At 61.7% G+C, this 44883-nt stretch carries 43 protein-coding genes and 1 pseudogene (1 of these 44 only partly in view); 16 read left to right on the forward strand and 28 right to left on the reverse strand.

The genetic code is table 11. The features are described from left to right. Positions 1 to 1906, forward strand: the 3' portion of a protein-coding gene (locus tag HX875_RS02840) for a pilus assembly protein TadG-related protein (protein ID WP_256348019.1). Its footprint begins 119 nt before the window's first position; the window shows 1906 of its 2025 coding nt (coding positions 120–2025); the start codon falls outside the window, past its left edge; the stop codon is at positions 1904 to 1906. Here the strand turns inward: HX875_RS02840 and HX875_RS02845 are convergent. Continuing rightward, positions 1903 to 4650, reverse strand: a complete 2748-nt coding sequence (locus HX875_RS02845; protein ID WP_177041445.1) for a PAS domain-containing protein — start codon at positions 4648 to 4650, stop codon at positions 1903 to 1905. The two genes, HX875_RS02840 and HX875_RS02845, sit on opposite strands and share 4 nt — an antisense overlap. Beyond that, the gene (locus tag HX875_RS02850; RefSeq protein WP_177041447.1) at positions 4647 to 5087 is read right to left on the reverse strand and encodes a TadE/TadG family type IV pilus assembly protein; all 441 of its coding nucleotides are present in this window, start codon (positions 5085 to 5087) and stop codon (positions 4647 to 4649) included. Before HX875_RS02850 ends, HX875_RS02845 begins: the two co-directional genes overlap by 4 nt. A gap of 71 nt (positions 5088 to 5158) precedes the next feature. On the opposite strand from HX875_RS02850, the gene HX875_RS02855 reads away from it, so the two are divergent. Both HX875_RS02855 and HX875_RS02860 read left to right on the forward strand, forming a co-directional pair. Then, a complete protein-coding gene (locus tag HX875_RS02855; RefSeq protein ID WP_177041449.1) occupies positions 5159 to 5644 on the forward strand; it encodes a prepilin peptidase in 486 nt (161 codons plus the stop codon). 113 nt (positions 5645 to 5757) lie between these two features. Beyond that, a complete protein-coding gene (locus tag HX875_RS02860) occupies positions 5758 to 6546 on the forward strand; it encodes a response regulator transcription factor (RefSeq protein ID WP_177041451.1) in 789 nt (262 codons plus the stop codon). Here the strand turns inward: HX875_RS02860 and HX875_RS02865 are convergent. Genes HX875_RS02865 through cpaB form a run of 8 tightly spaced genes read right to left on the reverse strand, consistent with a single transcriptional unit; the run spans position 6543 to position 13994 of the window. After that, the gene (locus tag HX875_RS02865) at positions 6543 to 6818 is read right to left on the reverse strand and encodes a DUF3613 domain-containing protein (protein WP_177041453.1); all 276 of its coding nucleotides are present in this window, start codon (positions 6816 to 6818) and stop codon (positions 6543 to 6545) included. The two genes, HX875_RS02860 and HX875_RS02865, sit on opposite strands and share 4 nt — an antisense overlap. 22 nt (positions 6819 to 6840) lie before the next feature. Then, positions 6841 to 7563 (reverse strand): tetratricopeptide repeat protein, encoded by a 723-nt coding sequence (locus HX875_RS02870; protein WP_177041455.1) that lies wholly within the window; start codon positions 7561 to 7563, stop codon positions 6841 to 6843. An 11-nt stretch (positions 7564 to 7574) separates the two neighbouring features. Further along, on the reverse strand, positions 7575 to 8459 hold the full coding sequence (locus HX875_RS02875; RefSeq protein WP_177041457.1) for a type II secretion system F family protein: 885 nt from the start codon (positions 8457 to 8459) through the stop codon (positions 7575 to 7577). Position 8460: 1 nt separating this feature from the next. After that, a complete protein-coding gene (locus tag HX875_RS02880; RefSeq protein ID WP_177041459.1) occupies positions 8461 to 9345 on the reverse strand; it encodes a type II secretion system F family protein in 885 nt (294 codons plus the stop codon). An 11-nt stretch (positions 9346 to 9356) separates the two neighbouring features. Continuing rightward, positions 9357 to 10628: a CpaF family protein gene (locus HX875_RS02885; protein ID WP_177041461.1), complete on the reverse strand. Its 1272-nt coding sequence runs from the start codon at positions 10626 to 10628 to the stop codon at positions 9357 to 9359. Beyond that, complete coding sequence (locus HX875_RS02890; protein WP_177041463.1) at positions 10625 to 11815, reverse strand: pilus assembly protein; 1191 nt, start codon at positions 11813 to 11815, stop codon at positions 10625 to 10627. The genes HX875_RS02885 and HX875_RS02890 overlap by 4 nt, the downstream gene beginning before the upstream one ends. Continuing rightward, on the reverse strand, positions 11812 to 13035 hold the full coding sequence (locus HX875_RS02895; RefSeq protein ID WP_177041465.1) for a type II and III secretion system protein family protein: 1224 nt from the start codon (positions 13033 to 13035) through the stop codon (positions 11812 to 11814). The genes HX875_RS02890 and HX875_RS02895 overlap by 4 nt, the downstream gene beginning before the upstream one ends. Before the next feature lie 20 nt (positions 13036 to 13055). After that, entirely contained in the window at positions 13056 to 13994 is a 939-nt protein-coding gene (cpaB, locus tag HX875_RS02900) for a Flp pilus assembly protein CpaB (RefSeq protein ID WP_177041467.1), read from the reverse strand. Between the two features lie 314 nt (positions 13995 to 14308). Here cpaB and HX875_RS02905 point away from each other — a divergent pair, with 314 nt between their 5' ends. Beyond that, a complete protein-coding gene (locus tag HX875_RS02905) occupies positions 14309 to 14500 on the forward strand; it encodes a Flp family type IVb pilin (protein ID WP_177041468.1) in 192 nt (63 codons plus the stop codon). 66 nt (positions 14501 to 14566) lie between these two features. After that, on the forward strand, positions 14567 to 14974 hold the full coding sequence (locus tag HX875_RS02910; protein ID WP_177041470.1) for a response regulator: 408 nt from the start codon (positions 14567 to 14569) through the stop codon (positions 14972 to 14974). Between the two features lie 27 nt (positions 14975 to 15001). Here the strand turns inward: HX875_RS02910 and HX875_RS02915 are convergent, their stop codons facing one another. The 4 genes from HX875_RS02915 to HX875_RS02930 all read right to left on the reverse strand — a co-directional run bounded on the left by HX875_RS02915 (position 15002) and on the right by HX875_RS02930 (position 20990). Next, positions 15002 to 16687, reverse strand: coding sequence for a ShlB/FhaC/HecB family hemolysin secretion/activation protein (locus HX875_RS02915; RefSeq protein WP_177041472.1), 1686 nt, complete (start codon positions 16685 to 16687; stop codon positions 15002 to 15004). A 175-nt stretch (positions 16688 to 16862) separates the two neighbouring features. Beyond that, entirely contained in the window at positions 16863 to 18494 is a 1632-nt protein-coding gene (locus HX875_RS02920) for a collagen-like triple helix repeat-containing protein (RefSeq protein ID WP_177041474.1), read from the reverse strand. Positions 18495 to 18786: 292 nt separating this feature from the next. After that, positions 18787 to 19635, reverse strand: coding sequence for a MaoC family dehydratase (locus tag HX875_RS02925; RefSeq protein ID WP_177041476.1), 849 nt, complete (start codon positions 19633 to 19635; stop codon positions 18787 to 18789). 2 nt (positions 19636 to 19637) lie between these two features. Continuing rightward, entirely contained in the window at positions 19638 to 20990 is a 1353-nt protein-coding gene (locus HX875_RS02930; protein WP_177041478.1) for a 3-oxoacyl-ACP reductase, read from the reverse strand. A gap of 114 nt (positions 20991 to 21104) precedes the next feature. Between HX875_RS02930 and HX875_RS02935 the strand changes: the two genes are divergently transcribed. The 3 genes and pseudogenes from HX875_RS02935 (at position 21105) to HX875_RS02940 (ending at position 23548) form a co-directional block, all read left to right on the forward strand. Next, positions 21105 to 22382, forward strand: coding sequence for an acetyl-CoA C-acetyltransferase (locus HX875_RS02935; RefSeq protein WP_177041480.1), 1278 nt, complete (start codon positions 21105 to 21107; stop codon positions 22380 to 22382). 40 nt (positions 22383 to 22422) lie between these two features. Beyond that, positions 22423 to 22527, forward strand: a pseudogene (locus HX875_RS33055) (outer membrane lipoprotein carrier protein LolA); the annotation flags it as partial. A 121-nt stretch (positions 22528 to 22648) separates the two neighbouring features. Continuing rightward, positions 22649 to 23548 carry a PA4780 family RIO1-like protein kinase gene (locus tag HX875_RS02940; protein ID WP_010174098.1) on the forward strand — a complete coding sequence of 300 codons (900 nt, stop codon included), beginning with the start codon at positions 22649 to 22651 and terminating at the stop codon, positions 23546 to 23548. Between the two features lie 173 nt (positions 23549 to 23721). Here the strand turns inward: HX875_RS02940 and cueR are convergent, their stop codons facing one another. The 3 genes from cueR to HX875_RS02955 form a co-directional block, all read right to left on the reverse strand. Continuing rightward, positions 23722 to 24123 carry a Cu(I)-responsive transcriptional regulator gene (gene cueR, locus HX875_RS02945; RefSeq protein WP_177041481.1) on the reverse strand — a complete coding sequence of 134 codons (402 nt, stop codon included), beginning with the start codon at positions 24121 to 24123 and terminating at the stop codon, positions 23722 to 23724. Then, entirely contained in the window at positions 24120 to 26321 is a 2202-nt protein-coding gene (locus HX875_RS02950; protein WP_177041483.1) for a heavy metal translocating P-type ATPase, read from the reverse strand. The genes cueR and HX875_RS02950 overlap by 4 nt, the downstream gene beginning before the upstream one ends. 76 nt (positions 26322 to 26397) lie before the next feature. Then, the gene (locus tag HX875_RS02955; protein ID WP_003211148.1) at positions 26398 to 26778 is read right to left on the reverse strand and encodes a hypothetical protein; all 381 of its coding nucleotides are present in this window, start codon (positions 26776 to 26778) and stop codon (positions 26398 to 26400) included. A gap of 147 nt (positions 26779 to 26925) precedes the next feature. Between HX875_RS02955 and HX875_RS02960 the strand changes: the two genes are divergently transcribed. Both HX875_RS02960 and HX875_RS02965 read left to right on the forward strand, forming a co-directional pair. Continuing rightward, positions 26926 to 27126 (forward strand): heavy-metal-associated domain-containing protein, encoded by a 201-nt coding sequence (locus HX875_RS02960; protein WP_177041485.1) that lies wholly within the window; start codon positions 26926 to 26928, stop codon positions 27124 to 27126. Between the two features lie 86 nt (positions 27127 to 27212). Then, complete coding sequence (locus HX875_RS02965) at positions 27213 to 28406, forward strand: multidrug effflux MFS transporter (protein ID WP_177041487.1); 1194 nt, start codon at positions 27213 to 27215, stop codon at positions 28404 to 28406. Positions 28407 to 28412: 6 nt separating this feature from the next. On the opposite strand, the gene HX875_RS02970 is transcribed toward HX875_RS02965, so the two are convergent. The 3 genes from HX875_RS02970 to HX875_RS02980 all read right to left on the reverse strand — a co-directional run bounded on the left by HX875_RS02970 (position 28413) and on the right by HX875_RS02980 (position 30075). Next, positions 28413 to 28592, reverse strand: coding sequence for a hypothetical protein (locus HX875_RS02970; RefSeq protein WP_177041489.1), 180 nt, complete (start codon positions 28590 to 28592; stop codon positions 28413 to 28415). Between the two features lie 148 nt (positions 28593 to 28740). After that, positions 28741 to 29754, reverse strand: a complete 1014-nt coding sequence (locus HX875_RS02975; RefSeq protein WP_177041490.1) for a zinc-binding alcohol dehydrogenase family protein — start codon at positions 29752 to 29754, stop codon at positions 28741 to 28743. 27 nt (positions 29755 to 29781) lie between these two features. Continuing rightward, the gene (locus HX875_RS02980) at positions 29782 to 30075 is read right to left on the reverse strand and encodes a putative quinol monooxygenase (protein WP_177041492.1); all 294 of its coding nucleotides are present in this window, start codon (positions 30073 to 30075) and stop codon (positions 29782 to 29784) included. A gap of 117 nt (positions 30076 to 30192) precedes the next feature. Between HX875_RS02980 and HX875_RS02985 the strand changes: the two genes are divergently transcribed. Both HX875_RS02985 and HX875_RS02990 read left to right on the forward strand, forming a co-directional pair. After that, positions 30193 to 31122, forward strand: coding sequence for a LysR family transcriptional regulator (locus HX875_RS02985; RefSeq protein ID WP_177041494.1), 930 nt, complete (start codon positions 30193 to 30195; stop codon positions 31120 to 31122). A gap of 137 nt (positions 31123 to 31259) precedes the next feature. Further along, positions 31260 to 31952: an ArsR/SmtB family transcription factor gene (locus HX875_RS02990; protein ID WP_177041497.1), complete on the forward strand. Its 693-nt coding sequence runs from the start codon at positions 31260 to 31262 to the stop codon at positions 31950 to 31952. Here HX875_RS02990 and HX875_RS02995 read toward each other — a convergent pair. After that, positions 31949 to 32902 carry an adenosine deaminase gene (locus tag HX875_RS02995; protein ID WP_071486209.1) on the reverse strand — a complete coding sequence of 318 codons (954 nt, stop codon included), beginning with the start codon at positions 32900 to 32902 and terminating at the stop codon, positions 31949 to 31951. The two genes, HX875_RS02990 and HX875_RS02995, sit on opposite strands and share 4 nt — an antisense overlap. Before the next feature lie 194 nt (positions 32903 to 33096). Between HX875_RS02995 and HX875_RS03000 the strand changes: the two genes are divergently transcribed. Further along, on the forward strand, positions 33097 to 34185 hold the full coding sequence (locus HX875_RS03000; RefSeq protein WP_177041499.1) for a calcium:proton antiporter: 1089 nt from the start codon (positions 33097 to 33099) through the stop codon (positions 34183 to 34185). Between the two features lie 132 nt (positions 34186 to 34317). Here the strand turns inward: HX875_RS03000 and HX875_RS03005 are convergent, their stop codons facing one another. From HX875_RS03005 to HX875_RS03015, 3 genes are all read right to left on the reverse strand, one after another. Then, positions 34318 to 35676, reverse strand: a complete 1359-nt coding sequence (locus HX875_RS03005; RefSeq protein ID WP_177041501.1) for an 8-oxoguanine deaminase — start codon at positions 35674 to 35676, stop codon at positions 34318 to 34320. A 146-nt stretch (positions 35677 to 35822) separates the two neighbouring features. Next, positions 35823 to 36509 (reverse strand): SDR family oxidoreductase, encoded by a 687-nt coding sequence (locus tag HX875_RS03010; protein WP_177041503.1) that lies wholly within the window; start codon positions 36507 to 36509, stop codon positions 35823 to 35825. Between the two features lie 26 nt (positions 36510 to 36535). Beyond that, complete coding sequence (locus HX875_RS03015) at positions 36536 to 36886, reverse strand: MerR family transcriptional regulator (protein ID WP_177041505.1); 351 nt, start codon at positions 36884 to 36886, stop codon at positions 36536 to 36538. 83 nt (positions 36887 to 36969) lie between these two features. Between HX875_RS03015 and HX875_RS03020 the strand changes: the two genes are divergently transcribed. Further along, a complete protein-coding gene (locus HX875_RS03020; protein ID WP_177041506.1) occupies positions 36970 to 37362 on the forward strand; it encodes a hypothetical protein in 393 nt (130 codons plus the stop codon). Positions 37363 to 37664: 302 nt separating this feature from the next. Here HX875_RS03020 and HX875_RS03025 read toward each other — a convergent pair whose 3' ends face one another. The 4 genes from HX875_RS03025 to HX875_RS03040 all read right to left on the reverse strand — a co-directional run bounded on the left by HX875_RS03025 (position 37665) and on the right by HX875_RS03040 (position 41408). Beyond that, on the reverse strand, positions 37665 to 38246 hold the full coding sequence (locus HX875_RS03025; RefSeq protein ID WP_177041507.1) for an IMPACT family protein: 582 nt from the start codon (positions 38244 to 38246) through the stop codon (positions 37665 to 37667). A 12-nt stretch (positions 38247 to 38258) separates the two neighbouring features. Beyond that, positions 38259 to 38918: a TetR/AcrR family transcriptional regulator gene (locus HX875_RS03030; RefSeq protein WP_003211175.1), complete on the reverse strand. Its 660-nt coding sequence runs from the start codon at positions 38916 to 38918 to the stop codon at positions 38259 to 38261. 87 nt (positions 38919 to 39005) lie between these two features. Beyond that, the gene (locus HX875_RS03035) at positions 39006 to 40400 is read right to left on the reverse strand and encodes a uracil-xanthine permease family protein (RefSeq protein WP_177041541.1); all 1395 of its coding nucleotides are present in this window, start codon (positions 40398 to 40400) and stop codon (positions 39006 to 39008) included. Between the two features lie 87 nt (positions 40401 to 40487). Continuing rightward, a complete protein-coding gene (locus HX875_RS03040; RefSeq protein WP_010174131.1) occupies positions 40488 to 41408 on the reverse strand; it encodes a LysR family transcriptional regulator in 921 nt (306 codons plus the stop codon). Positions 41409 to 41534: 126 nt separating this feature from the next. Here HX875_RS03040 and HX875_RS03045 point away from each other — a divergent pair, with 126 nt between their 5' ends. Further along, on the forward strand, positions 41535 to 42884 hold the full coding sequence (locus HX875_RS03045) for an aspartate aminotransferase family protein (protein ID WP_010174133.1): 1350 nt from the start codon (positions 41535 to 41537) through the stop codon (positions 42882 to 42884). A 39-nt stretch (positions 42885 to 42923) separates the two neighbouring features. Beyond that, positions 42924 to 44417, forward strand: coding sequence for a CoA-acylating methylmalonate-semialdehyde dehydrogenase (locus tag HX875_RS03050; RefSeq protein WP_177041508.1), 1494 nt, complete (start codon positions 42924 to 42926; stop codon positions 44415 to 44417). Positions 44418 to 44883 lie beyond the last annotated feature (466 nt).

Raw genomic sequence — 44883 nt, forward strand, 5'->3', positions numbered from 1 at the left:
CAGCGGTCGTCTGTACATGGAAAAGCGCAAGTTGCAGGCGATCGCCGACATAGCGGTGCTGGAGGCGGTGCAGCGCAAAGGTGATTGCCTGGCCGCCACCAACACCGCGCCCACGTATGCCGGTGCCAGTGCCGTGCGCAACGGTTATGTGATCCCGCCGGGAAGTGCCCTGATAGTGAAGTGCGGGGTGCTGACAACCGGGGCCACCAACCAGCGGGTGTTCTCCGCCGACTCGACCAAGACCGACGCCATCCAGGTGACCGCTTCGCGCCCGGTGATGACCAGTGTTGCCGGGGGCCTCTGGGCAATGGCCAATGGTGGCGGCTACAACGTGAACACCCAACTGGCTGCCGTCGCCGTGGCGGCGCCGAAGATCCTGCCGCCCCAGGCACAGCTGACGATCAAATCAACGCTGGTCACCGTGGACTCGACCAAGTCGGCCGCGCTGAACCTGCTGTTCGGCCAACTGTTGGGCGGTTCGTTGAACCTCAGCGTGGCCGGTTGGCAAGGCTTGGTCGACACCAACATCAACTTGCTGAGTTTCCTCAACCAGTTGGCGTTGAATGTAGGCGTCACGGCGGGGGCCTACGATCAACTGTTGACCAAGAACCTCAAGATCAGCCAACTGCTCGATGCGGCGATTACAGTGCTCAATGCCGGCGGCAGTACGGCCAGCGTGGCGGTCAGTGGCCTCACCAGTATCAAGGCGATAATCGGCAACTTGGATGTGACCCTGGGCAGCCTGTTGCAGTTGCAAACAGGGGCGGTGTCGGCGGGGCTGAACACCAGCCTGAACGTGTTCCAATTGGCGGAAGCCTTTGTGCAATTGGCCAATACCAAGAACGGGGTGGTGGCAACTATCCCGGTGAATATCCCGGGGCTGGTGAATGCAGGTGTTCAGGTAAAGGTGATTCAGCCACCGCAGTTGTCAGCGATCGGTGACCCTACCTATGCCAAAGATAAAACCCCGGCGACGCGAATTTATGTAAGAACGGCTCAAATGAGCGTCGGCCTGACTCTGGGCTTGCCGGTGCTGGACTTGCCGGTGGTGGACACCGCCTTGAACGGCTTGGTCGGGCCACTTTCAGACGTGTTGAACAACCTGTTGAGCTTGAACCTGGGCGGAACGGTGAGTTCGCTGTTGTGTGTGCTGGGCGGCTATTGTCAGCGTACGGACCTGCAAGTGTTGTCCTCTTCCTCGAACCCGCCGGCGGCGAGGATCGACGTGGTTCTGGAACTAGGTACGGCTGAAAGCTATGTCACCGGCTTCACCTGCGCCAGTGATGCCACCAAGACCCTGACCACCCAAACCAACGCCTCACTGGTGAACGTGAAAATTGGTCAGAGCCCGCAGTTGATCAACGCATTCAACAACAACACGGCTCTCGATCCGGTCGCGCCGCTGCCGGTGGTCGATATCGGCGCGATTACCTGTTTCAAACCGTTGTTGGGGCTCGGCCCGACGACGTGCGACCCGGCGACCCGCAAGCCGTTCTACGGTGGCGGCATAGGCCTCAGCGTCAGTGCTCAGGTGGGTGCCGCCGTGCAAACGCTGCCTCCTCACACCTACAATCAGCCGCCCGAAATCAACGTCATACCGGCGCAGTACTACGCCTCGTCGACGACCAACCTGTTGAGCGCCATCAGCAACGCGTTAAGCGGCATTCAGTTCCAGGTCTACAAGCCGACGGGGTTCAATCTGTTGGGCGGATTACTACAGACGACAGGCACGCTGCTCAACGGGCTCAACAGCTCCCTGGGCACGATTATCGGCGGAGTGCTCAGCCCGATCCTCGATCCATTGGTGAACACCTTGCTGTCGAACCTTGGGGTGAACCTGAATGCGGTGGAAGTGGGCGCCAACCTCAGTTGCCGGCCTCACGGGCAAGCAGCCCTGGTGAACTAGGCCTCGACCACCGGCAACTCCACACAAAACCTCGCCCCATGCTCACTGTTGGCGACGCTCAGCCGCCCGCCCATGTTCTCCACAATCCCATAGCTCACCGACAACCCCAGGCCGGTGCCCACGCCAATCGGTTTAGTGGTGAAGAACGGCTCGAAAATCCGCTCCAGCAGCCGCGGGTCAATCCCGCCGCCGTTGTCCTCCACCCAGATGCGTACATGGCGGCTGTCGTGCTCGATCTGCACCGAGATCCACGGTTGCAAATCGTGGTTGTGCTCGCGCTTGCTCAGCAGGGCATCCCGGGCATTGACCATCAGGTTGATCAGCACTTGTTCCAGTTGGTCGACATAACCTTTGACCTGCACCGTAACGTCCGGCTGTACCACGCGCAGTTCCACGCCTTTGCCGCGCAGGCCTTCACTGAGCAACGACAAGGTGCCTTCCACCGCCTGCGCCGGGTTGAAGGGCTGCTGTTCGACTTCCGAACGGCGGCCGAACACGCGCATGTGGTCCACCACGCGGGCGGCGCGCTGCACCTGGGCGTCGATGCGCTGGAGTTTTTCGGTCAGGTAGTCGATTTGGGCATCGCCATTGCTCAGGCGCTTGAGCACATTGACGATGGCCATGCGCATCACGTTCAGCGGCTGGTTGATCTCGTGGGCGAGGCCCGTGGCCATTTCGCCGAGGGTGGCCATTTTGGCGCTCTGGGTCAGTTGCTGCTGGGAGCGGCGCACTTCGGTGTTGTCCCGGCCCACGGCCTGCACTTCCTGGAGCTGGCCCTGCTCGTCGAATACGCCACGGTCCGACCACACCCACCAGGCGTGTGTACGCCCCGGCAGTTGCAGGCTGATTTCGGCGGTGCTCACGGGGAACTCCGGGGTCAGTTGCCGGATGCGCTGCACAAACGCCTCGTGTTGTTCTGCCGACAGCCATTGGCTGAGGTTCATGCCCGGCAACTGGTCCGGCCGGCATTCCATGTAGTTGGCCAGGGGCGTATTGCCGAAGGTCAGGGTCAGGTCCGGGCGGTAGCGGCAGATCATGGCCGGGGAGTCTTCCACCAGGATCCGATAGCGCTCCTCGCTGTCCTTGACCCGTTGCGCGGCCAGGGTCGATTCGGTGACGTCCAGCCACAGGCCCACAGCTTCCACGGGCAACCCCAGGTCGTCGCGCAGCAGCCGGGCTTCATCCAGCAGCCAGTGGTAATCGCCCTGTTTGTCGAGCACCCGGTAGCGGCAGCTCACGTGGCCTTCACGCAGCAGTTGGCGGGTGCGGTCGAAGTAGAGGTCGCGGTCTTCGGGGTGGACCCATTGGTTCAGCGCCGCCGGGGTGAAGTCGGCCAGGGTGTGGCCCAGCAATGGCAGCAGGCTGTCGCTGAAGAACACCGGTTGCAACGTGCCTTCGACATAGCGCTGCACGTAGATCACGGCCGGGGAACTGGCGATCAGGTTGTCCAGCCGTGCGTGGGCGGCGGCGGCCTGTTGTTGCTGGTTTTTTATGTCGCTGATGTCGAGCATGAAGCCCACCAGCCGACGGTGCTCACCCGAGCCCAGCGCTTGCCCTTGCACGCGGTACCAAATGGGGTTAAACCCCGCGTCGGCACGTTGCAGGCGAACGCTGGTGGAGAGCGGCTTGCCCAGGTTTTTCAGGTCTTGCAGGCGGCTGGCGAGTTCTTCCCGGTCGGCGGGGTGGATCAGGTTGAGCCACATCGGCAACGATAGCCGGGTGGCCGCCTCGCCCTGGCTGAGGGTGTGCAACAGCTGCGGGGCGAGTTCAATGTCTTCGCTGTGGAGGGGCAACTCCCACCAGCCGGTGCCGAGCAGCCCTTGCAGCGCTTCGAGGCGATCCAGCTGCTGCTGGTGGCGCTGTTCCCGCAGGCGGTTGAGCAGGGGCGTGGCGACGGCGGCGGCCAGTTGCAGCCAGTCACGGTCGTTGGTGTGGGCCTGTGCCCGGTAAAAGCCGCACAGCAGCCACGCGGCGACGCCATGGGCGTCGCGGTAGGGCACCAGAAAACCATCGGTATTGCCAAACAGGCCTTGCAGGCGCGGGTGGTCGCTGTGGCCACGGTGTACTTCCAGGCTCACCGGTGCCGTGGCCCCCAGGCTGTCGAGACTGGTGCCCAGGGCTTGCCCGTTGCTCCAGAGTGCCGGCGCATCGTGTGAGGTGTAATGGCCCTGGATACGCCACTCCTGGCCTGCCTCGTCCAGCACGGCAAGGGCGACGCTGGGGATATGCCAGTGTTGGGAAACGGTCTGGAGCGTGTCCTGCAGCACCTCGGGCAGGCGTGCCAGGCTGCATACCCGCAGATGTTCGCTGATCTGATCGCTGACGCGCTGATTGTGTTCGCGTACCTGGGTGAGTTGGCGATGAGCAACCAGGTCGCCAATGTCCAGCAGTTGCAGGAGCCAACCCTTGCCCTCCGGTTGCACCCAGCCACGGGTATGCAGGGTTTGCCCGGCAAGCCCCTTGAACGCCAGGTCCAGGCTTTGCCCTTGCCAGTCGCCGGGCGTGCCTTCGATCACCAGGCTGCTCTGTGGCGTGAGGTATTCGAGCAGCGAAGACGGCTGTTGCGAGTGCGTGCCGGGCGGTTCCAGTCGATGACGAAGCGGGCCCTGGATGTCCACCACCTGGCCCAGGGTGTCGAGGTAGAACAGCAGCGCGGCGGTGGTTGGCGTCGCTGTCGGCGCATCGGCAGCCAACGGATTGCCGCGACCGAGCAGGCGGCCGAACAGTTTATCCCCTGAGGTCAAAACTGCATGCTCGACTGGGTGGACAGTGTGGGGGGCAGGGCGGGGACGGTTCCAAAGCCTGGCAGTACCAGGAACGGCAACACACTCTGGAGGCTGGACGTCGGGTAGTTGATGTACACCGTCAACAGGCCCGCCTGGGTGTAGGTTGCCGTGACGTACGTGGGAAGGAATTTGAACTGGGGAGGGATCCACGTCAGTTGCGCCTGGGCGGCAGCGATGGCCTGCTGGGGCAGTGCCGTTGGGTAGCTGGCCGTGGCGGGGTCCAGTGCGACGCTGCGCCGTACGCCCTCGGCGGCGGCCTGGGTAAAGGACTGCATCAGCAGTAACGGCAGGCTGTAGCTGACCAAACCATAAAACACGGCAAAAAAAATCATGAAGACCATCGCGAACTCCAGCGCGGCGGCACCTTTCTGCTTTCTAGGGAGGTCTTTTTTCATGACTCGTCTACCCTGACTGCTACTACCTGATATCAGCATAGAATCATTCAGCAAAAAGGGATTTTTTTTACGTGATTCAAAGCCTCGTCCTATTTGTTTGGCTGGCGCTGTGCGCTGTGCAAGACATCCGTGTACGTCAGATCTCCAACTGCTTGACCCTCGGCGCCGGCCTGCTGGCGCTGGTCTACCTGCTTTGGAGCGGTACCACCTGGCTCGGCGCGCCGGCTGTCGAGGGTGGCGTGGCCTTTGTCCTGGCGCTGCTGTTCACCCTGCCCGGCTACGCGCTGGGCCGTCTGGGGGCCGGTGACGTGAAACTGATCGCGGCCTTGGGACTGGCGACCAACTCCCTCTACATTCTGGGCACGTTTATCGGCGCAGGCCTCGCCAGCGCGGCTTGGCTACTACTGGCCCCCAGGCTGTGGCCGCTGATGAATCAAGGGGTTAGGAATACCTTGCAGCACCTGGATCCGGCCTGTTCGGCCAAGCAGCCGTTCGTGCCGTTTTTATTGGCCGGTTTTGGCCTCGCCTGGTTTTGGATCCCATTAGTCGCCACGTAGGGTATCGCTATGTACATAGTAGGAAAGTACGTCTACGTTTATGGGTAGGTTGTATAGGAAAGTGGTCGGAATGGATCGGTCGGTCTTTGGCTTGCCCAGGCATGGAGTAGCGCGTGAACAAGCTTACCTCTGAAGTGAAAGTGCTCGTTGTCGATGATCAGCCCCTGATCGTGGAAGAGCTTTGCGAATTTCTTGAAAGCAACGGTTACCGTTGTGTCCCTTGCCACTCCAGCCAGCAGGCCATCGAGCGCTTTCGCGACGATGCCCAGATCGGCCTGGTGCTGTGCGATCTGCATATGCCCGAGATGGACGGGATCGAGCTGGTCCAGGCCCTGCAACGCCTGGCCGGCAAGCAGCGCGCTTTTGAGGCCATCATGTTGACCGGTCGCGCAGACAAGCAAGACGTGATCAAGGCCCTGCGCGCCGGGATTGCCGATTACTACCAGAAGCCAATCAACCTGGACGAACTGCTGGAAGGCTTACAGCGCCAGGCCGTGGCGCTGCAAGACCGGCAAAAAAACCTTGAGCTGGGGAATCTGAACCAGAAGCTGCAGTTTCTTTCGGCGTCCATTGACGATCTTTACCATGACCTCGACAAGGTGCGCAGCAGCCCGCAATCCGCCGTGCCGAATGAAGCGGATGGCGACGTCAGCGACATCGAGCGTGTTGAAATCCCGGCGATCTTCAATCAACTGTCCCCGCGCCAGCTGGATGTCGCAAGGCTGGTAGGCAAGGGCCAGACCAACTATCAAATTGCCTGTGAGCTGGGCATCACTGAAAACACCGTGAAACTCTACGTGTCTCAGGTGCTGCGCCTGACCCACATGCACAACCGCACGCAGTTGGCGCTGGCGTTGTCGCCGAGCAATTCAGCGGCACGCCAGCGCGTTACTGCCCACTAGTTACTGGTACCGCCAGGGGTATTCCCGCCCTGTTTCTGGTCGTAGTACTCGGGAATAGGGTACTTGTAACTCTCCAGCAAACGTTGCAAGGCCAGGTCGCGTTCAGCGGGCGTGGCCTTTTGCACCTTGGCGGACGCCCGTTCGCCGCTGACTTGCATCTGCAGCCAGCCCTCGGTCTGTTTTTGCTGTGGCGAAGACGGCCCGGGTTCAATCGCCAGCGCTGTCAGCGGCACGCTGGCTGAGAGCAGGGCGGCAAGCAGTGTGAGTTTCATCGTGTGTACTCCCTTCAGAAACCTATTTGACCGACGCCGGCGGCACGTCGCTGACGGCAGCGACCTGATCCTTCGGCGCTGCCGCCGTTGATGTGGGCGCCTTGAGTTGCTGCGCCCGCGCTTGGGCCTGCGTCACCTGTTCGGGGCTCAGGCCCATGCGGCTGGCCACTTGTGCGGCTTGCTCCCAGTTGTCCTGGTAGATCATCAGCGTCACCAGATTGATCGCTGCCAGTTGATCACTCTGCTTGAGCTCCATGGCCGTGAGGAATTCAAAGCGCGCATCTTCCAGGCGCCGTTGGTTGAGGTACACGACGCCCAGGTCGTTGCGGATTTTCTCGTCGGTGGGCGACATCTTCGCCGCGCGTTGCAAGTGCGCCATGGCCTGGCCGTTGTCACCCCGGGCGGCGGCCAGTTGGCCCAGGCCGTGCTCGCCTTCGGCAGCCATGCAGGTGCCGAGCAGGCTGCGGTACAACGGTTCGGCTTCGCTGCGCCCCAGCAGGCGGTACACCTTGGCCTGGCGCTGGCGCACCTGGGGCAGGGTGTCCGGCAGGTTTTGCAGGTTGGCCAGGCTGGCGTGCAGCTTGCCCTCGTTGGCCATGTCGTCGGCCAGGTTCAGCGACAACTCCTGATTGGAATTGGGCTTGGCACAACTGCCCTGCGCGCTGAACCCTGCCCACGGCAGCTGTCCGTTACTGGCGCAACCGCCCAACAACAACAGGCTGCAGGCGATCATCACGGTCTTCATGGCATGTCCTCTTAAAACGTGAAGGCTTTGGCGATGGCGATAAAGCCAGGGCCGGCCAATACGATCAGTAGTGCGGGAAACAGGAACAGCATCATCACCACGGACATCTTGGCGGACATCTTGGAAATGTATTCCTGCAAGCGGGTCAGGCGCCGGTCATCCAGCAGCAGCTTGAGCGACTGCAGTGACTTCATCGCACCGCCGCCCTGATGCAGCAGCTGCTGGAGGATCAGGCAGGTGTCGGTGAGTTCATCCACGGCCAGCACCTGACTGGCCTTGTTCAGTTCTTCGCCCAGCTCCAGTCCCGAATCGACGCGCGCCAGCACCAGGCGCAGTTCGGCGGTCAGCACCGGCAACAGTTTCTGTGCGTCGTAGGCCATGACCCGAAGCGCCTGCTCTACGGCCATGCCGGACTCAAACAGGATGCGCACCAGGGGAATGAAGGTCGTCACTTCCCGGCCGATTTGTGCCTGGCGCTTTTTGGCGAGAGAAACCAGGACTCGCTTGGGCAGCAGGTAACCGATGATCAGGCCCAGCAGGGCGATCACAGCACCATGCTCGGTGTCGGGAAAAAACACATTCAGTGCCAGCGCGGTCAGGCCCAACAGGAGTATCGGCGAGCCGATCTGGCAGGCGGCGAACATCGAACGCTGGCTGGCCTTTCTCCAGCCCATGCGGTTGAGCAGGGTTTGGGTTTCGTTGTCGAGGCTGACGGTGCGCTGGCCGATCCGGGTACTGCCCAACTGGTGCAACCACTCACTCATCTTGTCGTTGCGGCCCGGCTCGCCTTGCAACCGTTGGGTGACCAGGCGTTGTTGACGACGACTGCTCAAGATATTGGCCAGCAGCAGCGATAACGCGGCTAGAAACAATACGGCACTGATCACTATTGCCATCTCATATGCTCCGCAACATGCGCCATAGCACCACGCAGCCGGTGATTTGCAAGGCGAATGCTGCGAGCATCAGGCGCTGGCCACTGTGGTCATCCCACATGGCCATCAGGTACGTCGGATTAACGATCAGGAAGTAGCCCGCGACACTCACCGGCAGCACTGCGAGTACCAGCGCGGTCACTCGGGTTTCCCCCGTCATGGCGCGTAATTGCCGGGCGCCCTGGTCGCGCTCGCGAATCATCTTGATCAGGTTTTCCAGCAGCTCACTGGCGTTGCCTCCGTAGCGGTGGTTGACCTTGAGGCCCAGGGCAAACAGGCGCAGTTCATCCTGCTCATAAAACTCGGCATAGTCTTGAGCCGCATCGGGCAGGCTGACACCCAGTTGCACATTGCGCTTGATGCGGCCCATGGATTTTTTCAACGGGTCGTCGCTGGCATCGATGCCGCTCAAGATCGCATCCGCGAGGGTGCGCCCGGATTTGAGGCTGCGTACGGCGTGGTCTAGCAATTGCGGCAGTTGCTCGATCATTCGGCGCAGCCGGCGGCGGTAGCGTACGGCGATGTACAGGCGTAATGCCAAAGGCGGTGCCACCACCATCACGAACAGGCCTATCCACTGGCCCAGGAGCCCTCCCAGCAGGGCGCCAACGGCCCACAGGGTCAGCCACAGGCCCAGGCGTTCGGTCGGCCTGCCAAGGCCTGCACGGATAAACGTGCGCTCCAGGCTGGTGGCTACCGCGTTGTCTTTGATGGACTGGGGTTGCCCTTGGGCCAGGCGCACCAGCACCCGATCGGTCTGGGCCTGGCGCAAACCGTTGCGCAGCAGGCCTATCCCCAGTACCAGAAAGGCCACGGCGAGCAGGGCGAGCAAAATCGGAACGATCATCGGGTTGCCTCCTACACCGGCAGGTGGCCTTCGTGGCGCAACTTGTCACCCGCGGGATTGATGGCTTCGCGCAGGAAGCCGAAGCCGGTGCGCTTGTCGTGGCGAAACAGGGTGTTGGTGACGTACACGTCCTCGCGGATGCCCACCACTTCCACTATTTCGCTGACGCAACGGCGGCCGTCGGGCAGGCGCGTCAGCTGGATTACCACGTCCAGCGCCGCACAGATCATTTGCCGCAGGGTTTTTTCCGCCACCACCCGGCCGGTCAGGCCCACCAGGGTTTCCAGGCGCAGCAGGGCGTCCTGGGCGTTGTTGGCGTGCACGGTGCTCATCGAGCCGTCGTGGCCGGTGTTCATGGCGGTCAATACATCGATGACTTCCACACCCCGAATCTCGCCGAGGATGATCCGGTCGGGGCGCATCCGCAGGGCGTTGCGGATCAAGTCACTGGCTTTCACCTCACCATGCCCCTCGGCGTTGGGCGGGCGGGTTTCCAGGCGCACGACGTGGGGATGACCCAGTTGCAACTCGGCCACGTCTTCAATGGTGACCAGGCGTTCGCGGGGGTTGATCAACTGGCTGAGAATGTTCAGCAGCGTGGTCTTGCCGGTGCCGGTACCGCCGCTGATCAGGATGTTGCAGCGTTTGCCGACGGCGTCCTGGAAGAAATCGAAAATCGCCTGGTCGATGGTTTGCATGGCCACCAGGTCGCTGCTTTTGAGCATGTCCTTGCGAAACTTTCGAATCGACAGGCAGGGCCCGTCCAGGGCAATCGGCGGGATGATCGCATTGACCCGGCTGCCATCGGGCAGGCGCGCATCGACCATCGGCGACGACTCATCCAGCCGCCGTCCCAGCGGCGCGAGGATGCGCTGCATGACCCGCTCCACATGGTGGTCGTCGATGAAGCGCAAATCACTCTGCTGCAGCAGGCCATCGCGCTCGACGAATACCCGGTGCGGGCCGTTCACCAGAATCTCGGTGACGGTCGGGTCGCGCAGCAGCACTTCCAGCGGGCCGAAGCCGGTCAGCTCATCGACGATCTCTTCGGCGAGCCGTTCCATCTCATAGCGGGAAATCGCCAGGTGCATACGCGTGATGTATTCGGCGACCTTGTCGATCACAAATTGCGCCAGGGACTGGCGGGTGCCTTCCAGCAGGTTTTTCCCCGACTCTTCGATGGCATCGATGATGTAGCGATGCAGCACCAGTTTCAGACCGTCGTGATCGGTGTTGCCAACGCTGCCGCGCGGCGGAACACCAAACAGCTTCTCGCCGCTCATTTGGTCCTCAGCAGGCGGTTAAGCCAGTTGGTGGAGGGTTTTTCCAGGCCTTCGGAGCGTTTTGCCAGGCGCTCGCCCAAGGTCCGCAAGGCTTGCGTCAGGCTTTCCCGAGGCGCCAGGGAGAACAGGGTCTGGGCCTGGTTTTTCGCGCTCAGGCGCACCTCCGGGCTCCAGGGCAATACCGCAATCACTTCCAGCCCGAAGCTTTTTTCCAGCGCTTCCGAGTCCGGGGCGGCGCCTTTGAGGTAGCGGTCCACCAGCAGGCGGGCGTGGTCCAGTTTCATGCCTTTTTCGCGCCACAGGTTGAGCACCGCCAGGTTGCGGCGACAGTCCGGCACGCTTTGGTCGGTGCACCACAGCAGCTTGTCGCAATGGCTGACAAAGGTGCGCAAGGCTTCACTGTCGGGCTGCCCGGTCAGGTTCACCACAATGTGCTGGAAGTGCTGGCGCAGGGCGCTGAGCAACATGTACAGCTCGGCCGCACTGGTACGCTCCAGCGGCTCGTCGTTAGTGTGATAGGCGAGGATGCGCAGGCCTGCTTCGGCTGACGTGAACGCGCTGTTGATCAGGGTCGAGTCCAGGCGGCGCAGGTGGCGCAGGGCATCGCCGAAATGAAAAGAACTTTCCAGCCCCAGCAATGCCAGGCTGTCTGCGAGTGGCAGGCCCAGGTCGAGCAATAACGTTTGCTGCCCGCTCTTTTGCACCACCAACGCCAAGTGGCTGGCGATCAGCGCGCCGTCGGCATTGCCTTGGGTGCCGTAGAGCACGGTCAGCCCGCCCAAGTGGGCATTGGGGGTAACCGCCGGCAAGCGTTTGCTGAGTCGGCGAACCAGGCCGGCGACTTCACTGGAGCGTGAGCCGTAGGCCACAAAGTCCCGTGCGCCGGCACGCATCGCGTTCAGCACGAGCTGGTTGTCCATGCCGTCGCCCAAGGCCACGATGGCGAGCATGGGCTTGGCTTCCAGGGCGCCTTCGATCAGGGCGCACTGGGTGGTCACGTGTTCACGGTCCAGGCCAATGAACACCAGGTTGGCGAAGGTCACGTCCACCAGCGCCAACAATTCGTCGAGGCTGCCAGCGCCAGCGCTGACCACCTGGCCCAAGGGCGCGAGTGCACCCTGGAGCCATTCCAGATCCGTGGTGTTGCGGGTGATTGCCAAAAAGGTCTGGCTCAGGCTCTCGCTCATTCGGACAGTCCACTGCGGCGGTCGAAATTGCCGTTTTCGAGGAAATACAGGCGGTACCAGTTAGGGTCGTAGTTGCGCAGTTTTTCTCCTGGCAACGAAGGCAGTTGTGCGTTGGCAGCCAGGGGCTGAACAAGGTGTGGGGTGACGATCATCAGCAACTCTTTTTCCTGGCGGCTGACGCTGGAGTCGCGAAAGAACGCACCCAGGATCGGGATGTCGCCCAGGCCGGGAAACTTGCTGACGCTGGAGGTGTTGTTGGTGCTGATCAGGCCGCTGATCACGAAGCTTTCGCCGTCGGCCAGGGAGATGCTGGTGTCGGTACGGCGGATCGTCAGCGCCGGTACCGAGATGCCCTGGATGGTGACGGCGTTGCTGTAGTCCAGCTCACTGACCTCCGGCGCGACCTTCAGGGAAATTCGCCCATGGTCGATGACGGTCGGGGTCAGGGTCAGACGGATACCGAACTCCTTGTACTCGATGGAGATGGTGTTGCTGCCGCTGCTGGGCACCGGGATCGGCACTTCACCACCGGCGAGGAAGGTCGCACTTTGCCCACTGAGCGCCACCAGGCTTGGGCGGGCCAGGGTGTAAGCAAACCCGCTGCTTTCCAGGGCGTTGATCATGGCCGAGACACGCCCGCCGCCAAAGCCGATGTTGAAGGTGTCGTTGTTCACCGGCAGTCCGCGAAACCCCGTGGCTGCCGCGTTGGCGACATTGTTTGGGGCGCCGAACAGAAAGTTGCCACCCCGGCCAAATATCGAGGTACTGGCCTCCTTGAGTTTGGTGCGGCTGACTTCCACAAAGCGGATGTCGGTTTGCACCTGGCTGGGCAGCGTCGGGTCATCGGACGGCGACAGGGCCAGGCTGGTCAGGGCCGAGGTGGCCTTGCCCTGGACGAACACCATGCTCTGGCGCGGGCTGCTGGAACAGGCCGTCCAGACCATCAGGCTGGTGGTGCCAGGCGCCATGCCGGTGAGCAGGAATGCCTGGTTGCCGTTGACCTGCACATCGGCCACTTTCGGATCGCCAATGGCCAGCCGCGTAATCGGCACCGGCGATTGAATGGCCTGTTGAGTGCCTTCGCCCACCTGCAGCACCGCCGGAAGCTGGCCCAGGCCAGCGCAGTTACCTGACGCTGCCAGTGCCGCCCCGACGGGCAGGCTCAGGGTGAAAAGAGCCCCGAATACTCGCGAAAAAAACCACACGGTACGACTGCTCATTCAAGGCATCCTTAGCACTTTCAGGGCGTTTGTTGAGTCACCTGGTTGCCGCGTATCACCTCGACCCCCGAGCGTTTTGGAGCACCATTGGCGGTGGCTTGGCCGAAGCTGTTAAGGGGCGCCGGGCTGAAAGACAATTGGTTGAACTGATAGAGATCGCGCTTGGTGTTTTCCAGGTTAATCGCGGACTCCGTTTCACCGGCCCAGTATTGGCTCAGCAGTTGTTCGTCGGCACTGCGTACAGCCAGGCGCAACACACCGGATTGGGCCGCGAGCATCAGCCGGCTCATGAGCTCCTCGGGTACCGCGAGGAGTACCGTGCGTGCGCTGGCGCGATTCTGCTGTGCCTTGAGTTTTTCGTCCGGGGTGCTCGGTGGTACGGAGCCGGGCTGGCCATCGTTGGTCAACCCCAATTGATCGCCCACGCCCAGCAGGCGCAAGGCGGGTACCACCACTTGTGCGGACTGCTGCGGGTTGCTGGCTTCCTGGCGCAGGAAGAGCAGGACGTCCACGTAGTCGCCCGGGTTGAGTTGCCCGCCGGCACCGATCACTTCATCCACCGCGACCGCCAGGGCTCGCTCGTTGGGGCGGATCATTCGCGCCAGGGTGCCGCCGGAGTTGAAGCTCTCTTCGGTCAGCCAGGTTCCGGCCGGCAGCGGCCGCCAAGGGATCTTGCCCACGGCCTGGTCGAGGCTGGTCAGGCTGCCGGCGGGTACCGTGCGCAGTCTTTCCAGGGTCAGGTCGGCGGCGGTAAGCACGACAAAGGGGGCAACATCATGGGCCAGGACCACCACGGGTTGGCGTGTCTGGTCTTCGGCTACGGGTTGTACAACGTCGGGTGATGGGGGTACGGGCGGGGCGACAGGGGCAGGGCGGCTGAGTACCAGGCCCCAGTAGCCTGCAATCAATGCACCTACCAATAGCAGCCCGGCAAGAATCAAGCTAATCCGACTGTTCATGAAGGCTCTCCCTTTCCTGCTGCATCCACTGCACTTTCCTACTAATGCCTGCGTATTCGGGTTACTGCGAGCGTCTAACTATTTCGCTATTTGAAGGTAGTTCAGCTAGGACAAAATGCCATTACTGGGCAGAAAATATCTCCAAGTCTTCTGAAAAAGGTGGATTTTTGGCGTCAGTCTGTCGACTACTACTTTGTGATTAATCAGTTCTTACAGTTGTTGGTATGGGGTTTGTTGACAATGCTCTAGTGGCACACCGGAATCATTTTGTAATGCCGCGGTACCAGCGCCATGGGCGCAAAGGAGAAGTCATTATGTTCCTTGATCTTGTTCGCATGGGTTTCATCAAAGTCCAGATTTTTTTCTACTCAAGAGAAGGTGCGTCGGGTATCGAGTACGCGTTGGTGGCCGCGATGGTTGCTATCGGCTTGGCTGCCTTTGTTACCCCCATCCGGAACGCGGTGACAAGCGTCTTTACGCAGATACAGGGCTCCATCCATACCTGACTCTGGTCCTCGCGCAAACACGTGCAGGTCTCGCTGAATGATCTATTGCGCATCAGGCATTTCTCCATGAATTCCTCTTTGTCTCCCCGGCAACAAATCCTTTTGGTGGACGATGAAGAGGACGCCCTCATTGAACTGGCCGAGTCGCTGGAGAATGAGGGCTTTGTCTGTTTTACCGCCACCTCGGTCACCTTCGCTTTGCAGGAGTTGACCCTGCATCCCGATATCGCCCTGGTGATCACCGACCTGCGTATGCCCGAGGAAAGCGGTATCTCCTTGATCAAGCGCCTGCGCGAACACACCTCACGCCAGCACCTGCCGGTGATCGTCATGTCTGGCCATGCCGAGATGGATGATGTCAGTGACATGCTGCGCTTGCAGGTGCTGGACCTGTTTCGCAAGCCGATCTACCTGGTACGGTTGATCGACACCCTCAACAGCCTTTTCCCCATTCCGAAAATCAGGCTCATGTAGGAGCGAGCGGGCTCGCTCCTACAGGGTTCAGAGTTGGTAGCTGAAACTCAACGTATACCGCGGCCGTCGATTGAAGCTGTCCAGGGCGATGTCCGACATTGGCTTGGCCGCTTCCAGCGCGATGTTGTAGTACTTGTTATCGCCGAAGCGCAGACCCACCGCCGCCGACGACATGTTGTTGCCCTTCACCGGCAGTTCGTTGAACCAGGTCTTGGCCTTGTCCAGCACCACGTAGGGCTGCAGGATTTTTACCCACTCGCCGCTGCGGTTGAAGCTGTAGTTGACCTCATACGCCACGCCCCAACCCTTGTCGCCCGAGCCCTGGTCATCCGGGTAACCGCGCCCGAAATTCTGCCCGCCGAACGTCGCCCGTTCGCTGTCGGGCAAGGTGTCGTCGCTCCAGTAAAAGGCCGCCGATGCGACGCCTTGCCAGTTGTCGAAGAACTTGTCGCTCTGCACACCCGAGACGCGCAGGCGGAAGAAGTCGATGTCGGGCTTTATGCCCTCGAAGTCACTGCGGGTCTTTGCCCCCAGACCGTCGATGCCCTGGTACAGGCCGGCGCTGAGGATGCGCAGTTGGCGCGTGTCGGATTTGCGCCAGTCACCTTCAAACGCCAGGGCGCGCAGGTTGGTTTCCAGGTCGAAACGTTGGGGGAAACCCACCAGTTGATAACGGGTGGTCTGGTCCACAGCATACAGCCGCGTGCCCAGGGTCAGCGACTCGGTGGGGGAGGCGATCAGCGGATGGCTGAGGCCGACGGAGTAACGGTCAATTTCCTGGTGGGGCTTGAGTTCAAAACCACCGTCCAGCTGCACATTGCTGCGTGGGTCGGCGCGGTAGCGCTCGGCGTTGACCACCAGTTGGGTGCCCTCGGCATTCACGAACTGGCTGTAACCCAGGCGGTAGTAGTGCTCCTTGTCCTCGCCGGGCGGGAACAGGCCACTGACGCTCAACTGCTCGCCCATGGAGGTCTGGGAATTGCTGGTGCCGGTGATCAGGGCTTGCAGGCCACCACGGCTGTCGTCGGTCATGCTCATGCTGCTGGTGAAGGGTTTGCGCGAGGCCTGGATCTGCATGCGCGTGCCGCCATCGGTGGTGCCCGGCGGCGGTACTTGTGCCTGCAGCGTCACACCCGGGATACGCCCCATCAACGTGGTGTAGCGTTCGAAGGTCTTGCGGGTCAGCGGGCGCTCGGCCAGCAGCTTGGCTGCCAGTTTGTCGACGTAGGCCGAGACTGAACCGATGTCGCCCTGAATGTTGTAATCCTTGATGTAGCCCTCCACCAGCACCACGTGCACCAGGCCGTTTTCGAAGCGCTGGTCGGGCAAGTAGGCGTAGGACAACAGGTAGCCATCCTGCTGGTAGCGGCGGGTGATGCCGCGGGTGGCTTCAATCAATTGGGCGACCGTGGTTTCGTGACCAATCAGCGGCTCGAAAACCTGGGCCACGTCCTTGAGCGGGTAGATCGTGCCTCCGTCGATTTGCAGCTTGCGAATGGTCACTTTGGTGTCCATCAACAGCGGCTGGCCCTGGGTGGCCGCCGGCTCCGGCAATTGGGTCTGCGGGGTGACCGGGCGGTAGGCATCGGCGGGGAGATTGGGCACCGGCAGGTTGCGAATGGTGTCGTTACTGTTGAGGAAACTGGGCAGGGTCTCGGCGTGGACACTGGAAGCAATGAAGGTGAGCAGAAACAAAGGCGTCAGGGCGCGCATAGGACACTCCATGGTCAAACTGCAGCAGCGTTTCGCGGATTCCCGCCGGGTTCTGGGGCGCGGTTCGGGAGGGCCTTTCACTGGCCAATAAAAAAGACGAGAGACTCATTGGAATCTCTCGTCTCAACCAAGCGTAGGCGCTGGAGGGGAGGCCGTCTAATGGCCAGGTGCAATTCTATTTTTTGCCAGTCAGCCCACCGAGCAAGCCGCCCAGACCACCGCCTGTGTTTGCGTTTGCAGTGCCGCCGGCAGAAGCGCTGGCACCCACATTCAAACCACCGAGCAGGCCGCCACCGCTACCGCTGGTGCCACCGGTGACCAAGCCGCCCACCGAGCCGACAGTGCCGCCGACGGCATTCAGGGTACCGCCCAAGGCGTTAGTGATCGGGTTGGCATTGGCTGCCGTCAGGTTGGCGCCCAGGCCGCTGACTGCACCACCGACCTGAGTGACCAGACCGTTGACCGGGGCGCCGATACCGGTGCTGGTGCCGATGTTTTGGGTCAGGCCGGCCACGCCGGACGTCACTGGGTTCAGGGCTGCGCCGACATTCGTTGCCAGGCCGGCGACCGGAGCCGTGGCGCCTGTGTTGGCCACGCCGTTGCCGCCAATCAGCGTACCGAGGGACGCGACAGTGTTACCCACAGCGCCGCCGGTGATGCCTGCGGCACTGACAGTGCCGTTGGTATTACCGATATTCAAGCCGTTGCCAACGTTGGCGACCAGACCGCCGACGAGTTCAGGCAGGCCCGACTGCGGGGTAGTGGTGGCGGGATTGACATAGCCACTCGACTTATCAAGGGTGCCGCCAACGCCCGTCAGCACGCCACCCACGAGAGTCCCCAGAGGGTTGTTGGTGCCCGCCACCTGGCCGCCAAGGCCGGTAACCGTGGAGCCGACTTTATCCAGGACGCCACCCACCGGGTTGCCCAGGCCGGTTTTATTCCCGAGGTTGCCGGTGGTGTTTTCCAGCAGGGAGACGACGGGCACCAGCACGCTTTTGCCGACCGTATTGGTCACACTGCCCAGTGGCCCGGTGGTGCTGGCCGTGCTCAAGGTGTCGCCGAGCATGGTCACGGTTTGGCCGACCTTATCGACCAGGCCACCTGCCGCACCGCCTACGCCGCCGGTCAAACCGCCGACCACGGGAATGCCGCCCAGTGTGGTGCCCAGGGTTTTGCCGGTGTTGGACACGCCAGTGCCCAGGTCGGCAACGCCATCAGCCACACCGGCAACGGTGGTGCCCAAGGCATTGCTATTGGTGCCTAATGTTCCCAGCCCATTGGTCAGGCCGCTGCCGATGCTGTTGACGGCCGTGCCTGTCGCGGTGACCAGCCCGCCAGCGGTAGTGCCTACAATCGGGATGGTGGTCAGGGTTGTGCCCAGGTCACCCACTGCGGTGCCGACATTACCGACAACACCACCGACGGCGCCAACTACCTGGCCTGTGACCAGAGGTGTGGTCGAACCGGTGCCGCCACCTGTTCCGCCGCCAGTGCCGCCACCGGTACCACCACCCGTGCCGCCGCCGGTGCCTCCACCGGTACCGCCACCTGTGCCACCGCCTGTGCCTCCACCAGTACCACCACCATCTGTCCCGCCGCCGGTACCGCCGCCAGTACCACCACCATCTGTCCCGCCGCCGGTACCGCCACCAGTACCACCACCCGTTCCGCCGCCGGCATCCGGAGACGAAGCTGCAACGCTACTGTGATGACCGCCACCACCGCTGCTGCAGCCTCCGAGGCTTACTGCCAGAATCAGGGCCAGCGCGGTACTTGCTTTCCACAACACGACTTGAGTTTTCATGATTGAGATCCTTGCACCTGGTACAGCCTTTGTTGTTATCGAAGTTCGCTGTTTCTATGGGCAGCGATACATTCGTCCGTTATGGCTATAACAGTCTCGGAAGCTTTTTCTCGCAACGCTCAACTTGGTATTAACGATTTATATACAGGCAGGGCAGCGCCGCTTAGTGACTAATACCAAGGGTATATCGCAGGAGAGTTTAAAAGGGTGAGGGTCTTGAAAATCATGAAGTTAATAAACTTAGCGGGCTATCGATAGCCCGCTATAACTTAGGGTGTATATATACAATTAATCAGGCGATCGGCCGCCAGCGGCCAATCATATGCTCAATATCTGCGGCGCCCTTTAGTTGAAGTTCTCCGCTGGAGCCCGCGGCACTTGCCAATAAGATTACCTCGCTGGGCAAGCGCACCGGCTTTTTAAACTCGACGTCTATCTCGATATTCGCCGCAGGCAAATGCTCACTCAGGGCGGCCAGTGTGCGTGCCTTGTTCCACAGCCCATGGGCGATCGCCTGGGGGAAGCCGAACAGCTTGGCGGTGAGGGCGCTCAGGTGGATCGGGTTGTAGTCGCCGGACACCCGGGCGTAGCGGCGCCCGATATCGGCGGGGGCTTTCCAGCGGGTCAACTCGCTGACGCTGGCGGGCGCTTGCAGGGCGTTATCCGCCGCCACGCCGTCAAGCTTCACGCCGCGACAAAGCATCCGGCTTTCGGCTTCCCACAGCAGCCCCAGCGAATCCTCGACCGTGGTCACGATATCGAACGTCGCGCCCTTGGCATGGGGCTGCAGGTTCTGTGCGTAGACGCCGACCATCACGTCACTTATACCGCCCAACGGGCGCAGGATGCGGACCCGGTTGCTCAGGTGAATCAACCCCAGCAGCGGGAACGGGAATGCCTTGTCGGTGAGCAATTGCATCTGCAGGCCGAACGCCAGGATATGTGGATAAGTGGCCGGCAGCACCGGGCTCTCGGCAAACCCGCAGACCTTGCGGTACGCGGCCACCTCCTTGGGGTTGACGCTGACCCGGCAGCGCAACCCTTGCTCGGGCAACGTGGTACCCGTGATCTTGCGTTTGAACGCCGCGCGCCAATACAGCGGCGGCAGGAACGGGGTGCTGCCTGATGTGTGCCACTCCATGCTTACGCTCCCAATAGACTTTGCCCACACACCCGCAGCGCCTGCCCGCTGACCGCGCCGGAACCTGGCTGGCCGAGCCACGCCACGGCTTCAGCGACGTCCTGAGGCAAGCCGCCCTGGCCCAATGAACTCATGCGGCGCCCGGCCTCACGCAGGGCGAAGGGAATATGCGCGGTCATCTGGGTTTCGATGAAGCCCGGGGCCACGGCGTTGATGCTGATCCCGCGCTCACTGAGCAATGGCGCCCAGGCCTGGGCCAGGCCGATCAGCCCGGCCTTGCTCGCGGCGTAGTTGGTTTGCCCGCGATTGCCGGCGATACCGCTGATGGAGGCCAGCAGCACCACGCGGCCGTTGTCGTGCAGGGTGCCGCTGTCCAGCAGCGCTTTGGTCAGCACCTGCGGCGCGTTGAGGTTGACCGCCAATACCGCGTCCCAATATTCCGGGGTCATGTTGGCCAGGGTTTTGTCGCGGGTGATGCCAGCGTTGTGCACCACGATATCGATGCCGTCCGGCAGGTGTTCGATCAACTGCGTGGCGGCGTCTTCGGCGCAGATATCCAGGGCGATGCTGCGGGCGCCCAGGCGCGCGGCTAGGGCGTCGAGGTCGGCCTTGGCCGGCGGCACGTCGAGCAGAATTACCTCGGCACCGTCACGGGCCAGGGTTTCGGCAATCGAGGCGCCAATGCCACGGGCGGCGCCGGTCACCAGCGCCTTGCGCCCGGCGAGCGGCCGGGTCCAATCCTCGACCTGGGTCGCGCAGGCGTTCAGGCGAATCACCTGGCCGGAGATATAAGCGCTTTTCGGCGACAGGAAGAAACGCAACGCGCCTTCCAACTGGTCTTCGGCGCCTTCGCCCACATACAGCAATTGCAGGACGCCACCGCTGCGCAGCTCCTTGGCCAACGACCGGCTGAAGCCTTCAAGGGCGCGCTGGGCGCTGGCGGCAAACGGGTCGCTGAGGCTTTCCGGGGCGCGGCCCAGGATCACCAGGTGCGCGCTGTGATCGAGATTTTTCAGCAGCGGCTGAAAGAATTCCCGCAGCTGCTTGAGTTGATCGGTGTGCTGCAGTTGGCTGGCGTCGAACACCACGGCCTTGAGCTTGGGCCCGTGGCCGGGAATCCAGGGGGTGGCCGCCGATGGTTCGCTGCCGTAGCTATAGATGGCGTCGGTCAGCTTGTTGGCGAACGGCAGGATGTGGGTCGCCAGAGGGCCTCCGCCGATCAGCAAGGCACCTTCCACCGGCCGCAGGCGTCCGGCCTGCCAGCGTTCCAGGCGTACCGGCGACGGCAGGCCAATGGCGGCGACCAAACGATGGCCGAGGCTGGAGTTGGCGAAGTCGATATAACGGTCAGACATGGAACGCTCTCCGAATGCTGGGGTTCAAACGGTGGACCATCAAGAGGTGAAAGTCGTTCGATTGAGCCTAGGCTAGTCTCAAAGACTCACCCCACAACCTTCAGGGAGTTTTCCATGACTCAATTGCGCCGTGTAGCGATCATTGGCGGTAACCGCATCCCCTTCGCCCGCTCCAACGGCCCTTACGCCACGGCGAGTAACCAGGCGATGTTGACCGCCGCCCTGGAAGGCCTGATCGAACGCTACAACCTGCACGGCCTGCGCATTGGCGAGGTGGCCGCCGGGGCGGTGCTCAAGCATTCCCGGGACTTCAACCTCACCCGCGAGTGCGTGCTGGGTTCGCGCCTGTCGCCGCAAACCCCGGCCTACGATATTCAGCAGGCCTGTGGCACGGGGCTGGAAGCGGCGTTGCTGGTGGCGAACAAGATCGCCCTGGGGCAGATCGAATGCGGGATTGCCGGCGGTGTCGACACCACGTCCGACGCACCCATCGGAGTTAATGAAGGCCTGCGCAAAATCCTCCTGCAAGCCAATCGCAGCAAATCCATGGCGGACAAACTAAAAGTCCTGTTACAACTTCGTCCCCATCACCTCAAGCCGGAACTGCCACGCAACGGTGAACCGCGCACCGGGTTATCCATGGGCCAGCACTGCGAGTTGATGGCGCAAACCTGGCAGATTCCCCGCGCCGAGCAGGATCAGCTGGCACTGGAAAGCCATCAGAAAATGGCCGCGTCCTACGCCGAAGGCTGGCAAAACGATTTGCTCACGCCCTTTCTCGGCCTGACCCGCGACAACAACCTGCGCCCCGACCTGACCCTGGAAAAACTTGCCAGCCTCAAGCCCGCCTTCGAACGCAGCGAAAAGGGCACCCTCACCGCCGGCAACTCGACGCCGCTGACCGATGGCGCCTCGTTGGTGCTGCTGGGCAGTGAAGCCTGGGCGAAGGAGCGCGGTTTGCCGATCCTCGCCTATCTGCGTGATGGCGAGGCGGCAGCGGTGGATTTCGTCAACGGCGCCGAAGGCCTGCTGATGGCGCCGGTGTACGCTGTGCCACGTTTGTTGGCGAGGAATGGCCTTACGTTGCAGGACTTCGATTACTACGAGATCCACGAAGCCTTCGCTGCCCAGGTGTTGTGCACGCTGAAGGCCTGGGAAGACCCGCAATACTGCAAGACCCGCCTGGGACTGGACGCGCCGCTGGGGTCCATCGACCGCAGTCGGTTGAACGTCAAGGGCAGTTCACTGGCCGCCGGCCACCCGTTTGCGGCCACCGGCGGGCGTATCGTCGCCAACCTGGCCAAACTGTTGGACGCGGCGGGCAAGGGCCGGGGCCTGATCTCGATCTGCGCCGCCGGGGGCCAGGGCGTCACGGCGATTATTGAGCGCTGAATTGTACTATTGATGAACAACAACCCCTGTAGGAGCGAGCTTGCTCGCGAAGGTCGTTAACGATGACGCTGGCATCCTGAATCAACGCGGCGCCCTCGGGTTTTTCGCGAGCAAGCTCGCTCCTACAGGGGATTGCAGCTTAATCTGGCATATTGGATGCATTCTTAAGCGGTCAAAGGTCGGTACCCTCTCCCCGCGGCGAGAGGATTGCCGTATAACGAGTGCCATACGCGTGTTTGGTAATAAAGGACCCACAATAAAAGCTGATGAAGACTCCTAAACGCATTGAACCCCTGATCGAGGACGGTCTGGTCGACGAGGTGCTGCGCCCACTCATGAGTGGTAAAGAAGCAGCTGTTTACGTGGTGCGCTGCGGCAACGAGTTACGTTGCGCCAAGGTCTACAAGGAGGCGAATAAACGAAGTTTTCGTCAGGCGTCCGAATACCAGGAAGGCCGCAAGGTCCGCAACAGCCGCCAGGCCCGGGCCATGGCCAAGGGCTCCAAGTTCGGCAAGAAAGAAACCGAAGACGCCTGGCAGAACGCCGAGGTAGCGGCGCTGTTTCGTCTGGCCGGCGCGGGCGTTCGCGTGCCCAAGCCGTACGACTTCCTTGAAGGCGTGCTGCTGATGGAACTGGTAGCCGATGAATACGGCGACGCCGCGCCCCGTCTTAACGACGTGACGCTGGACCCGGACCAGGCCCGCGAATACCACGCCTTCCTGATTACCCAGATCGTGCTGATGTTGTGTACCGGCCTGGTGCACGGTGACCTTTCCGAGTTCAACGTGCTGCTGACGCCGACTGGCCCGGTGATCATCGACCTGCCCCAGGCGGTGGATGCGGCGGGCAACAACCACGCGTTCAGCATGCTGGAGCGGGATGTGGGCAACATGGCTTCCTACTTCGGGCGGTTTGCCCCGGAGTTGAAGAAGACCAAGTACGCCAAGGAGATGTGGGCGCTGTATGAAGCCGGCACTCTGCACCCGGCCAGTGTCTTGACCGGCGAGTTCGACGAGCCGGAAGAGTTGGCTGATGTTGGCGGGGTTATCCGCGAGATCGAAGCGGCGCGGCTCGATGAAGAGCGTCGCCAGGCGATTCGCGCGGCCGACGATGCGCCTCCGAGCAAGGCATCGGAAGAGCCGCCGCCGCCGCCCTGGATGCAGTGATCCCACGGCGAGTGGATATCCAATTGTGGGAGCGGGCTTGTGTGGGAGCCGGGCTTGCCCGCGATAGCATCACCGCGGTGTGACTGACACACCGAGGTGCCTGCATCGCGGGCAAGCCCGGCTCCCACAAAGGTCTGCTCCCACATTTCGTTTGTGTGCCGTCAGCTAAATTGTCAGGCGCAACAACTGCCCGACGCCAACTCCTTGAGAATCGGACAGTCCGGCCGGTGATCGCCCTGGCAGTGCTCCACCAGGTCCTGCAACGTATCCCGCAACTGCCCCAACTCGCGAATCTTCTGGTTCAACTCGTCGATATGCTGGCGGGCCAATGCCTTGACGTCGGCACTCGCGCGCCCGCGGTCCTGCCACAGCGTCAGCAGCTTGCCGACTTCCTCCAGGGAAAACCCCAGGTCCCGAGACCGCTTGATAAACGCCAGGGTGTGCAAGTCATCGGCGCCATAAACGCGGTAGCCGCTGTCGGTGCGATGGGCCGCTTTCAACAGGCCGATGGACTCGTAGTAACGAATCATCTTGGCGCTCAGGCCGCTTTGGCGTGCTGCTTGGCCAATGTTCATGGACGCTTGTCCTCCAGATCCTTGGGTTTCCAGGTTTTCAACAGCAGCGCGTTACTCACCACGCTGACGCTGGACAGGGCCATGGCTGCGCCGGCCATGACCGGGTTGAGCAGGCCGAATGCGGCCAGCGGAATGCCGATCAAGTTATACACAAAGGCCCAGAACAGGTTCTGTCGAATTTTAGCGTAGGTCTTGCGGCTGATTTCCAGGGCGGCGGGCACCAGCCGTGGGTCGCCGCGCATCAGCGTGATGCCGGCCGCGTGCATGGCCACGTCGGTGCCACCGCCCATGGCGATGCCGATGTCGGCCGCCGCGAGGGCGGGCGCGTCGTTGATGCCGTCGCCGACCATCGCCACCACACCGGTCTTTTTCAGTTCGGCGACGGTGGCGGCCTTGTCGGCGGGCAGCACTTCGGCGTGCACGTCGTCGATGCCCAGGGCTTGGGCGACCACGCGGGCGCTGCCACGGTTATCGCCGGTCAGCAGGTGGCTGCTGATATGCCGGGCCTTGAGTGCCTGTATCGCTTGCAGGGCGCCCGGTTTGAGGGTGTCGCCGAAGGCAAACAAGCCCAGCACCCGAGGCTGCGGGCCTTGCTCGATCAGCCAGGACAAGGTGCGGCCCTCGGCCTCCCAGGCGCTGGCCGAGTCGGCGAGGTCGCCGGTGCTCAAGCCGGTTTCTTCCAGCAGGCGACGATTGCCCAGGGCCAGTGGCCGACCGTCTAGGGTGCCGGCAATGCCGCGCCCGGTCAGCGACTGGCTGGCGCTGACATCCGCCACGTTCAAGCCTCGCTCGGCGCAAGCATCCAGCACCGCCTTGGCCAGCGGATGTTCACTGCCCCGTTGCAGCGCGCCGGCCTGTTGCAGCAGCGCCGCTTCGTTGCCATCGACGGCCGCCAGGTGGGCGATTTTCGGCGCGCCGGAGGTCAGGGTGCCGGTCTTGTCGAACACCACGGCGCTGACTTCATGGGCGCGCTCCAGGGCTTCGGCGTCCTTGATCAGGATCCCGTGGCGAGCCGCGACGCCGGTGCCGGCCATGATGGCGGTGGGCGTGGCCAGCCCAAGGGCGCAAGGGCAGGCGATCACCAATACGGTAACGGCGTTGATCAGCGCGACTTCCAGCGGTGCGCCATACAACCACCAGCCCACCAGCGTGGCCAAGGCCAGCACCAGCACCACCGGCACGAACACCTGGCTGACTTTATCCACCAGTTTCTGGATCGGTGCCTTGGCGGCCTGGGCGTCTTCCACCAGGCGGATGATCCGTGCCAGTACGCTTTCTGCACCAAGGGCCAAGGTGCGCACCAGCAGCCGGCCTTCGCCGTTGATGGCGCCGCCTGTAACGGCGTCTCCGGGTTGTTTTGGCACCGGCAGGCTTTCACCGCTGATCAGCGCTTCGTCGGCGTGGCTTTGGCCTTCGACCACTTCACCGTCCACCGGGAAGCGTTCGCCGGGTTTGACCAGCACCAGGTCGTTCAGCTTGAGGGCGGTGATGGCGACGTCGTGCTCGCGGCCATCGATCACCTGGATCGCCCGCTCCGGACGCAAGGCTTCCAGGGCGCGGATGGCGCTGGCGGTCTGGCGTTTGGCGCGGCTTTCCAAATATTTGCCGAGCAGCACCAGGGCGATCACCACCGCCGAGGCTTCGAAATACAGATGCGGCATATTGCCTGCGGTTGCGGTGAGCCATTCATAAATACTCAGGCCGTAACCGGCGCTGGTACCGATGGCCACCAGCAGGTCCATATTGCCGGCTCCGGCGCGCACGGCTTTCCAGGCGGCGATATAGAAACGCGCACCGAAGATGAACTGCACCGGAGTAGCCAGGGCGAACTGGACCCAGGCCGGGAGCATCCAGTGCAGGCCGAACGGCTGCACCAGCATCGGCAGCACCAATGGCGCGGCGAGCAGGATCGCCAGCAGCAGCGCCCAGCGTTCATGGCTCAGGCGTTGTTCCTGGCTGGCCTGGGTGGCGGTTTCGCTTTGGGGCAGGGTGGCGGTGTAGCCGGCCTTGTCGACGGCGGCGATCAGGACGCTGGGGTCCATTTGGCCGAGCACTTCAATGTGGGCGCGTTCGTTGGCCAGGTTGACGCTGACACTTTGCACCCCGGGCACTTTGCCCAGTGCCCGTTCAACCCGCCCGGCGCAGCTGGCGCAGGTCATGCCGCTGATGGGCAGGTCGAAGGTGGTGGATCCGTTCATGGGCAGTACTCCAGGAGAGATTGCCCCTAGGATCAACCTTGACCTGTGGGGAAGGTCAAGGCTTCAGATCAATGTTTCAATATTCCAATGCCGCGGGCTTCAGGTACATGCCGTCCGGCCCTTGTGCGATACGCAATTTACGCACGTCACCGGCCTTCAACGTGATGTTCTGCGCCGGTGGCGCGAGCATGCCCGGCAGGCAACCCTGGGACTGCCCCGGCAGCAGCTTCAGGCGCAACGACACATTCCCGGCCGGCAAGTTGAAGGAGGTGGCCTGCTCCTGGAACAGCCGTCCGGCCAATTGGTCCTGGATATACAGGCCAATCTCGCAGTTGGTCGGCACCTCCAGGCGCTCCCGGGAAATGATCAGCACCGCATAATCTTCATCCGCGCTGGCCGGTGGCACAGCGGCAAACAAGCCCATCAGGCTGACAAGGCCAAAAAACGACCAGCGCATGGCGAATTCTCCGAGGTTCACATCGTGGATTGGTGCAGCTTGGCCGAGGGCGCGAATGAATGCCAGCCCGGCAGATATTCACAGAACTTGACCTTGCCATCGTGGCAAGGTCAAAACTGTGGGCAACCTCATCAAAGGAGTCATGCCATGCAAGTATTCAGTGTTGAAGGAATGACCTGCGGCCACTGCGTTCGCTCGGTCACCCAGGCGGTGCAGGACAAGGATCCGGCCGCCAGTGTGCGCGTCGACCTCGCGTCCAAGGAAGTCGGTGTGGAGAGTAAGCTGCTGTCGCCGGCGCAAGTGATCAACCTGATCAGCGAAGAAGGCTACAGCGTCAAACTCGCCTGACTTTCTGATAGTTAGCGAGCTAACTTAATGTTCAAGGCACCCATGCCCGGCTAGACTGTCGGGCTGCCGACTCTACTGGGTGCCTGATGAACCTTCGTATAATCCTGATTTTGGGCGCCTTGAGCGCGTTTGCGCCGCTGGCCATCGACTTCTACCTGCCGGGTTTTCCGGCCATGGCCGTGGCATTCGGCACCGATGAAAAACATATTCAACTGACCCTGGCCGTGTACTTCACGGGCCTGGCGATCGGCCAGTTGATCTACGGGCCGCTGGCGGACCGTTTTGGCCGGCGCGGGCCGCTGCTCAGCGGTGTCACCCTGTTTACCCTGGCGTCCTTTGCGTGTGCGTATGCGCCGTCCCTGGAATGGCTGATCGGTGCGCGTTTCGTCCAGGCCCTGGGCGGCTGCGCCGGCATGGTGATCTCCCGGGCGGTGGTCAGCGATAAATGCGACGCGGTGGGTTCGGCCAAGGTGTTCTCCCAGCTGATGCTGGTGACCGGGCTGGCGCCGATCCTCGCGCCGCTGGCGGGTGGCGTGATGGTCGGGGTGTGGGGCTGGCAGTCGATCTTCCTGGCGCTGACGGCATTCAGCGTGATGGCGGCCATTGCGGTAGCGGTCGGGTTGCCGGAAAGTTTCCCCGCCAATCAACCACGTCAGCCGCTGTCGGGTGCGCTGCGCCAGTACGGCCGGTTGCTGTCGGACCGGGTGTACCTTGGCTATGCCTTGACCGGTGGCATCTCGATTGCCGGCATGTTTGCCTACATTGCGGGTTCGCCGTTCGTCTTTATCAAACTCTATGGCGTGCCCGCCGAGCACTATGGCTGGGTATTTGGCTCCAACGCCGCCGGCTTCATCCTGGTCGCCCAGGTCAATGCACGTTTGCTGGCTTCCCGCGGCCCGGCGTTCTTGCTGTCGCGCACGGTGTGGGTCTACCTCGCGGCGGGCCTGTCGTTGCTGGCAATTACCGCTCTTCGCACGGACGCCTTGTGGCCACTGCTGGTGCCGCTGTTTATCTGCATCGCGAGCCTGGGCTGCATTTTGCCCAACACCTCGGCTTGCGCCATGAGCGGGCAGGGCGCACGGGCAGGCAGCGCGTCGGCGTTGCTCGGTTGCATTCAGTTTGGTGTAGCGGCGGGCGCGGCGTCGTTGGTCGGTGTGTTGCACGACGGTACGGCGATGCCGATGGCGATGGTCATCAGCTTGTGCGGCGTATTGGCGGTAACGTTCGCGATGCTGACCCGGCGCCTGCAGCGCCAACGGGCACTGCAAGCGGCGGATTGAGCAGGGTCAGCCAGCAGAGCGCTGCTGGCTTTCGGGAAATCGGTGAGGCGCCTGGATACGGGTTTGCAGGGTGTCGGCAAACGCGCGGGCTTCGGCCTCGGTGCGGAAGGTGAAGGCGTTCTGGTCGAGACGGACTTGCCATTTGTTGCCGTGGGATTTTGCTAACGCTTTTATCAGGATCTTCATTGCTGACTTCCTCACGTAAAAGAATCGTGGCAAAGGCGGCCAATATAAACCTGAATGCGTCCACAGATGTGACAAGGATCAAGTCTCTGACTAGTGGTGTCGTCCATCACTCACATCAATAACAGACGACACTTACAGATCTATCTCCTTAGAACCCTTCCAGCACAATCTTGCCCTTGGCCTTGCCGCTTTCCAGCAGTTCGTGGGCGCGGCGCAGGTTGGCCGCGTTGATCACGCCAAAGTGCTCGCCCACCGTGGTTTTCAGGGTGCCGGCGTCGATCAGTTCGGCCACGCGGTTGAGCAGGTTGTGCTGCTCGATCATGTCGCTGGTCTCGAACATCGAGCGGGTGTACATGAACTCCCAATGCAGCGACAGGCTCTTGCGCTTGAGCTTGCTCACGTCCAGCACCTTGGGATCATCGATCAGCGCCAGTTTGCCCTGGGGAATCAGCGCTTCTACCAATTGGTCCAGGTGCTGGTCGGTCTGGGTCAGGCTGGCGACGTAGTTCACCTGCGGATGGCCGGCCTTTTTCAGCTCTTCGCTCAGCGGTTTGCTGTGGTCGATCACCAGGTCGGCACCCAGGTCTTTGGCCCATGCCTGGGTTTCAGGCCGGGAGGCGGTGCCGATGACTTTCAGGCCGGTGAGCTGTTTCGCCAGTTGGGTCAGGATCGATCCCACACCACCGGACGCACCGACGATCAAGAGGCTCTGGCCTTCATCGGCCTGGCCTTCACGTACTTGCAGGCGTTCGAACAGCAACTCCCAGGCGGTGATGGCGGTCAGCGGCAGGGCGGCGGCGTCGGCGAACCCCAGGGTTTTTGGCATATGGCCAACGATGCGCTCATCCACGGTGTGCAGTTCGCTGTTGCCGCCCGGGCGTACCAGGGAGCCGGCGTAGAACACCTTGTCACCGACCTTGAACAGGCTGACTTCGCTGCCTACGGCCTTGACCACACCGGCCACGTCCCAGCCCAGCACTTTGGCCGCACCGTTTTCCGGGGCGACGTTCTGGCGCACTTTGGTGTCCACCGGGTTCACCGAGATGGCTTTGACTTCCACCAGCAGGTCGCGGGGGCCGGCCACGGGTTCTGGCAGTTCGATGTCTTGCAGGGATTTTGGATCGTTGATGGGCAATGCGGCGTAGTAGGCGATAGCTTTCATGATGGTTTCCAAAAAAGGGTCGGTTGATCAGGCAAGAAATTTCAGGCGCTTGAGTTCGAAATGTTCGAGCACGTCGGCAGCCTTGGCGCGGAAGTTCTGGATATGGGCGCTCTGGTCGTGGTAGGCCAGCGCCGCGTCGTCGCTCCAGCGCTCGAGCATGTAGAAGGTCTCGGGGTGTTGCAGGTCCTGGTGCAGGTCGTACTGCTGGCAGCCGGCTTCGACGCGGGTCGGTTCCAGCAGCTCGCGCAGCAGGGTTTCCAGAGTGGCTTGTTGGCCGGGTTTGGCGATCAGCGTGGCGATGACGTTAAAGGCAGCGGACATATTCGACTCCAAACACGTGATGAACGGGATGGACAGATGATTGGCTATTTCTCTCGAAGATAAAACCCGCTAAAAGAGCAGTCTCTTTCAATGTTTTTTTGATAATGGACGGTCAGCGTGCTGCGTTTTGATGACTTGCAGTTGTTTGTGCGCGCGGCAGACCTGGGCAGCCTTTCGGCGGCGGCGCGGGTCATGGACATGTCGGCGGCGGTGGCCAGCGCGGCGTTGAAGCGCATCGAGCAGCAGTTGGGCACGCGTTTGCTGGCGCGCTCCACCCGCAGCCTGCGCCTGACGGCCGAGGGCGAAGGCTTTCTGGAGTACGCCCGCGCGGCCTTGAGTAGCCTGGATGAAGGCCGGCGTTTATTGGCCTGCGGCCAGGATCAGGTCGGCGGGGTGCTGCAACTGTCGGCACCGTCGGACTTTGGGCGCAACCAGTTGTTGCCCTGGCTCGATGAGTTCCAGCGCGAGTACCCCCAGTTGAGTGTGCGCCTGCTGTTGGGCGACCGGATTGCCGACCTGTTCCGCCAGCCCGTAGACATCGCCCTGCGTTATGGCGAACCGGAAGATTCCAGCCTGATCGCACTGCCCATCGCCCCGGACAATTACCGCGTGCTGTGCGCTGCTCCCAGCTATCTGGCGCGGCATGGCGAACCCCGTCATCTGGAGCAACTGACCCAGCACAATTGCCTGCTGTATATGCTCGGCAGCCGGGTGCACGACCATTGGAGTTTCAGCGACGGCAAGCGCGACGTCGGCCTGACGGTGACCGGCGACCGCTTCAGTGACGACGCCGATGTGGTGCGGCGCTGGGCGGTGGCCGGGGTGGGTATCGCCTACAAGTCCTGGCTGGATGTGAGCTCCGATGTGCTGGCCGGGCGCCTGCGCCTGGTCCTGCCGGAGCTGCGGGGCGAGCGCACGCCGCTTAACCTGTTGTGCGCCCATCGTGCGCAACTGAGCAAGCCGATCAATCTTCTGCGGGAAATGCTCGTTGCCCGCTGTGCGACATTGACCGCGCAGTTGCCGGCGCAGTCGGCCTTTACGCCCTAACCCCGGGGATATAAGGAAATTTCCTTCAGCTCCTGTCCTTGGTTGCTCTGTAAGACGGCACGGAACCCGGCGTTTTCACGCTTATACTTTTGCGCCAACCGCAGCAGACGAATGCTTCACAGGGAGTGAATGAGCACATGGAACAGGCACCTTGCATCAGTCAGATCGCCACCTTGCTGGCCGACCCGAAACGTACCGCGATGGTGTGGGCGTTGATGGACGGCGCGGCCAAACCCTCCGATGAATTGGCTGTGCTTGCGGGATTGTCAGCGGCGTCGGCCAATGCCCATCTTGCTCGATTGACGGCCGGCGGGTTGCTGCGGGTCGAAGCCCGTAGCGGCAGACGCTTCTTTCGGGTGGCCGCCGCCGATGTGGGGGCCGCCGTGGATGCCCTGGCCTGCACCACCATGGCCAGCGTCGCCCGCAGCACGCCCACTCATTCGCAGTCACTGATTGCGCCTGCCGCTTTACGACGGGCGAGGCTGTGCCAAGGGCATTTGGGTGGAGAGCTGGCAGCAGGCGTGTATCAACGGATGATGGCGGCGGGGTGGGTAGAACGCGCGGAGCAGCGTCTTGACGTGACGCCTTACGGAGCACGCAAACTCGCAGGGCTGGGGATTTTCACCCAGGCACTGGCTCAGCCGATCGTGTGCGATTGCTTGGATTGGAGCGAGCAGCAGCCGCACCTGGGCGGTGCGTTGGGGGCCGCGCTGTTGCAGCTGTGCATGCAGTCGGGCTGGGTCAGTGTAATCAATGAGTCCCAGGCGTTACAGGTCAGCGAAGCCGGGCAACTGGAGATTGCCCGGCTCGCCACATCGGTCGGGCGTTAAGGCTTGACCAACCGCGCATCCAGGCTGTTTTGCGCCAGGCGTTTGGCCTGGTCCTGGGTCATGCCCAGGGAGGTGTACAGCGCATGGAAGTTCTCGGTGACATAGCCGCCGAAGTAAGCCGGGTCGTCCGAGTTCACCGTCACCTTCACCCCACGCTCAAGCATGTCGAGGATGTTGTGCTGGGACATGTCGTCGAACACGCACAGTTTGGTGTTGGACAGCGGGCACACCGTCAGCGGGATTTGCTCGTCGATGATTCGCTGCATCAAGCGCTCGTCTTCAATGGCGCGTACGCCATGGTCGATACGCTGGATCTTCAGCAGGTCGATGGCTTCCCAGATGTATTCCGGCGGGCCTTCTTCACCGGCGTGGGCTACGGTCAGGAAGCCTTCGTGACGGGCACGGTCGAACACACGCTGGAACTTGCTCGGCGGGTGGCCCATTTCCGAACTGTCCAGGCCCACGGCCACAAACGCGTCACGGAATGGCAGCGCCTGGTCGAGGGTTTTCTCGGCTTCTGCTTCGCTCAAGTGGCGCAGGAAACTCAAGATCAAACCGCTGGTGATGCCCAGTTGCTGCTCGCCGTCTTTCAATGCGGCGGCGATACCGTTGAGCACTACTTCGAAGGGCACGCCACGGTCGGTGTGGGTCTGCGGGTCGAAGAACGGTTCGGTGTGGATCACGTTCTGCGCCTTGCAGCGCAGCAGGTAGGCCCAGGTCAGGTCGTAGAAGTCCTGGGAGGTGCGCAGTACGTCGGCACCCTTGTAGTACAGGTCGAGAAACTCTTGCAGGTTGTTGAAGGCGTAGGCCTTGCGCAGGGTTTCGACGTCGTTCCACGGCAGCGCGATCTTGTTGCGTTCAGCCAGGGCGAACAGCAGCTCAGGCTCCAGCGAGCCTTCCAGGTGCAGGTGCAATTCAGCCTTGGGCAGGGCGTTGAGCCAATCGTACATTTATAAATTCTCATCAGGTGCAATGGCGGCATTCTACAGGCGCACGCCGAAATAATCGGCAAAACCTGACCAAGCGGTGAGTATCCCTTGGCGTCGTGCAAGCGGTGCGTGAACTAAGGTGTAACGAAACGTTAGCGGCGCGGTGCAGTCTGTACCCCATCAATGACGGATTCGCCGCGTATAAAAGGCCTGTAATGCTCACATCAATCAAGCAAGAAAAATTCATGCTGCTGGCGCTGATCGCCGCCATCGCTTCCTACCCGCTGGAGCATTGGATGCTGCACAGCGGGCAGATGGTGGCGCTGCTCGGCGGCGTGGCGCTGATCGGCTTTATCGTCGTGGCCTCGATGCGCGTAGCCCATCACGCCGAGCAACTGGCGGAAAAGGTCGGCGACCCCTACGGCACCATGATCCTGACCCTCGCCGCCGTGCTGGTGGAAGTGGTGATTTTGGCGATCATGATGAGCAACGAGCCGTCGCCGACCCTGGTGCGCGACACCATCTACTCGGCGGTGATGCTCGACATCAACGGCATCCTCGGCCTGGCGGCGCTGATGGGCGGGATCAAGCACGGCGAACAGTCCTACAATGACGATTCGGCGCGGACCTACAGCGTGATGATCCTGACCGCCATGGGTGTGTCGATGGTGGTGCCGGAATTTATCCCCGAGGCCGACTGGAAAATTTACTCGGCCTTCACCATCGGCGCGATGGTGGTGCTGTACACCCTGTTTCTGCGAATGCAGGTGGGGCCCCACAGTTATTTCTTCAGCTACAGCTACCCGGAAAAACGTCGCAAGAAACAGCCGGAAGAAGAGTCGCCGCCGATCAACCTGGCGTTTTCCATCGGGACCCTGGTATTTGGCGTGATCGTGATTGGCGCGTTGGCCGAGGTGATGTCCAAGACCCTCGACCTGGGCCTGGAAGGCACGGGCGCTCCGCCGGTGATCACGGCAATTGTCGTGGCCGCAATTTCCGCCGCCCCGGAGATTTTGACCGCGTTGCGCGCAGCCCTGGCCAACCGCATGCAGTCGGTGGTGAACATCGCGCTGGGGGCGTCACTGTCGACGGTGATTTTGACGGTGCCGGTGATGGAGGCCATGGCCTTGTACACCGGCCAGCCGTTCCAGATGGCGATGACGCCGGTGCAGACCGTGATGGTATTTATCACGCTGATTGTCAGCGCGATCAACCTCAACGATGGCGAAACCAACGCCATCGAAGGGATGACCCATTTTGTGTTGTTTGCGACGTTTATCATGCTGTCGCTGTTGGGGTTGTAACCTTTCCTGAGTACACCGCTGATCAAAGGTGGGAGCTGGCTTGCCTGCGATAGCATCACCTCGGTGCAACTGAACGACCGAGGTGCCTGCATCGCGGGCAAGCCCGGCTCCCACATTTGATCTGTGTTTGGCTCAGATCCCGCTGATCAGCGCTCGCGCCGCCTGGCTGTGATCGGCAATCAAACCTTTCAGATCCAGGCCTTCGACCTGCCCGTCGATCACCCGCCATTTCCCGCCCACCATCACCCGATCCGCCCGGTCGGCGCCGCACAGCAGCAGCGCCGATATCGGGTCGTGGCTGCCGGAGAAGCGCAGCTCATCCAGTTTGAACAACGCCAGGTCGGCCTGTTTGCCTACGGCCAGTTCACCGATATCGCTACGGCCAAGTAACTGCGCCGAACCTTTTGTTGCCCAACCCAACACCAGTTCCGGGGTGATTTTCTCTGCCCCGTAACGCAGGCGTTGGATGTACAACGCCTGGCGCGTTTCCAGGATCATGTTCGACGCATCATTGGATGCCGAGCCGTCCACTCCCAGGCCAATCGGCGCGCCGGCCGCGAGCAGGTCGAGGGTCGGGCATATGCCGGAAGCCAGGCGCATGTTGGAGCTCGGGCAATGGCAGATCCCGGTTCCGGCGGCGCCGAGGCGGGCGATTTCTTCCGGGTTGAAGTGAATGCCGTGGGCCAGCCAGGTGCGCGGGCCCAGCCAGCCGACGCTGTCGAGGTAGTCCACGGTGCGCAGGCCGAAGCGCTGCAGGCAGAAGTCTTCTTCGTCGAGGGTTTCCGCCAGGTGGGTGTGCAGGCGCACGTCGAGGTGGTTGGCCAGTTCGGCGCTGGCTTCCATGATTTCCGGGGTCACGGAAAACGGCGAGCAGGGCGCCAGGGCGATCTGGATTTGCGCGCCGTCGCCGCGTTCGTGGTACTGGCGGATCAGGCGGCGACTGTCTTCCAGGATCACTTCGCCCTGTTGCACGGTTTGCTGGGGTGGCAGCCCGCCGTCGGCTTCGCCCAGGCTCATGGAGCCGCGGGTGAGCATGGCGCGCATGCCCAGTTCGCGCACGCTGTCGACTTGCACGTCGATCGCCTGTTCCAGGCCGTCGGGGAACAGGTAGTGGTGGTCTGCCGCGGTGGTGCAGCCCGAGAGCAGCAATTCAGCGAGGGCGACTTTGGACGCGAGGGCGAGCTTTTCCGGGGTGAGCCGGGCCCAGACCGGGTACAGGGTTTTCAGCCAGGGAAACAGCGGCTGGTTAACCACCGGTGCCCAGGCGCGGGTCAGGGTTTGGTAGAAGTGATGGTGGGTGTTGATCAGCCCCGGAAGCACCACATGCTCGCGGGCATCGAACACTTGTCCACAGGGCACGGCGGGTTCACGTCCCCAGCCCAGCACTTCGACGATGACACCGTCTTGCAGCACCAGGCCGCCACGGGCGTCGAGGCCATTGGCAGTGAAAATCGCGAGGGGGTTTTTTAACCAGATACGGGTCGCAGGCATTGGCCGGCTCCTCTGAATGATGGGTTCAGGTTTGCCAGCTCAGTGTTGCCCTGTCTGCTGATCCAGGGTCGCCGGGAAGGGCGAGGTGCGCAGTTTACGTGTGGATCGTTATCGACGGCAATCGGCCGATAACGATCGCGGTTTTTTTACCAGGCGATGGTGTCGCCCTTGTAGTCCACAAAGTGATGGCCGCCCTTGCCGCTGTAGGCATTTACCTGGTCGAGCAGGCCGCGCACGCTGGTGGCCACGTCGATGTGCGCGTTTTCGCCGCCCATGTCGGTTTTCACCCAGCCCGGATGCAACGACAGCACGGTGAGTTTCTGATCGCCCAGTTGGGTGACGAAACTGTTGGTCATGGAGTTGAGGGCGGCCTTGCTGGCTTTGTACAGGGCCAGGTCCGAGCCGTCGGGGATGGTGACGCTGCCCAGGATCGAACTCATGAAGGCCAGTACGCCGGTGTCGGGGCGCAGCTGCCCGACAAAACGCTGGGCCAGGTTGATCGGCGCCACGGCATTGGTGAAAAACAGTTGGCCGACTTCCGCCTGGGTGGCGTGGCCCGGTTCCTGATTGGCCGGGCCTTTGACGCCGGCGTTGACGAACAGCAGGTCGAAGGTTTTTGCCTTGAGACGCTGGTTCAGGGCGATCACTGCCTGCTGGTCATCCATGTCGAGCTTTTCGATCTGCACCGGGCCCAGGGCCTTCAAGGCATCGGCTTTTTGCGGGTCGCGCACGGTGGCGGTCACGTCCCAGCCGTCTGCCAGCAGTTGCTTGACCAGGCCAAGGCCCAGGCCCCGGGAGGCGCCGATAATCAGTGCGGTTTTTGAAGTAGACATGAATGGCTTCCTTTGACGGTGGAGGTTCACGGGTTCAGTGGACAACGCTGGCCGAGTCTTTGCTGCAACTCCTGGCGCAGTTGGTCGAGTTCGGTGATGCGGGTTTCGATCAGGTTGAGCTTGTCTTGCAGCAGTTGGGTGACGGCGCTGTCGGGGTCTGGAGCTTGCCATAATGCGCCGACGCTGTTGCCGATTTCGCTGAGGCTGAAGCCCAGGCGCTGGGCGGTCTTGATGTACAGCACCAGTTGCACCATATCGGCGGGATAGTCGCGGTAACCGTTGGCGCTGCGTTGTGAGGCAATCAAGCCGCGTTGCTCGTAGAAGCGCAGGGTGTCGCGGCTGACCTGGCTGGCCTGGGCTAATTCGCCGATACGCATGTAGAGGGCTCGAGAGGGCTTGACCTTGGAGCATACTCCAGGCTTTACCTTGCTGGCTTCTTGAATTGAAGGAGCTTGCTTTCATGTGGACTGCCCACCAATACCGTCGACTGGTCAGGGCCAGCGGCTGGTATGACCTGATTGTCACCGCGGCGCTGGTTACCCCCTGGACTTTTGTTTTGCTGCATAACGCCCTGGTGGCGTTGAACCTGCCGGGCGAACTGCCGCCGTTCGCGCCTGTGCATATGTTGATGGCCAACCTGATGGGCTCGATTGTCTGTGTGTGGTCGGTGCTGCGAATCCGCGATCCTCAAGCGATTTTTGGTCGCTATGACGCGGCTGGCCGGGTGTTGTTTGCGACCTGGCAGATTTACGCGCTGGCCCATGGCGCAAGTACGGTGTTGGTGATCGTCGTGGTGTTTGAAGTGCTGTGGGCGGTGGCGCAGTTGATACCGGTACGTCGGACAGAAAATTGATCAAAAAACGCTCAATTGTGCCGGGGCGTTGCAGGCTCTGACGCCGGGTCACTCTTGCACGGGTTATCCACAGGTTGCTCCACAGTAATTGTGCGCAAGCGTGATCGGTGGATATAAGCGCTGAGGCCCTTTGTTCTAAAGGACATAACCCGCCTAACTGACTGTTTTTGAGCCGGATTAATACTTTAGTGTGGTCGCCTGAGCAAAAACTGAACAACCGCCTGAAACCCTTGTGACAGAAGGGTTACAGGCGAGTGTGCTCAGGTTATCCACAGGCAGGTGCACAGCAGATGTGGGCAGTTTCAGCGCGCTAGCAGAATGCGTCCGCGGCTCAGGTCGGCCAGCTGGCTTTGCAAGGTGTCGATGTGGGCTTCGCCCAGGGCCAGTTGCAGGTCGACGCCATTGGCGGTGAAGGTTTCTTCCACCACCAGCCCGCCCAGCTCGGCTACCCGCAATTTCACCAGAGCAAGCTCGGCAAAACCACAGGAGCAGCTCAGCGGCACGCGCTTGATCAGCTCGACGCGTTCGGCGGCTTGCAGGCATTTGTTGGCGCCGCCGCCATAGGCGCGGGCCAGGCCGCCGGTGCCCAACTGGATGCCGCCGTACCAGCGGATCACCAGCACCACGACCTGGTCGCAATCCTGCGCTTCGATCGCGGCCAGGATCGGTCGCCCGGCCGTGCCGCCGGGTTCGCCGTCATCGTTGCTGCGGTATTGATCGCCGAGTTTCCAGGCCCAGCAGTTGTGCGTGGCGTTCAGGTCGCTGTGCTGGTCGATGAAGGCCTGGGCGTCCTGGGGGCTGGCGATGGGGGCGGCGAGGGTGATGAAGCGGCTTTTGCGAATTTCTTCGCGAAACTCGCAAAGGCCGGTAAGCGTGAAAGGCATGGGTGACTTCGTTTAGAGGGCGGGCTTGATGCCGCAGCCTTTGAGGATGATGTGGATAAGGTTGGTGCCGGCGTCTTCCATGTCTTGCTTGGTCAGCTTGGTGCGCCCGGTCACACGGCAGATCTGCGTGGCAAAGTCGGCGTAGTGCTGGGTGCTGCCCCACAGCAGGAAGATCAGGTGCACGGGGTCGATGGGGTCCATCTTGCCCGCGTCGATCCAGGCCTGGAACACCGCCGCACGGCCGCTGAACCAGGCACGGTAGTCCTGGCTGAAATACTCGGTCAGGCATTCACCGCCGCTGATGATCTCCATCGCGAAGATCCGCGAGGCTTGTGGCTGGCGCCGGGAGAACTCCATCTTGGTGCGGATGTAGCGGGTCAGGGCGGCGGCCGGGTCATCCTCGGCGGTCAGCGTGTTGAAGGTGCTGTCCCACAGTTCGAGGATGTTGCTGAGCACGGCAATATAAAGCCCCAGCTTGTTGGTGAAGTAGTAGTGCAAGTTGGCTTTCGGCAACCCGGCACTCGCCGCGATGGTGTTCATGCTGGTGCCTTTGTAGCCATGACGGGCGAACTCGTCTTCGGCGGCCTGCAGGATCGCTTGTTCGTTCTTTTGCCGAATGCGGCTTGCAGGCTTTCCGGCGTGGTTGCTGTGGGCAGGAACTTCGAGGCTCATGGAGGTTTCCGTGCAGATCGATGAATACGACGTGTGCACAGATAACCCACCCTCAAGCCCCAGACAAGTCCCGATACGATAAAACCCTCAAAGCGGCTCCAGAGTGTCGCTTTCCAGAGGCTGGTTTGCGGCATCGGTGGTGGCCTTGGGTTCAGGCAGCAACAGGCACAACACAATTGCGGTCAGGCCGCCGCTGGTGATGGCCGAGTCAAACAGGTTCTGCACCAGGGTTGGCATCAGGTGCAGCAGGTTTGGCTGGGCGGCGATCCCCAGGCCCACGCCGAACGAGGTGGCGATGATCAACATGCTGCGTCGATCCAGCGGGGCCTGGGCGAGGATGCGCACGCCGGCGGCGGCCACGCTGCCGAACATCACCAGGGTTGCGCCGCCGAGTACAGGTTTGGGGATTTGTTGCAGCACCGCGCCAATCAGCGGAAACAGCCCGAGACAAAACAGCACCACGCCGATGTACAGGCCGACGTAGCGACTGGCGACACCGGTCAGTTGGATCACACCGTTGTTCTGGGCAAAGGTGGTATTGGGAAAGGCGCTGAAGGTGGCGGCGATCATGCAACTGATGCCATCTCCCAGTACACCTCCCTTGAGCCGGCTTATATAGGAAGGGCCGCTGATGGGCTGGCGGGCGATCATGCAATTGGCGGTGAGGTCGCCGACGGTTTCGATGGTGCTGATCAGATAAATCAGCGCCACCGGCAGGAAAGCCGTCCAGTCGAAGTTGAAACCGAAGCGGAACGGTGTAGGCAGGCTGATCAACGGCAAGTCCGGCAGGGCCTGGGGCACCAGTTTTCCGCTGAACCAGGCAGCGAGGCTGCCCAATGCCAGGCCGATGATGATGGCGGATAGACGTACCCACGGGGTGTTCGAACGGTTGAGCAGGATGATCGTCAGTACCACGAACAGGCCGAGTGCCAGGTTGGTCGGGGCGCCAAAGTCCGGGGCGTTGAAGCCGCCGCCCAGGTCGGTGATGCCGACTTTGATCAGGCTGATGCCAATCAAGGTGATGACGATGCCGGTCACCAGCGGTGTGATGACCCTTTTGAGCTGACCGATGAAGCGGCTCAACACCACTTGCACCGCCGCGCCGAAGAAGCAAATGCCGAAAATCATCGCCAGGATGTCTTCCGGGCTGCCGCCGCGTTGCTTGACCAGAAACCCTGCCGACAATACGGCGCCGAGAAACGCGAAGCTGGTGCCTTGCAGGCAGATCATCCCGGCGCCGATGCCAAACGGCCTACGGGCCTGGATGAAGGTACCGACACCGGAAACCATCAATGCCATGCTGATCAGGTAGGGCAGGTGAGCGGTCAGGCCCAGGGTGGAACCGATGATCAGCGGCGGAGTGATGATGCCGACAAAGGCGGCCAACACATGCTGCAACGCAGCGAGCAAAGCGGGCAATGGTTTTGGGCGGTCGTTAAGGCCGTAGATCAGGTCGCTGGGGCTGGAGGATTCTGGCGGCATGGCGTGGGAACTCATGGCTGTTGGTTCTAGGTCCCCATGCCTTGCAAAAAGCTGTCCAGTTGCTCAGGTTTTTCTTTAGGGCCCGTCCTAGCGCGTTGCGGCCAGACTTTCGAGAAAGCTTTCCAGCACCAAATGAGGGCGACGGCCCTTGCGCGTGACCGAAGCGAGGCTCAAATCGTAAAAACGTGTGGCCGGTTTCAGCGCACGCAGTCGGCCTTGTTGCACCCACAGGCTGGCGTAGTGATCGGGCAGGTAGCCGATGTAGCGGCCGGTGAGGATCAGGAACGCCATGCCCTCACGGTCCGAGGCGCTGGCGGTGCAGTTGAGCGCCTGGTAGTGAGCCTGGATATCGGCGGGCAGGCGGAAGGTCGGGGCGATCGCGTCCTGACTGTTGATGCGTTCGTCGTCCAGTTGCTTGTCGTCGGCATAAAACAGCGGGTGGCCGACCGCGCAATAGAGCAGCGAGCGTTCGCTGTACAGCGGCTGGTATTCAAGGCCCGACAAGGCGCTGGCCTGGGGGACGACGCCCACATGCAGGCGGCCGTCGAGCACACCTTGTTCCACTTCATTGGGCGCGATCATGCGGATCTGGATCTGCACGTCCGGGCCGCGCTCCTTCAACTGCGCCAAGGCATGGGTGATGCGCATGTGGGGCAGGGTGACCAGGTTGTCGGTCAGGCCGATGATCAGTTCGCCGCGCAGGTGCTGGTGCAGGCCGTTGACCTCGGTGCGGAAACTTTCCAGGGCGCTGAGTAATTGCAACGCCGACTGATACACCTCGCGTCCTTCCTCGGTCAGGGAAAAACCCGCACGCCCGCGTTGGCAGAGGCGTAGGCCCAGGCGCTGTTCGAGATCACTCATCTGTTGGCTGATGGCCGAGCGCCCGATCCCCAATACGGTTTCCGCCGCCGAGAAGCCGCCGCACTCCACCACGCTGCGAAAGATGCGCAACAGACGGATGTCGAAGTCGCTGACTTGGGCGAGTGGGTCGGGTCGACGGCTGCTCATAGTTTAGTGAAGGCCTGACTGAAGGTTAGAAGAGTTGGATTTCACCGACTTTATCCCCGTGGCAATTTAGCTGCAACAACGCTTTTCAAATCCCTACGCTGCCTTTTGCCTTGCGAGGTTTTGCTCATGAACATGCCCGAAAACGCTCCGTCCACCCTGGCCAGCCAACTGAAGCTGGACGCGCACTGGATGCCGTACACCGCCAACCGTAACTTCCATCGTGACCCGCGCCTGATCGTGGCGGCCGAAGGCAGCTGGTTGACCGATGACAAGGGGCGCAAGGTGTATGACTCGCTGTCGGGTCTGTGGACTTGCGGCGCCGGGCACACTCGCAAGGAAATCCAGGAAGCGGTCGCCAAGCAACTGGGCACGTTGGACTACTCGCCGGGCTTCCAATACGGTCATCCATTGTCATTCCAACTGGCAGAAAAGATTACCGACCTGACCCCGGGCAACCTGAACCACGTGTTCTTCACCGACTCGGGCTCCGAGTGCGCCGATACCGCGGTGAAGATGGTGCGTGCGTACTGGCGCCTCAAGGGCCAGGCGACCAAGACCAAGATGATTGGCCGTGCCCGTGGTTATCACGGTGTGAATATCGCCGGTACCAGCCTGGGCGGCGTTAACGGTAACCGTAAGATTTTTGGCCAGGGCCTGATGGATGTTGACCATCTGCCTCACACCCTGCTGGCGAGCAATGCCTTCTCCCGTGGCATGCCGGAGCTGGGCGGTATCGCCTTGGCGGACGAGCTGCTCAAGCTGATCGAACTGCACGATGCGTCGAACATCGCGGCGGTATTCGTTGAGCCGATGGCGGGTTCCGCTGGCGTGCTGGTGCCGCCGCAGGGTTACCTGAAGCGTCTGCGTGAGATCTGCGATCAACACAACATCCTGTTGGTGTTCGACGAAGTGATCACCGGCTTCGGCCGTACCGGCTCGATGTTTGGTGCCGACAGCTTCGGCGTGACCCCAGACCTGATGTGCATTGCCAAGCAAGTCACCAATGGCGCGATCCCGATGGGCGCGGTGATTGCCAGCACCGAGATTTATCAGACGTTCATGAACCAGGCGACGCCTGAGTACGCGGTGGAATTCCCGCACGGTTACACCTACTCGGCTCACCCGGTGGCCTGTGCGGCTGGCCTGGCGGCACTCGACCTGCTGCAGAAGGAAAACCTCGTGCAGAGCGTGGCCGAAGTCGCCCCGCATTTCGAGAATGCGCTGCACGGTTTGAAGGGCAGCAAGAACGTAATCGATATTCGTAACTATGGCCTGGCCGGTGCGATCCAGATTGCACCGCGTGATGGTGATGCGATCGTGCGTCCATTCGAGGCCGGCATGGCCTTGTGGAAAGCCGGTTTCTACGTGCGCTTTGGCGGCGACACCCTGCAATTCGGGCCAACCTTCAACAGCAAGCCGCAGGACCTGGATCGCTTGTTCGATGCGGTCGGCGAAGTGCTGAACAAGATCGACTGATTTCTCCTTCTATATAGAACAACTTTTCAGGAGCCCTGCATGAGCCTCATCCAGCATTTGATCAACGGCCAGATGGTGACCGAAAACGGTCGCACCGCGGACGTGTACAACCCGTCGACGGGCCAGGTGATTCACCAGGTGCCATTGGCCAGCCGTGAAACTATCCAAAGTGCTATCGACTCGGCCAAGGCGGCGTTCCCGGCGTGGCGCAACACGCCACCGGCCAAGCGTGCCCAGGTGATGTTTCGTTTCAAGCAATTGCTGGAACAGAACGAAGCGCGCATCTCCCAACTGATCAGCGAAGAGCATGGCAAGACACTGGAAGACGCGGCCGGTGAACTGAAGCGCGGGATCGAGAACGTGGAGTACGCGTGCTCGGCACCGGAAATCCTCAAGGGCGAGTACAGCCGTAACGTCGGTCCGAACATCGACGCCTGGTCTGATTTCCAGCCGTTGGGCGTGGTGGCCGGTATTACGCCGTTCAACTTCCCGGCCATGGTGCCGTTGTGGATGTACCCGCTGGCGATCGTCTGCGGCAACTGCTTCATCCTCAAACCGTCGGAGCGTGATCCGAGTTCGACGCTGCTGATCGCGCAGCTGTTGCAGGAAGCTGGCTTGCCTAAAGGTGTGCTGAGCGTGGTGCACGGCGACAAGGGCGCGGTGGATGCGCTGATCGAAGCGCCGGAAGTCAAAGCGTTGAGCTTTGTGGGCTCGACGCCGATTGCCGAGTACATCTATTCCGAAGCAACCAAGCGCGGCAAGCGTGTACAGGCGTTGGGCGGGGCGAAGAACCATGCGGTGTTGATGCCGGATGCGGATCTGGATAACGCGGTCAGTGCTTTGATGGGCGCGGCGTATGGTTCGTGCGGCGAGCGTTGCATGGCGATTTCGGTTGCGGTGTGTGTCGGCGACCAAGTGGCTGATGCGTTGATCGCCAAGCTGGTGCCGCAGGTCAAGGCGCTGAAGATTGGTGCGGGCACTTCGTGCGGTTTGGATATGGGGCCGCTGGTGACTGGCCAGGCTCGCGATAAGGTCAGTGGCTATATAGAAGACGGCGTTTCTTCGGGCGCTGAGTTGGTAGTCGACGGTCGTGGCCTGAGTATTGCCGGGCATGAAGAGGGTTTCTTCCTGGGGGGCAGTCTGTTCGATCGCGTGACCCCGCAGATGCGTATCTATAAAGAAGAGATCTTTGGGCCAGTGTTGTGCGTGGTTCGGGTGAACAGCCTGGAAGCGGCCATGCAGTTGATCAACGATCACGAGTATGGCAACGGTACCTGCATCTTCACCCGTGATGGTGAGGCGGCGCGTCTGTTCTGTGACGAGATTGAAGTGGGCATGGTGGGCGTCAACGTACCGCTGCCGGTGCCGGTGGCGTATCACAGCTTTGGTGGTTGGAAGCGTTCGCTGTTTGGCGACTTGCATGCCTATGGGCCGGATGGTGTGCGTTTCTACACCCGTCGCAAGGCGATCACCCAGCGCTGGCCGCAACGGGCCAGCCATGAAGCGTCGCAGTTTGCCTTTCCAAGTTTGTAACTTGCAGGCGTAGAAGGCCGGCCCCTTGGGGCCGGCCTTTGCTTTTCCGGGTTTTTTGACCTTTATGACAGTATTGTGAAAAAAGGGGTTGACGGCAGATTCTGGAAGTCTATAATTCGCCCCACTTCCGGCGCAGTCGAAACGGAAAACTCCTTGGTAAACAAAGAGTTATGTAGGTTTCGACAGCGAGTTGCTTCAGATCATCGAAGCCCAGAAGGAGTTGATAAGGTCGTGTAGTTTGGCCCTGTTAACGATTCGATCTTCTCGGTCGAAAGCGGAGAAAAAGAGGTGTTGACAGCAGCGTGTAACGCTGTAGAATTCGCCTCCCGCTAACGAGAGATCGGAAGCGCAAGTGGTTGAAGTTGTTGAGGAATTCCTCGAAAACTTCTGAAAATAATCACTTGACAGCAAATGAGGCTGCTGTAGAATGCGCGCCTCGGTTGAGACGAAAGATCTTAACCAACCG

It is taken from the genome of Pseudomonas yamanorum, assembly GCF_013386765.1.
GTDB classification, from domain to species: domain Bacteria; phylum Pseudomonadota; class Gammaproteobacteria; order Pseudomonadales; family Pseudomonadaceae; genus Aquipseudomonas; species Aquipseudomonas yamanorum_A.

Bases quoted from the DNA above. Each gene is read 5' to 3' on its own strand.
- HX875_RS03040 (WP_010174131.1), bottom strand. From the start codon at position 41,408: ATGAGCAGCCGTCGACCCGACCCACTCGCCCAAGTCAGCGACTTCGAC.
- HX875_RS02955 (WP_003211148.1), bottom strand. From the start codon at position 26,778: ATGCGCTGGTCGTTTTTTGGCCTTGTCAGCCTGATGGGCTTGTTTGCC.
- HX875_RS02975 (WP_177041490.1), bottom strand. From the start codon at position 29,754: ATGAAAGCTATCGCCTACTACGCCGCATTGCCCATCAACGATCCAAAA.
- HX875_RS03035 (WP_177041541.1), bottom strand. From the start codon at position 40,400: ATGCCGCCAGAATCCTCCAGCCCCAGCGACCTGATCTACGGCCTTAAC.
- HX875_RS02875 (WP_177041457.1), bottom strand. From the start codon at position 8,459: ATGGCAATAGTGATCAGTGCCGTATTGTTTCTAGCCGCGTTATCGCTG.
- HX875_RS02905 (WP_177041468.1), top strand. From the start codon at position 14,309: ATGTTCCTTGATCTTGTTCGCATGGGTTTCATCAAAGTCCAGATTTTT.
- HX875_RS03030 (WP_003211175.1), bottom strand. From the start codon at position 38,918: ATGAGCCTCGAAGTTCCTGCCCACAGCAACCACGCCGGAAAGCCTGCA.
- HX875_RS02930 (WP_177041478.1), bottom strand. From the start codon at position 20,990: ATGTCTGACCGTTATATCGACTTCGCCAACTCCAGCCTCGGCCATCGT.
- HX875_RS02910 (WP_177041470.1), top strand. From the start codon at position 14,567: ATGAATTCCTCTTTGTCTCCCCGGCAACAAATCCTTTTGGTGGACGAT.
- HX875_RS02885 (WP_177041461.1), bottom strand. From the start codon at position 10,628: ATGAGCGGCGAGAAGCTGTTTGGTGTTCCGCCGCGCGGCAGCGTTGGC.
- HX875_RS02935 (WP_177041480.1), top strand. From the start codon at position 21,105: ATGACTCAATTGCGCCGTGTAGCGATCATTGGCGGTAACCGCATCCCC.
- HX875_RS02960 (WP_177041485.1), top strand. From the start codon at position 26,926: ATGCAAGTATTCAGTGTTGAAGGAATGACCTGCGGCCACTGCGTTCGC.
- HX875_RS02950 (WP_177041483.1), bottom strand. From the start codon at position 26,321: ATGAACGGATCCACCACCTTCGACCTGCCCATCAGCGGCATGACCTGC.
- HX875_RS03010 (WP_177041503.1), bottom strand. From the start codon at position 36,509: ATGTCTACTTCAAAAACCGCACTGATTATCGGCGCCTCCCGGGGCCTG.
- HX875_RS03000 (WP_177041499.1), top strand. From the start codon at position 33,097: ATGCTCACATCAATCAAGCAAGAAAAATTCATGCTGCTGGCGCTGATC.
- cueR (WP_177041481.1), bottom strand. From the start codon at position 24,123: ATGAACATTGGCCAAGCAGCACGCCAAAGCGGCCTGAGCGCCAAGATG.
- HX875_RS03050 (WP_177041508.1), top strand. From the start codon at position 42,924: ATGAGCCTCATCCAGCATTTGATCAACGGCCAGATGGTGACCGAAAAC.
- HX875_RS02850 (WP_177041447.1), bottom strand. From the start codon at position 5,087: ATGAAAAAAGACCTCCCTAGAAAGCAGAAAGGTGCCGCCGCGCTGGAG.
- HX875_RS02870 (WP_177041455.1), bottom strand. From the start codon at position 7,563: ATGAAGACCGTGATGATCGCCTGCAGCCTGTTGTTGTTGGGCGGTTGC.
- HX875_RS02880 (WP_177041459.1), bottom strand. From the start codon at position 9,345: ATGATCGTTCCGATTTTGCTCGCCCTGCTCGCCGTGGCCTTTCTGGTA.
- HX875_RS02890 (WP_177041463.1), bottom strand. From the start codon at position 11,815: ATGAGCGAGAGCCTGAGCCAGACCTTTTTGGCAATCACCCGCAACACC.
- cpaB (WP_177041467.1), bottom strand. From the start codon at position 13,994: ATGAACAGTCGGATTAGCTTGATTCTTGCCGGGCTGCTATTGGTAGGT.
- HX875_RS03020 (WP_177041506.1), top strand. From the start codon at position 36,970: ATGTGGACTGCCCACCAATACCGTCGACTGGTCAGGGCCAGCGGCTGG.
- HX875_RS03025 (WP_177041507.1), bottom strand. From the start codon at position 38,246: ATGCCTTTCACGCTTACCGGCCTTTGCGAGTTTCGCGAAGAAATTCGC.
- HX875_RS02895 (WP_177041465.1), bottom strand. From the start codon at position 13,035: ATGAGCAGTCGTACCGTGTGGTTTTTTTCGCGAGTATTCGGGGCTCTT.
- HX875_RS02915 (WP_177041472.1), bottom strand. From the start codon at position 16,687: ATGCGCGCCCTGACGCCTTTGTTTCTGCTCACCTTCATTGCTTCCAGT.
- HX875_RS02965 (WP_177041487.1), top strand. From the start codon at position 27,213: ATGAACCTTCGTATAATCCTGATTTTGGGCGCCTTGAGCGCGTTTGCG.
- HX875_RS02980 (WP_177041492.1), bottom strand. From the start codon at position 30,075: ATGTCCGCTGCCTTTAACGTCATCGCCACGCTGATCGCCAAACCCGGC.
- HX875_RS03015 (WP_177041505.1), bottom strand. From the start codon at position 36,886: ATGCGTATCGGCGAATTAGCCCAGGCCAGCCAGGTCAGCCGCGACACC.
- HX875_RS03005 (WP_177041501.1), bottom strand. From the start codon at position 35,676: ATGCCTGCGACCCGTATCTGGTTAAAAAACCCCCTCGCGATTTTCACT.
- HX875_RS03045 (WP_010174133.1), top strand. From the start codon at position 41,535: ATGAACATGCCCGAAAACGCTCCGTCCACCCTGGCCAGCCAACTGAAG.
- HX875_RS02920 (WP_177041474.1), bottom strand. From the start codon at position 18,494: ATGAAAACTCAAGTCGTGTTGTGGAAAGCAAGTACCGCGCTGGCCCTG.
- HX875_RS02990 (WP_177041497.1), top strand. From the start codon at position 31,260: ATGGAACAGGCACCTTGCATCAGTCAGATCGCCACCTTGCTGGCCGAC.
- HX875_RS02940 (WP_010174098.1), top strand. From the start codon at position 22,649: ATGAAGACTCCTAAACGCATTGAACCCCTGATCGAGGACGGTCTGGTC.
- HX875_RS02865 (WP_177041453.1), bottom strand. From the start codon at position 6,818: ATGAAACTCACACTGCTTGCCGCCCTGCTCTCAGCCAGCGTGCCGCTG.
- HX875_RS02925 (WP_177041476.1), bottom strand. From the start codon at position 19,635: ATGGAGTGGCACACATCAGGCAGCACCCCGTTCCTGCCGCCGCTGTAT.
- HX875_RS02995 (WP_071486209.1), bottom strand. From the start codon at position 32,902: ATGTACGATTGGCTCAACGCCCTGCCCAAGGCTGAATTGCACCTGCAC.
- HX875_RS02970 (WP_177041489.1), bottom strand. From the start codon at position 28,592: ATGAAGATCCTGATAAAAGCGTTAGCAAAATCCCACGGCAACAAATGG.